Source organism: Salinivibrio siamensis, assembly GCF_001996005.1.
Classification (GTDB): Bacteria; Pseudomonadota; Gammaproteobacteria; order Enterobacterales; family Vibrionaceae; genus Salinivibrio; species Salinivibrio siamensis.
This window is the reverse complement of record NZ_MUFB01000014.1, coordinates 1-57552: the sequence shown is the minus strand read 5'-3', so window position 1 is coordinate 57552 and position 57552 is coordinate 1. Positions and strand designations below refer to the sequence as shown.

The window sequence follows — 57552 nt, the reverse complement described above, 5'->3', positions numbered from 1 at the left end:
AGCACGTAACTGACATTAAAACCGATTTCGATTGGCTCACCTTGATAGTCGACTTCCAAAAACTCTTCCGCTTCTTCTTGCTCAGGGTTGTTGGCGGAGATACGCAGCTCGCTACCTTCAATATTCATTCGCACGCCGCGAAATTTCTCGTTCGATAACACCGCGGCTAATGACAATGCTTGCTTGAGCTCAGCACAGTCGACCTCAAGCGTTCGGGAAGTGGATTGTGGCAACACACGCCGATAATCAGGAAAGCGTCCATCAACCAATTTAGAGGTAAAGGTAACATTGCCCACCACCGCACGAATATTAGACGCGCCAATTTGGATATTCACCGGGTGCTCGCTATCATCGAGCAAACGCGCCAACTCACTGACGCCTTTACGTGGCACAATCACTTGTTGTGCGGGCAACGCCTCTTCCATGGATAAATGACACACCGCCATCCGGTGGCCGTCCGTCCCAACGGTGCGCAGCGTATGCCCATCGGTTTCGAATAAGAGCCCATTGAGGTAATAGCGTACATCTTGGTTCGCCATCGAAAACTGCGTGGCGTCAATCAGATGACCCAGCTTGCTTTGCGGTACTTGTAAGCTCACTTCGGCATGCCAGTCTTCGATGTTGGGATAATCTGAAGCCGGTAAGGTCGATAATGTAAAGCGGCTTCGTCCCGCTCGCACCACCACGCGGTCACCTTCTTGCGCCACAGTGATACGAGCTTCGCTATGTAAGCCTTTGATGATATCCATAAACTTACGCGAAGGCACAGTGATCGCCCCATCAAGATGCTCACCGTCCAGCGGTGCGGTGGCATTGAGCTCGACCTCCATATCGGTCGCCGTCAGCTTGAGTTGCTGCTCCGCCACTTCAATCAATAGGTTACTTAAAATCGGCAAGGTACTACGCCCGCCTAGTGCCCCAGAAACTTGCTGAAGCGGTTGAAGTAATTGCTCACGCGTAAGAGTAAATTTCATAATTAGGACGACAACGTTCGAATCAGGTTAGAGTAGTCTTCTTTTATATCGTGACTTTCTTCACGCAGCTGCTCAATCTTACGACAAGCATGCAATACGGTGGTATGGTCACGACCGCCAAATGCATCACCAATTTCCGGTAAGCTGTGGTTGGTCAGCTCTTTTGCTAGCGCCATCGCCATCTGGCGGGGTCGCGCCACCGAGCGAGACCGACGCTTAGACAACAAGTCTGCCATCTTGATTTTATAATATTCAGCCACGGTTTTCTGGATATTATCAATGGTGACCAACTTTTCTTGCAAGGCGAGCAAATCCCGCAACGCTTCTCGGACGAAATCGATGGTGATCGCACGGCCTGTAAAGTTGGCATTGGCGATCACGCGGTTAAGCGCCCCTTCAAGTTCACGCACGTTAGAACGTAGTCTTTTCGCGATAAAAAAGGCCACTTCATCAGGCAAACGAATGGCATGGTCTTCCGCTTTTTTCATTAAAATCGCCACCCGGGTTTCCAGCTCTGGCGGCTCAATCGCGACGGTCAGCCCCCAGCCAAACCGCGATTTTAAGCGGTCCTCGACCCCGTTGATCTCTTTGGGATAGCGGTCGGAGGTGAGAATGATTTGCTGGTTACCCTCAAGCAACGCATTAAAGGTATGGAAGAATTCTTCTTGCGAGCGCTCTTTGTTGGCAAAGAATTGGATATCATCAATCAATAGCGCATCGACACTGCGGTAATAACGCTTAAACTCTTCGATAGCATTATTTTGCAGCGCTTTCACCATATCTTGCACAAAGCGCTCTGAGTGCATGTACACCACGCGCGCATCCGCTTTGCGATCAGAAATGGCATTACCCACCGCATGCAACAAGTGCGTTTTACCTAAGCCCGTTCCGCCATAAAGAAAAAGGGGATTATAGGCCGCCCCCGGGTTATCCGACACCTGACGCGCGGCTGCCAAGGCTAACTGGTTCGATTTACCCTCAACAAAGTTATTGAACTTGTGTTTGGGGTTGACGTTGGAGCGATGATTAACATCCGATTGCACCGGTGAGGGAGCAGGCTCCCACACTCGTCCTTGCGGCGGCGCTGGCGCCGCTTGTTGCGGAGCGGGCGCAGCAGCAGGCCCGGCAGGGGCAGCTTGTGGCGTTGCGGCAACCGGTTTGCTCCCCACCTCAAAGCGCAGCATGGGTACGTCGACACCACAAAACTCGTTCAGTAATTGATTAATTTGATGCAGATACTTATCTCGCACCCAATCAAGCACAAAACGGTTTGGGGCAAAGAGGGTCAACGTATTGTCATTGAGCTCGGCTTGAAGTGGCCGTACCCACATACTGAATTCTGTCGCAGGTAAATCATCTTGAAGACGTTCAAGACACTGCAACCAAAGCGATGATGACACGTTTGACTCCACGCAGTTGTACCGAAAAGAGAAAGGCCACAATGGTACTCCTGTCGCGCCCAGATCGCTACCCACAAGATCCCGAAATCAGTGAATAAGATCCGAGTTATTCACATAGATCCCACAGAAATACGTGAGATCGCCACAGCAAACCCATGTTTTACTCACAAGAATAGGATCAGATTGGCCAATGATCCTGTTCTTTCCTTGTGCATAATTTTGATCAATGTGGGGTTTATCCCAGGAATTACACGACAACTTCGGTGAATAAGTTATTACTCATAACAAGAAGGTATTTCTCGCCTGCCACTGCCACCCTCTATATTACGCACCTTATCAATATCGATGTGGTTACTACGGAGCTTTTCATGACTAAATGGTTCATCAACGCCCTGCTCAGCGTGAGCATGATTCTCACTGCCCCCGCCTTTGCTTCTGAAACAGTAAAAGTGGGCATGTCTGGCCGCTACTTTCCGTTTACGTTTGTTAAACAAGACCAGCTACAAGGTTTCGAAGTCGATTTGTGGGATGAGATTGGCGAGCGCAACGACTACGATGTGGAGTATGTCACCGCTAACTTCTCAGGACTGTTTGGTCTGTTACAAACCGGCCGTATCGACACCATTTCAAACCAAATCACCATCACCGATGAGCGCCAAGCGAAATATCTATTCACTGACCCGTATGTGGTGGACGGCGCACAAATCACGGTTCGTAAAGGTAATGATGCCATTAACTCGGTCGCCGATCTGAAGGGTAAAACCGTGGCCGTTAACTTAGGCTCGAACTTTGAACAACTGTTGCGTGAACACCCAGCCGCTGATGATATCAACATCAAAACCTACGAAACCGGGATTGAACACGATGTGGCCTTGGGTCGTGCTGATGCCTTTATTATGGATCGCCTCTCCGCGCTACAATTGATCAAAGAGTCAGGTCTGCCCCTACAATTAGCTGGACAACCTTTTGAAACCATTGCTAATGCATGGCCGTTTGTCGACTCAGAGCGTGGTCAACGCTTACGTGATGAAGTCAATGCTGCGCTAAACGCGATGCGTGAGGACGGCACCTTGGCGGATATCTCAACCAAATGGTTCGGTGGCGATATCACTAAAAAGTAAGTGTTTACTTTCATTTAATAAGCCCGCGCAGGCGGGCTTTTTTGTTTAAAGGTCAATCATGGCGTTCGATTTTGATTACATGGCCTCCTTGTTTCCCCTGCTGCTGCGTTATTTGGGGATCACCATGGAGATGGCTGTACTGGGCCTCATCTTCGCCCTCGCCTTGGCAGTGGCGATAGCCTTGATTCGCGTGTTTCGCATCCCAGGGCTCAATGGTATTGCACAGATCTTTATTAGCTTCTTCCGTGGCACCCCGCTATTGGTGCAACTGTTTCTACTTTATTACGGTCTCCCTCAGGTCATCCCCGCCTTAGTGGGAATGGAAGCCTTTACCGCCGCAGTGATCGGAATCAGTCTGCATTTTTCTGCGTACATGGCCGAGTCAATCCGCGCCGCCATTACCGGGGTGGATCGCAGCCAGATGGAAGCCAGTCTGGCGGTGGGCATGACCACCCGCCAAGCGATGCAACGCATCATCTTGCCGCAAGCGGTGCGTATTGCCCTGCCATCGTTGATGAACTACTTCATTGATATGATTAAAGCCACGTCACTCGCCTTTACGCTCGGGGTCGCGGAAATCATGGCACAGGCGCAAATGGAAGCGTCATCCAGCTTCAAGTTCTTTGAAGCTTACTTAGCGGTGGCACTCATCTATTGGGCCGTGGTTGTGGCATTAACACGCGTTCAGTATTGGGCAGAGGCACACCTTAATAAGGCGTATCAACGATGATAAAGATAGAAAAGCTAAAAAAAATCTATCAAGGCGTTGCGGTGCTCGACGGCATCGACCTCACTATCGACCGAGGCGAAATAGTTTGCATTATTGGTCCTAGCGGCACCGGTAAATCGACCTTATTGCGTTGCATTAATTTTCTCGAGCGTGCCGAGCAAGGGATCATCGAAATCGGGGAACAACGCGTTGATAGCGGCAATATGGCCACCCGTAAGCAGGATATTCTGGCGTTGCGGCGTCAAACTGGCTTTGTTTTCCAAAATTATGCGTTATTTGCTCACCTCAATGCCCGTGACAACATTGCCGAAGGGCTGCGCACCGTTAAGGGATGGGCGAAAGACAAAGCCCGTGAGCGTGCCCAGCAAATTCTCGATGATATTGGGCTTGGCGATAAAGGGGATCATTACCCGGCCTCTTTATCGGGTGGACAACAGCAACGGGTTGGCATCGGCCGGGCGATGGCGCTGGAGGCTGAGCTGCTGCTGTTTGATGAGCCCACATCAGCCCTCGATCCAGAGTGGGTTGGCGAAGTGTTGGCGTTGATGAAAAAGCTCGCCACTCGCCACCAAACCATGCTGGTGGTCACCCATGAAATGCAGTTCGCTCGCGATGTGGCGGATCGGGTGGTATTTATGAACGACGGCCATATTATTGCCCAAGGGACACCGGATTGGTTATTTAACCAATGCGACGATCCCCGTTTGCATAAGTTTTTGAATCAAGTCGGGATCATCCCCTAGTCAACGATCGCTTGGGGATCGATCCTTGCGATCTGTGCCCAAGTGCTTATAATTCACCGCCCGGAGTGGCGTCGGTTAGTGATTGACTAATCGTTAGTCAATAGCTACAATCCGCCCTCTTTGTTGAGAGGCGTCGGAGTCAAGCCTAGTGCTACCCTCCCACGTCGGGTTAACAAACCTAACACTGATCAGTAATAAAGGTAGAAACCATGAAACGCACTTTTCAACCTTCAGTTCTAAAGCGTAAGCGCACTCACGGTTTCCGTGCGCGCATGGCGACTAAGAACGGCCGTAAGGTCATTGCCGCTCGCCGTGCGAAAGGCCGCAAGCAGCTTTCTAAATAATCCGCAGTGATTTGTGAATAAGCTCGCTTATCCTCGGGAGTTACGTCTGCTAACTCCCGAACATTTCAGTGCCGTCTTCCAGCAACCGCATCGCGCCGGTTCGCCGCACTTAACTATACTCGCCAGAAACAACCCACTCGGCCATCCACGTCTCGGTCAAGCTGTACCGAAAAAGCAAATCAAACTTGCTGTTGATCGCAACCGCTTTAAACGTGTGGTCCGCGAAAGCTTTCGCTTACGTCAACATCAACTGCCGGCGAAAGACTTTGTGGTGATCGCGAAAAAAAGTGCTAACAACCTAAGCAATCAAGCGCTGCGAGACGAATTGGACAAGTTATGGCAACGTTTGTCGCGACCGCCGCGCAAAAAGCGCTCATCGCGCTGATTCGGGGATACCAACTGGTTATAAGTCCACTTATTGGACCACGATGCCGGTTTACACCAACCTGCTCTCACTACGCCATCATGGCGATTCAATCCCATGGTGTGATAAAAGGGTGTTGGTTGGCAGGCAAACGTCTATTAAAATGCCACCCTTTGAATGATGGCGGTTACGATCCTGTGCCGCCTTGCGACCACCATAACAGAGACAATTAACAATGGATTCCCAACGCAATATCCTGTTGATTGCCCTATTGTTCGTTTCTTTCATGCTTTACATGGAATGGAACAAACCAGACTCCCCGCAACCGCAGGGACAGGGCGTTGAGCAGCAGCAAACCACTCACAGTGACGTGCCAAGCAGCAATGACGGTGATACCACGTCTCTTGATGCACAGCCTGTCTCTGACAAGCTTGTCACCATCAACACTGACGTTTTAACACTGAAAATTGATACGCAAGGCGGTGATGTTGTCCACGCCGAGCTCCCGCAATATGATGCGGAGCTGGATTCTGACAACGCCTTCACGCTGTTGCACAGCAAACCTGATCATACCTTTGTGGCACAAAGCGGCTTAATTGGTGCCAACGGCATCGATACGGCTGAGGGTCGCGCACAATACCAGGTGACGCAAAACAACTTCTCGCTCTCAGACGATCAAGACACCTTACGAGTGCCAATGACGGTTGAGAAAGATAGCATTACCTATACCAAAACCTTCGTGTTTGAGCGTGGTAGCTATGCGGTGGATGTTGAACACACTATCAACAACCAAACCGACAACAATGCCAGTGTCACCATGTATACCCAGCTAAAGCAAAACTTGCTGGACGATGGCGGCAGCTTGACCATGCCAACCTATCGCGGTAGCGCCTACTCCACTGACGACAAGCGTTACGAAAAGTACAGCTTTGATGATATGCAAAGCAAAAACCTGAACGTGACGTTTAACCAAGGTTGGGCCGCGATGATCCAGCACTACTTTGCCGCCGCGTGGATCCCACGGGCGGACAATAATGTGCTGAGCACCCGTACCACGGCGCAATACGGTTATATCCAAACCAAGACCCGCGATACCATTGCCGCTGGCACCAGCAAGACGCTGACAGCAACCTTGTGGGTCGGTCCGAAACTGCAAGAACAAATGGCCGCGGTGGCACCAAGCCTGGATTTGGTGGTCGACTACGGCTGGCTATGGTTTATCGCTAAACCGCTGCACTGGTTGCTCTCCACCATTCAAACCTTTGTGGGGAACTGGGGTCTGGCCATCATCATGCTAACCTTCATCGTGCGTGGCGCCATGTACCCGCTCACTAAAGCGCAGTACACCTCGATGGCGAAAATGCGCATGCTGCAGCCTAAACTGCAAGAAATGAAAGAGCGTATCGGTGACGATCGTCAACGCATGAGCCAAGAGATGATGGAGCTCTATAAGCGTGAGAAGGTCAATCCGCTTGGTGGCTGTCTGCCATTGGTTCTGCAAATGCCGATCTTTATTGCCTTGTACTGGGCACTGATGGAGTCGGTAGAATTGCGCCATGCGCCATTCTTTGGCTGGATTCAAGACTTGTCGGCACAAGACCCATACTATGTGCTGCCGCTGTTGATGGGTGCATCCATGTTCTTGATTCAGAAGATGAGCCCCACCACGGTCACCGATCCGATGCAGCAGAAGATCATGACCTTTATGCCTGTGGTCTTTACGTTCTTCTTCTTGTTCTTCCCATCCGGTCTGGTTCTATACTGGCTGGTATCGAACGTGGTCACGCTTATCCAACAGACACTGATTTACAAGTCGTTGGAGAAAAAAGGCCTGCATTCACGCTCGTAACTCAGGCCGCGTCACGTAATAATAAAAAGGCGACCCGGCGGTCGCCTTTTTTGTCGTTTATGGCCTAAAGGCCTGTAATTCAAATAAAGAGTGTGCACTATGGCTCAAACCGACACTATCGTGGCACAAGCCACTGCAACTGGCCGCGGCGGCGTAGGGATTGTCCGCGTGTCTGGCCCGCTCGCCCATGAGATTGGTACAAAAATGACGGGACGTGATCTGGCGCCTCGTCGTGCAGATTATTTGCCCTTTCTCGACCAAGAGGGTCAACCTATCGATCAGGGCATTGCTTTATTCTTTAAAGGCCCTCATTCGTTCACAGGCGAGGATGTGCTTGAACTGCAAGGCCATGGTGGCCCAGTGATCATGGACATGCTTATTCAGCGTATCAGTGCCTTTTCTGGGGTGCGTGCCGCACGACCCGGTGAGTTCTCCGAACGCGCGTTTTTAAACGACAAACTGGATTTAGCCCAAGCTGAAGCCATTGCCGACTTGATTGATGCCAGCTCCGAGCAGGCCGCCCGCTCGGCCTTGCAATCGCTGCAAGGCGCCTTCTCTAGTCAGGTGAATGCGCTGGTGGAAAAAGTGATTCACCTGCGTATTTACGTTGAAGCCGCAATTGACTTTCCCGATGAAGAAATCGACTTTCTCTCTGATGGCAAAGTCGCCAGCGATCTCACGCAGATTATCGAGCACCTCGCCACACTGCGCAAAGAAGCCAACCAAGGGGCGATTATGCGTGAGGGAATGAAAGTGGTGATCGCAGGCCGCCCCAACGCCGGAAAATCAAGCTTATTAAACGCCTTATCAGGGAAAGATAGCGCGATTGTCACGGATATCGCCGGTACGACTCGAGATGTCTTGCGTGAGCACATTCATATTGACGGTATGCCTTTGCACATTATTGATACGGCAGGGCTACGCGATACCGCTGATGAGGTCGAACGTATTGGTGTCGAGCGGGCATGGGATGAAATTGAGCAAGCCGATCGCGTTTTATTTATGGTCGATGGCACCACTACCGACGCCACTCATCCTGCGGAAATTTGGCCAGACTTTGTTTCACGTTTACCTAAAGCGATGGGCATGACAGTGATCCGCAACAAAGTCGATATGACCGGCGAGCCAATGGGACACGATAGTAACCATGATCCCGCACTCATCCGCTTAAGTGCCAAAACGGGCGAAGGCATGGACGCATTACGTCAGCACCTCAAAGCCTGTATGGGCTACGCCGGCGGCAGTGAAGGCGGATTTATGGCGCGTCGCCGTCACCTCGATGCTCTTGCTAATGCCGCACATCACTTGGACATCGGTCAGGCGCAGCTAGAAGGTTATATGGCCGGCGAGATTTTAGCAGAAGAGTTACGCCTCACTCAGCAACACCTCAATACCATCACCGGTGAGTTCAGTGCCGATGATTTGCTGGGGAAAATTTTCTCTTCATTCTGCATCGGGAAGTAATTATCCCCAACCTGATCACGGGATCCTTCTACTAAGGATCCCTTGTAATACCTCGCCTGATCCCCTTTATCCTCGTTATTCGATCGTAAGTTATCCACGTAGTTTTCACCATGATCAGCTACGCTTTAACGAGGTGTGGATGGAGGTACTATGCTGGCAAGTTTTAACCCGATCTTATCAATAGGCCTGAGTGAACATAATCAACTGATGCGGCATCAGATCCGCATGACCAATCTACTCACGGTGATCTGCGTGGTTGGCACGATCATTTTCTCCACCATGTACTGGCTTGCTTTCCAAACCCCGATCGCGGCTTGGCACAACGTCAGTTACGCCTTTTTGTACGCGGCAACCTGGCTGTTGATGTGGTCAGGACGCTGGTATATCGCTCGGTACTACCTTTTTTTCATGTTTTTTGCCCAGCAGTTCATCATGTCTTACTGGGTGTTTGCGGCACAAAGCCAGAACGAACTCTTGTTACTGGTCTCGCCCACTATCGTCTTATTGCTGTTTGACCCCAATGAGCGTCTGGCGCGTTACGGGCTATCACTGACAGCCATCGGCTTAATGTTTTCCATCCAGGTATTACCCACACCCGACCCCTTGGTAAACCTTTCCACCCTAAACAGCAAAACCATTTACCTTAGCGTTGTCCTGATATTTATTGCCTTATCAGTGATTTTAATGGACTTCTATCTCCATGATCTCTACACCCTCAACCGGCAGGCACGGCAGTACATTCAGCGCGAGCCCCTAGCGCAAACATGGAATGCAACCCAGTTTTATCGCCGACTGAGCACGGAGTGCCAATCATCGACCGACAAGCCGATCGCAATCCTTTGCATTAATATTGATAATTTTCAGCATTTTAATACGCAACATGGCCACTCTATTGGTGATCAAAGCTTACAGTTCCTGGCCGGCTTACTTCACCGTCATCTACCACGCGATGCCCTACTTAGCCGCACTCACGCCGATCAGTTTTTAGTCATGCTCAAAGAAAATGATTGCGCCGATGCCCCAAAGTGGGCGGTTAAATGTTATCACGCCATCGCAGAGACCCCCTTTACCTTTCATGGCGGCGCCCATGCATTCACCGCCTCGATAGGCATCGTTCAGCACTTTTCCGGAAACGGTAAAGCGATCGAGTTAATTGACCAAGCCTGCCAAGCCATGACGGAGGCGAAACAAGCGGGCGGCAACCAATGTGTCTGTCAACTTAGCCAGATGACGGCTAGCCAAGCGGTTTAAGCGGAGATTGACTCCTTGAGGTAAGGTCAAAATACTAGGGATGAATACCTTAACGATGAGGAAAGCATGGCAACTATCACTATTATTACCGGCAGTACCCTAGGTGGCGCTGAGTATGTCGGCGATCATCTCGCAGATCTCTTGCAAGCAAAAGGCCATCACCCTCAAGTGGTCAACGAGGGGCTCATTGATGATGTGCTCGGTGCCTCTACCCTATTGATCGTCACGTCAACCCATGGCGCAGGGGACTTTCCAGACAGCATCGCTCCCTTAATGGAACAACTGATCACCGAGCGCCCGATGCTACGCGACGTTCACTATGGCGTGGTCGGGATTGGGGACTCGAGCTACGACACGTTTTGCGAAGCAGGCATGAAAGCAGATGCTTTATTACAAGACTTGGGCGCAATCAAAGTCGGTGAGCGCATTGATATCGATATTCAAGCGCATCCGGTCCCTGAAGATGAAGCCGAACGCTGGTTAACAGACTGGGAACCACAACTTCACGCGCTCAAGTGAACAAAAAACAACCAACCTAACTGTGGATAACTAAGGAATAACCCAGTGATCTTCCTTTAGTTATCCATTTAATACTTTTCATCCCCTGCCTCCTATGTGGATAACCACCCATTTTGATCCCAGGTGATACAGGATCGGATCCAAGGCCACCCACAGAAAGTGATCGTTTCAAGATCCTTGATCTCTATGATCTTTTTTTAGTTATCCACTAAGATCCCTTTCCCTAATAGTAGATCTAACAAAGGATCTATATAAAGATCTTATATATATAAAGCCAATGCGCTCTAACGATCCGGATCAAGGTTTGGTTCCCCCTTGGCAGAAAAAGCGCTAGAATGTCGCCCCTTTTGCTTAGTTCATGCGCAAACACTTAACCAGGTTGAGGCTTTAATCATGTTTTACCAGGATCACTTTGACGTCATCGTTGTGGGTGGTGGCCATGCTGGTACCGAAGCGGCACTGGCTGCTGCCCGGATGAATCAAAGAACACTGTTGTTGACCCATAATATCGACACCTTGGGACAGATGTCGTGTAACCCTGCGATTGGTGGGATCGGGAAAGGACACCTGGTAAAAGAAATTGATGCCCTGGGTGGTGCCATGGCGCAAGCCACCGACAAAGGCGGGATCCAATTTAGAACGCTGAATGCATCTAAAGGACCGGCGGTACGCGCGACACGAGCTCAAGCAGATCGCGCACTTTACAAAGCGGCGATACGTCATACCTTGGAGAACACGCCAAACCTTTCTTTGTTTCAACAAGCGGTGGTCGACCTGATCGTCGAGCAGGATCGTGTTACAGGCGTAGAAACAGAAATGGGGCTGAAGTTCAGCGCGACCACGGTTGTGCTAACGGTCGGAACCTTTTTGGGTGGGAAAATCCATATCGGTATGGATAATTACGCCGGTGGACGTGCCGGTGATCCGCCGTCAAACAAACTCGCGGATCGCTTACGTGCATTACCGTTTCGCGTTGATCGACTGAAAACCGGCACACCTCCGCGCATTGACGCACGCTCGGTCGATTTTTCAGTGATGCAAACCCAACATGGTGATACCCCTTGCCCGGTATTTTCATTCATGGGAAATGTCCAGCAGCATCCGCAACAAATCCCGTGCTATATCACCTACACCAATGAAAGAACGCACGACGTCATCCGCGAAAACCTTTCTCGTAGTCCGATGTATTCTGGCGTGATTGAAGGTATTGGGCCGCGTTATTGTCCGTCGATTGAAGACAAGGTGATGCGGTTTGCCGACAAAGACAAACATCAAATCTTTGTGGAACCAGAAGGATTGACCAGCAATGAGTTGTATCCGAATGGCATCTCCACCAGCTTGCCGTTTGATGTGCAAATGGGCATTATCCAGTCGATCAAAGGGTTTGAAAACGCCAAAGTGATCCGCCCTGGCTATGCGATCGAGTATGATTTCTTTGATCCTCGCGATCTCAAACAAACGCTAGAAACCAAATTTATCGACGGGTTATTTTTTGCGGGACAAATTAACGGTACCACCGGTTATGAAGAAGCCGGGGCGCAAGGTTTGCTCGCTGGGTGTAACGCAGCATTACAAGCTCAAGGCAAAGAAGGCTGGAGCCCACGTCGCGATCAAGCCTATATGGGCGTGTTGATCGACGATCTCTCCACCATGGGCACCCAAGAGCCTTACCGCATGTTTACCTCTCGTGCCGAGTATCGATTACTATTGCGCGAAGACAATGCTGATATGCGCTTAACCGAAAAAGGGCGCGAGCTTGGTTTGGTCGACGATGCTCGCTGGGCGCGTTTTAATCAGAAAATGGAAAACATGGAGCAAGAGCGTCAGCGCCTGCGTGGGACTTGGATCCATCCACATTCGGACGATGTTACTGCGCTTAACGCTATGCTGAAAACCCCCTTAGCACGTGAAGCCAATGGCGAAGACTTGCTGCGTCGTCCCGAGCTGCGTTATCAAGATATTGTGGCGTTACCGACCTTTGGGCCGGCCCATCAAGACACGCAAGCCAGTGAGCAAGTGGAGATCCAAGTGAAATATGCCGGTTACATCGACCGTCAGCAGGATGAAATCGCCAAGTCGCAGCGTCATGAACATACGACACTGCCAACAGACCTCGATTATGAGCAAATCAAAGGCTTGTCCAATGAGGTGAAAGGGAAGCTTGCCGATGCACGCCCGGAAACCGTGGGCAAAGCGTCTCGCATTTCTGGTGTGACACCCGCTGCCATCTCCATTTTGCTTGTGCACTTGAAAAAACAAGGCATGTTGAAGAAAGGGGCATAAATGGAATCACAACTACAACAAGGGCTTGCCAAAGCAGGCCTGGTTTTGTCTGCACAACAACAGGCTCAGCTCCTTGCCTATGTGCGCCTGTTGGATAAATGGAACAAGGCGTACAACCTGACATCTGTCCGTCGTCCTGAAGACATGGTGGTGAAACATATTCTTGATAGTTTGGTTGTTTCCCCCCATCTTGACGGCGATCATTTTATCGATGTGGGGACAGGTCCAGGATTACCAGGTATTCCTCTGGCTATTGCGAATCCGGATAAACACTTCACCTTACTAGACAGTTTAGGGAAACGGATCCGCTTCATTCGCCAAGTGTTGCACGAACTAGAAATAGACAATGTCACGCCGGTACAAAGCCGCGTCGAGGACTTTATCCCCGATAATGGCTTTGATGGCGTCTTGAGCCGGGCGTTTGCTTCCATGAACGACATGGTGAGCTGGTGCCAACATCTTCCTCATGCTGAGGGACAATTTTACGCGCTGAAAGGGCAAGTGGACCAGCAGGAGCTGGATGCCTTGCCTGCTGCTTGTTCTGTGACCGATATCAAAGCTTTGAAGGTACCGGGATTGGAAGGGGCGCGTCATCTAGTAATCTTGAGAGCAAAGAGTAACGAATAGAGGTCGAGAGCACGTGGGTAAAGTTATCGCGGTAGCAAACCAGAAAGGCGGCGTGGGGAAAACCACCACCAGTGTCAACCTTGCAGCGTCACTGGCTGCCACCAATCGCAAAGTGCTACTGATTGATTTAGACCCACAGGGCAACGCGACCATGGCCAGTGGGGTGGATAAATACGATGTGCATGCCACTGCCTACGACCTCTTAATTGAAGACACACCGTTTGAGCAAGTCGTGGTGGAAGACACGGCAGGCAGCTATCACCTGATTGCCGCCAATGGCGACGTGACCGCCGCTGAAATTAAGCTGATGGAAGTATTCGCTCGCGAAGTTCGCCTGCGCACCATGCTTGAGCCGGTGGTGGATCGCTATGATTATATTTTTATTGATTGCCCACCTTCGCTCAACTTGCTGACTATTAACGCAATGACCGCTGCCAACTCTGTGTTGGTTCCCATGCAGTGTGAGTACTTTGCCCTGGAGGGATTAACGGCATTGATGGATACCATCAGCAAGCTTGCCAGTGTGGTCAATGCTGAGCTTCACGTGGAAGGGGTGCTGCGCACCATGTACGATCCGCGTAACCGATTAGCGACCGAAGTATCGGATCAGATCAAAAAACACTTCGGTGATAAGGTGTATCGTACCGTGATTCCTCGCAACGTGCGGCTTGCGGAAGCGCCAAGTCATGGCCGACCCGCCATGTACTACGACAAATTATCGAGCGGTGCCAAAGCCTACCTCGCCCTTGCGGGTGAAATCCTGCGTCGCGAAGAGCAAGCACGCTCCTCGCCAGACGCTGTCAATGCCTGAGGAAAACAATGAATTCAGCGAAACGCGGTCTTGGAAAGGGCCTGGATGCCTTGTTGGCGACCAGTGCACATGCACAGTCATCCACCCAAGCTTCCCCTGAGTCCACCAATACGAGTAACAGCGAATTACAGCAGTTACCCGTTACTGCGTTGGAGCCAGGTCAGTATCAGCCACGTCAAGATATGGCTGAGGAGGCACTGGAAGAGTTAACCGAGTCCATCCGCGCGCAAGGTATTATTCAGCCTTTGGTTGTCCGTCAAGTGGCAGCCGGGCGCTATGAAATCATTGCCGGTGAGCGTCGCTGGCGTGCCGCTAAGCAAGCAGGGCTTAACAATGTCCCCTGCTTGGTGCGCGAGATGAGCGATAAGGTCGCCAGTGCGGTCGCCTTGATTGAGAATATCCAGCGCGAGAACCTGAATGCGATGGAAGAAGCTCAGGCTCTCGCGCGCTTAGTTGACGAATTTGAACTGACTCACCAACAGTTGGCGGAGTCACTCGGTAAATCTCGGGCCACCATTAGTAATCTACTTAGGTTAAATGGATTGGAGTCCGGAGTGCGGCAACTGCTGCTTAACAAACAACTCGAGATGGGTCACGCACGTGCCCTGCTGGCGCTCGAAGGCGACGCACAAATCGATGCGGCGCTGACCGCCGTCAATAAAAAGATGACGGTTCGCCAGATAGAAAAACTAGTAAAAAAGATGCTTTCGCCTCCTGTTGAAACGGAAAAGCCTAAATTATCACCTGAAGTCGAAGCGCTCCAGCAACGACTTGGCGATAAGCTAGGAGCCAGTGTCGCGTTAACACAACAGAAAAACGGTAGTGGGAAATTGGTGATTAATTTTGAAGAATCTGAAAAATTAGCGCAAATTCTTGCAATTTTCGACGAAGAAATGTGACCTATGCCATTCGCTTTTTGTTACATAAAAGCGCTTACTGTGATCAGGTTACTCTGTTGTAAAATTTTCCCCGCTTTTTTACATCGATGCGATTGCATTAGTTGGGGCGAAACGTATAATTTTTGCTGTTTTCCCAGCACGGCAACAGTGCTAAGTGGAACGGAATCGAGGAACAAATACATGGTATCGACGCTCGCGCGGCCGGGTCGTGAAATCGCGACAAAATTGGTGCTTTTGCAAGCTGGCGTCGTATTAGCAACGGCAATCGTGATGGCGCTTGCTATCAGTGTCGACTGGGGAAAATCCGCGCTAATCGGTGGAGGCATCTTTGTGGTTGCCAATGCTGCCTTTGCGGCGTGTGCTTTCCTTTTTAGTGGGGCAAGAGCTGCGAAATTCGTAGTCGCGTCCTTCTTTAGCGGTGAAGTGTTGAAAATTTCACTGACTGTCGTCTTGTTTGTCCTTGCTTACCTGTATGTCGAGGTGGAATTGCTTCCCCTCAAACTGGCCTATTTGCTGGCATTAGGGGTTAATATCCTCGCGCCAGTTTTATTCATTAACAACAACAAATAGGATGAGTTATGGCTGCGTCAGGTGATGCGCTTACACCGTCTGGCTATATCACTCACCACCTGACACACTTGTCAAGCGGTGAGGGGTTTTGGGCGGTTCACATTGATAGCCTGTTTTTCTCTGTCCTCATCGGTATTGTCTTCCTAGGCCTTTTCCGATCGGTGGCAAAGAAAGCATCGACAGGTGTCCCGGGTAAGTTTCAGTGCTTCGTTGAGATCTTGGTTGAGTTCGTTGATGACAACGTCCGCGAAACCTTCCATGGACGAAATCCACTGATCGCACCTTTGGCCCTGACTATCTTCGTCTGGATATTCTTGATGAATACGATGGACTTAATCCCTATCGATTTTCTACCGTATCCGGCGGAACACTGGTTAGGCATTCCTTACTTGAAAGTGGTGCCAACTGCAGACGTAAATATCACCCTTGCGATGGCGCTGGGCGTGTTCTTCTTGATGATTTTCTACAGCATCAAGATTAAAGGTGTGGGTGGCTTTGCCAAAGAGCTGGCGCTACACCCGTTCAATCACCCTATCATGATTCCGTTCAACCTCCTGTTGGAGATAGTTTCGCTGCTGGCGAAGCCTATTTCACTCGGGATGCGTCTGTTCGGTAACATGTTTGCCGGTGAGGTGGTATTTATTCTTATCGCGGCGTTGTTGCCGTGGTGGGCGCAATGGCTGGGCTCTGTGCCGTGGGCAATATTCCACATTCTAGTCATTACGATTCAAGCCTTTGTCTTTATGATGTTGACCATCGTGTATCTCTCGCAGGCACACGAAGACTCAGATCATTGATGACATTTTTTAGAAAGCAATTTGTTAGTCATTATTGGCTCAAAGCCGACAACGAAAACTGGAGATAGTGATGGAAACTTTATTGAGCTTTTCTGCAATTGCCGTGGGCATCATTGTAGGTCTTGCTTCCCTTGGTACTGCGATTGGTTTCGCCCTGCTGGGTGGTAAATTCCTTGAAGGTGCAGCACGTCAACCTGAGATGGCTCCTATGCTGCAAGTTAAGATGTTCATCATCGCGGGTCTTCTTGATGCGGTTCCAATGATCGGTATCGTAATCGCACTGCTGTTCACGTTCGCGAACCCATTCGTAGGTCAACTGTAAACTGGCTAATAGCTGAACAGACCCTTTAGCTTATGATTAAGGAGGCGCCGTTGTGAATATCAACGCAACTCTGCTAGGCCAGGCAATCGCGTTCACTATCTTTGTGTGGTTCTGCATGAAATATGTATGGCCACCATTGATGCAAGCGATTGAAGAACGTCAGAAAAAAATCGCTGACGGTCTCGCGGCGGCTGATCGCGCCGCCAAAGACCTGGATTTGGCCCAGGCGAATGCTTCTGATCAATTGAAAGAAGCGAAGCGCAACGCAACTGACATTATCGAGCAGGCCAATAAGCGCAAAGCACAAATCCTCGATGAGGCACGTGCAGAAGCGGCTGCTGAGCGCGACAATATCCTCAATCAGGGTAAAGCCGAGCTAGAAGCCGAGCGTAACCGTGCTCGCGATGAGCTGCGTAAGCAAGTTGCATCGCTCGCTGTTATTGGTGCCGAGAAAATTATTGAGCGCTCTATTGACGAGAATGCTCATAAAGATCTTCTCGATAAAATCACTGCAGAACTGTAACAAGGAGGGGCAGCAATGTCTGAACTGACAACACTCGCTCGCCCCTACGCGAAAGCAGCCTTTGATTTTGCGGTAGAAAAAGGCGAGTTAGCTCAATGGGCTGAAATGCTCGCCTTTACTGCTGAGATTGCCCGTGATGAACGTGTTCAACATATGTTGGATGCCTCTTTCTCTGCTGACACATTGGCAGAGATGTTCATCACAGTTGGCGGTGATCAGCTCAATGATTTTGGTCAAAACCTGATTAAGGTGATGGCTGAAAACAAGCGCTTAAAAGCTCTTCCTGAGGTTTGTGAGCAGTTCCTCGCGATGCGTTTGGAACTGGAAAAAGAAGTTGAAGTTCAAGTGATTTCAGCGACGGCTCTTTCCGAAGAGCAACAACAAGCCATCAGTGACAAGCTCGCCGCGCGTCTTGAGCGCAAAGTAAAGCTGAACTGTAGTGTAGACGAAACCCTGGTTGCCGGGGTTATTATTCGAGCTGGAGACTTGGTCATCGATAACTCAGTAAGTGGCCGTATGCGCCGCCTGAGCGATGCATTGCAGTCTTGATTTGGGGAATTGGAGCATGCAACTTAATTCCACGGAAATTAGCGATTTGATCAAACAACGCATCGAGAAATTCGACGTTGTGAGTGAAGCGCGCAACGAAGGTACCATCGTGTCAGTCAGCGACGGTATCATTCGCATTCACGGCCTTGCTGATGCGATGCAAGGTGAAATGATTGAACTGCCTGGCAACCGCTATGCACTTGCATTGAACCTTGAGCGTGACTCAGTGGGTGCGGTTGTGATGGGTCCTTACTCGGACCTGCAAGAAGGCATGAAGGTGACCGGCACAGGCCGTATCCTTGAAGTACCAACAGGTCCTGAACTATTGGGCCGCGTGGTAAACACCCTGGGTGAGCCGATTGATGGTAAAGGCCCTATTGAGGCAAAAACCACATCGCCAGTCGAAGTGATCGCCCCAGGTGTTATCGCACGTCAATCCGTTGATCAGCCAGTGCAAACCGGCTACAAAGCGGTTGACTCGATGATCCCTATCGGCCGAGGCCAGCGTGAGCTGATCATCGGTGACCGCCAAACCGGTAAAACGGCGTTGGCGATCGATGCGATCATTAACCAGAAAAACTCGGGTATCTACTCCATCTATGTGGCGATTGGTCAGAAAGCCTCGACCATTGCTAACGTGGTGCGCAAGCTGGAAGAACATGATGCACTGAAAAACACCATTGTGGTGGTGGCATCAGCGTCTGAAGCCGCAGCATTGCAGTACCTCGCGCCTTACGCGGGTTGTGCAATGGGTGAGTACTTCCGTGACCGCGGTGAAGATGCGCTGATTGTCTACGATGACCTGTCTAAACAGGCTGTTGCATACCGTCAGATCTCACTATTGCTACGCCGTCCACCGGGCCGTGAAGCTTTCCCGGGTGATGTTTTCTACTTGCACTCACGTCTTCTTGAGCGTGCGGCACGTGTTAACGCCCACTATGTGGAAGAGTTCACTAAAGGTGAAGTGAAAGGCAAAACCGGTTCATTGACGGCGCTGCCTATCATTGAAACCCAAGCCGGTGACGTATCGGCGTTCGTACCGACTAACGTTATCTCGATCACCGACGGTCAGATCTTCCTACAAACCGAGCTGTTTAACGCGGGTATTCGCCCAGCGGTTGACCCAGGCATTTCGGTGTCGCGTGTGGGTGGTTCTGCACAAACCAAGATCATGAAGAAATTGTCAGGCGGTATTCGTACAGCCCTTGCACAATATCGTGAATTGGCGGCCTTTGCGCAATTCTCTTCTGATCTGGATGACGCGACCAAGAAGCAATTGGATCACGGTCAGAAAGTGACCGAGCTGATGAAGCAGATGCAATATGCACCTATGTCTGTGTTTGAGCAGGCGTTGGTGATCTTTGCGGCTGAGAAAGGCTACTTGGAAGACGTTGAGCTGAACAAGATCGGTGACTTTGAACGTTCCCTACTGGCCTTTGCGAAGAGCCAGTACGCTGACCTGGCTGCTCAAATTGAAGAGTCTGGTGCTTACAACGATGACGTTGAAGCACAGCTGAAAAAGCTGTTGGATGACTTCAAAGCGACCCAGACTTGGTAACACGTAGGTGACCACTTCGGTGGTCGCCCACTAATGGAGAGTAACTATGGCCGGCGCAAAAGAGATTCGTAATAAGATCGGAAGTGTGAAAAACACACAGAAGATCACTAAAGCGATGGAAATGGTGGCAGCCTCCAAAATGCGTAAAACGCAAGAAGCCATGGAGTCGTCACGTCCATACGCTGTCACTATGCGCAAAGTGATCGGTCATCTTGCACTGGGTAACTTGGAGTACCGCCATCCCTATTTGGAAGAGCGGGAAGCCAAGCGCGTTGGTTACATCATCATTTCTACTGACCGCGGACTGTGTGGTGGCCTGAACATTAACTTGTTCAAAAGTGTCATCAACGATATGGAAAGCTGGAGCCAAAAAGGTGCCGAAATCGACATGGCACTGGTTGGGGCGAAAGCCACCGCTTTCTTTAACAGCTACGGCGGCAATGTAGTGGCACAAACTTCTGGCCTGGGTGACACCCCAGTACTGGAAGACCTCATCGGTACTGTTGGGGTGATGCTGAAAAAATATGATGAAGGTGAGCTGGACCGCTTGTACCTGGTTTTCAATAAGTTTGAAAACACCATGGTGCAGACCCCAGTGATCGATCAATTGCTGCCTTTGCCAAAGTCAGACGACGAGGAGATGCAGCGCAGCCACGCTTGGGATTATATCTATGAACCTGAGCCGAAGCCGTTGCTCGATACCTTGTTGGTTCGCTATGCCGAATCGCAAGTGTATCAAGGTGTGGTAGAGAACCTCGCCAGTGAGCAAGCGGCACGTATGGTGGCAATGAAAGCTGCGACCGATAATGCGGGGAATCTGATTGATGATCTGCAATTGGTTTACAACAAAGCCCGTCAGGCTGCAATCACCCAAGAGTTGTCAGAAATTGTTTCTGGCGCAAGCGCGGTGTAAAGGCAAGGGTTAACGAACTAGTTTAGAGGAATAACGATGGCTACAGGTAAGATCGTTCAGATCATCGGTGCGGTAGTCGACGTAGAGTTTCCACAAGACGCCGTACCTAAGGTATACGATGCGTTGAATGTGAAACGTGAAGGCGAGCGTCTGGTGCTGGAAGTTCAGCAGCAGCTTGGTGGTGGCGTTATCCGTGCCATCGCAATGGGCTCATCTGATGGTCTGCGTCGTGGAATCGAAGTAGAAAATACAGGTAAAGCAATCGAAGTCCCTGTGGGTGAAGCCACGCTGGGGCGTATCGTCAACGTCTTGGGTGACGCGATTGATGAGCGTGGCGATCTCGGTGAGAAAGAGCGTTACTCTATCCACCGTGAAGCGCCAAGCTATGAAGATCAGTCGAGCGCGACCGAGCTTTTGGAAACCGGCGTTAAGGTTATCGACCTTATCTGTCCGTTTGCCAAAGGCGGTAAAATCGGTCTGTTTGGCGGTGCGGGTGTCGGTAAGACCGTTAACATGATGGAGCTTATCAACAACATCGCACTGCAACACTCAGGTCTGTCTGTATTCGCTGGTGTCGGTGAGCGTACTCGTGAGGGTAACGACTTCTACTACGAAATGCAGGAAGCCGGTGTTGTAAACATTGAGAATCCCGAAGAGTCAAAAGTGGCCATGGTCTATGGTCAGATGAACGAGCCACCAGGTAACCGCCTGCGTGTCGCACTGACTGGCCTAACCATGGCGGAAAAATTCCGTGATGATGGCCGTGATGTACTGCTGTTCATCGATAACATCTATCGTTACACCCTTGCCGGTACCGAAGTATCTGCCCTGTTGGGTCGTATGCCATCGGCAGTAGGTTACCAGCCAACACTGGCTGAAGAGATGGGTGTGCTGCAAGAGCGTATTACCTCAACCCGTACCGGTTCTATCACCTCGGTACAGGCGGTTTACGTTCCTGCGGATGACTTGACTGACCCGTCACCCGCCACCACCTTTGCCCACTTGGATGCAACGGTTGTATTGTCGCGTAACATCGCGTCGATGGGTATGTACCCGGCGATTGACCCACTGGATTCAACCTCACGTATGTTGGACCCATTGGTGGTTGGTCAAGACCATTATGACGTGGCTCGTGGCGTGCAGTCTGTCCTTCAGCGTTATAAAGAGCTGAAAGACATCATTGCTATCCTAGGTATGGATGAGCTGTCTGAAGAAGATAAGCTGACGGTTGCACGTGCACGTAAGATTGAGCGTTTCTTGACGCAGCCTTACCACGTCGCCGAAGTCTTCACCGGCCAGCCAGGTGTTTATGTTTCGCTAAAAGATACCATTGCAAGCTTCAAAGGCCTGCTCAGTGGTGAGTACGATGACATCCCAGAGCAGGCATTCCTGTACTGCGGTAGCATCGAAGAAGTGCTCGAAAAAGCGAAAAACCTGTAAGGCTTGAGTAGGAGGCGATATGGCAGCGATAACCTTCCATCTGGATGTGGTCAGTGCAGAGCGACAATTGTTCTCTGGTCGTGCTGAGCATATTCAGGTGACCGGTAGCGAAGGTGAACTGGGTATTCACGCAGGACACACACCGCTGCTGACCGCTATCACGCCTGGCATGGTTCGCATCGTCAAACAAGGCGGTAGCGAAGAGATTATTTATCTTTCTGGTGGCACGCTTGAAGTGCAGCCTGGCACAGTGACTGTGCTGGCTGACACCGCAATTCGTGGTGAAGAACTGGACCAAGCTAAGGCGGAAGAAGCGAAGCGCCGCGCTGAGGATAAAATCCACAATCAGCATAAAGACGTCGACTTTGCTCAAGCGGCCAGTGACCTGGCTAAGGCGATTGCGAAGCTTCGAGTGATCGAGCTGACCAAACACAAGCGTTAATCAGGCACTTACGGTGAGAATAAAAGCGACGCTTCGGCGTCGCTTTTTTATTGCCTGCAAAGACCACCTTGTAGTCTGCGATTCGCGCGACACCTAAAACGCGTTACACTAAGGGCAACTTAATAGACAATCTTCTCTTTTATCACGGAAAGACTATGCAATACAGTGCAGTTATTCTCGCGGCCGGTAAGGGCACGCGCATGTATTCACAAACCCCTAAGGTGCTTCATACCTTGGCGGGTAAGCCTATGGTTGAGCACGTTATTGACACTTGTCACGGCCTCGGCGCTTCGCAAATCCATTTGGTTTATGGCCATGGTGGCGACACTATGCAGCGCGTTTTAGCGCACTCACCGGTGAACTGGTGCTTGCAAGCGGATCAATTGGGCACCGGCCATGCCGTGCAACAAGCGGCGCCGCACTTCGCGGATGATGAGCAAGTATTGGTGCTCTACGGCGATGTCCCTTTGATTTCAGAGCAAACCCTCTCGCGTTTGCTCGAAGGGCAGCCTGAAGGTGGGATTGGTCTATTAACTGTGCATCAGGACGATCCGACTGGCTACGGCCGTATTGTCCGTGAAAACGGGGAAGTGGTGGCGATTGTTGAGCAAAAAGACGCGACTGACAGCCAGCTTGCCATCACCGAAATTAATACCGGTGTGCTGGTGGCCACCGGACGTGACTTGCGGCATTGGTTATCGCAACTTGATAACCACAACGCGCAAGGCGAGTTTTATCTCACCGATGTGATTGCGCTGGCACATCAACAAGGCCGCTCGATTCAAGCGGTTCACCCTGTGAATGCGGTGGAAGTGGAAGGGGTGAATAACCGCCTGCAGCTTTCTCGCCTTGAGCGCGAATACCAAAAAATGCAGGCTGAACAGCTATTACTCAGTGGTGTGATGCTCAAAGACCCTGCGCGTTTTGACTTGCGTGGCCAGCTGCAATGCGGGCAGGATGTCACCATCGACGCTAACGTGATCATCGAAGGCAATGTCACCTTAGGGGATAACGTGACCATCGGGGCCGGGAGCGTACTGATTGATTGTGAGGTTGATGATAATACATTGGTACGTCCGTATAGCGTGATAGAAGGGGCTAGCGTCGGTGAGGATTGTACCGTTGGTCCGTTCACACGGCTGCGTCCGGGCGCCGAGATGGCGCGCGATGCCCACGTGGGCAACTTTGTCGAGATGAAAAAGTCTCGCTTAGGCGAAGGCTCGAAAGCCAATCATCTGACTTACCTGGGTGATACCGAGGTTGGCCGCGGCGTGAACATTGGTGCCGGCGTGATCACCTGTAATTACGATGGTGCCAATAAACATAAAACCGTGATTAAAGATAACGCCTTTATTGGTTCGGACTCTCAGCTGGTGGCACCTGTGGTGATCGGCGAAGGGGTGACCGTTGGGGCTGGCAGCACCATCAGCAAAGATGTCGCCGATGGTCAACTTATCATCACTCGTGCTAAACCAAGGACAATTGAGGCTTGGCAACGGCCGAAAAAAAAGTAGAATACTGATGGTTGAGCGCGCACAGGCGGCTTTTTAGCTTGAAAGGTGAAAAGTTGTGCGGTTGGTAAAATCAGGTATTGACTCCCGATAAAAACCAGCCTATTATGCGCGCCTCAGTTGGGGTATCGCCAAGCGGTAAGGCAACGGGTTTTGATCTCGTCATTCCCAGGTTCGAATCCTGGTACCCCAGCCAACGCGTCCGTAGCTCAGCTGGATAGAGTACCTGGCTACGAACCAGGCGGTCRGAGGTTCGAATCCTCCCGGACGCGCCATCTTTCTTCAGCTACCATGAAGTAAGATGAACAACTTGGAATGCGGAAGTGGCGGAATTGGTAGACGCACCAGATTTAGGTTCTGGCGCCGCAAGGTGTGAGAGTTCAAGTCTCTCCTTCCGCACCATTATTTAAACATGTGGCATTTAGCGGCATGAAAATTGGGGTATCGCCAAGCGGTAAGGCAACGGGTTTTGATCTCGTCATTCCCAGGTTCGAATCCTGGTACCCCAGCCACTTTAGGTTGGCTACGTAGCTCAGTTGGTTAGAGCACATCACTCATAATGATGGGGTCACAGGTTCGAATCCCGTCGTAGCCACCATTATTCCGATTTGTTGCTAACGCAGTAAATCGCACCGATTTGCGGCGGTGGCGGAATTGGTAGACGCGCTAGCTTCAGGTGCTAGTGTCCGAAAGGACGTGAGGGTTCAAGTCCCTCCCCCCGCACCAAGACAATTGATACTCGGCCCGCCCGCCGATCTATCATACAAATTTGCGGAAGTGGCGGAATTGGTAGACGCACCAGATTTAGGTTCTGGCGCCGCAAGGTGTGAGAGTTCAAGTCTCTCCTTCCGCACCATATCAAGCCCATCAGCATTTGCTGGTGGGCTTTTTTCGTTATTGCCCTACGCTGAATCCTCCTCTTCTTTGTTTTGCCACACTTTTAGCCGCGTTATCTTGATCTTTGTTTTGTTTGCTCTACCATAAGTTTCGAATCGAAACTTTGGTTGTTATATGTCGAAACGAAATACCCAACAACGTCGCCATACCATCGTCAGTTTATTGACTGAGCAAGGCCAAGTGAGTGTTGATGCGCTCTCGCAACGCTTTGAAACCTCAGAAGTGACGATCCGTAAAGACTTGGCGGAGCTTGAGAAGAATGGCTTGTTACTGCGCCGTTATGGCGGTGCAGTCCCCGTGCCACAAGAAATGGTGTCGGAGCAGGCGGTCAAGGTATCGAAAAAAAAGCAAAGTATTGCCGATGCGGCCGCTGCGCGCATTCGTGACCATAACCGGATTGTGGTCGACAGTGGTACCACCACGGCCGCTTTGATCCCTTTACTGAATAAGAAGCGTGGTCTTGTGGTAATGACCAACTCGCTACAGGTCGCCAACGCGATACGTGAACTGGAACATGAGCCAACGCTATTGATGACTGGGGGCACCTGGGACACCCATTCTGAATCGTTTCAAGGCCAAGTGGCCGAACAAACCTTGCGAGCGTACGACTTTGATCAGCTTTTTGTCGGTGCCGATGGCATTGATGTGGCACGGGGTACCACGACCTTTAACGAAATGACGGGCCTGACGCGGGTGATGGCGGAGGTCGCACGAGAAGTGGTGGTGATGATTGAGTCGGAAAAAATTGGCCGTCGGATCCCCAATCTAGAGCTTGCGTGGTCAAGCATCGATACCCTGATCACCGACAGTTCGCTTGACGATGATCTTAAACACGCCATAGAACAAACCGGCACAGATGTGATCTGTGCTGACCAGTAATAAGACCAGTAATAAGACCAGTAAGGAAAGACTATGTGTGGAATTGTAGGGGCGGTCGCGCAGCGTGATGTCGCCGAGATTTTAGTAGAGGGGCTGCGTCGCCTTGAGTATCGCGGTTATGACTCAGCCGGGGTCGCGATCACTGATTCGGCAACCGGGCAGCTCACACGTGTGCGTCGTCTTGGTAAAGTGGCCGCGTTGTCAGATGCGGTGACCGAGACGAATCCTACCGGTGGTACCGGTATCGCACACACACGTTGGGCCACCCATGGCGAGCCCAGTGAAGTGAATGCCCACCCACATATGTCTGGCGAGACGATTGCAGTGGTACACAATGGCATTATTGAAAACCACCAAATGCTGCGTGAACAGCTGCAAGCGCGAGGCTATCAATTCCATTCACAAACCGATACTGAAGTGATTGCGCATTTGGTTGATTGGGAGCTTAAGCAAACCTCTGATTTGCTTGAAGCATTCCAACGTACAGTCACCCAGCTCGAGGGCGCTTACGGTACTGTGGTGATGGATAAAACTCAGCCTGAGCGCTTGATTGCTGCGCGTTCGGGAAGCCCACTAGTGATTGGTTTGGGGATTGGCGAAAACTTTCTCGCCTCTGATCAGTTGGCGTTGCTCAATGTCACGCGTCGTTTCATTTATCTCGAAGAAGGCGATGTGGCCGATATCTCTCGCCGCGAAGTGACCATTTATAATCAAGAAGGCACACCGGTGGAACGTGAGGTGCATGAAGCCAGTGCTCAATACGATGCGGCGGACAAAGGCCAATATCGCCACTATATGCAAAAAGAGATTTATGAGCAGCCAACGGCACTCACCAATACCATGGAAGGCCGCTTGGGCAGCGATCATGTGATTGTCGAGGCAATTGGCAATGGGGCCAGTGATATCCTCGCCAAAGCGCAGCACATTCAAATTATCGCTTGTGGCACCTCGTATAATGCGGGCATGGTGGCGCGTTATTGGTTTGAGTCGCTGGCAGGGGTCAGTTGTGATGTGGAGATTGCCTCGGAGTTTCGCTATCGCCAGTTTGTCACTCGCCCAAATAGCGTGCTGATCACCTTGTCACAGTCTGGCGAAACGGCCGATACGCTGGCGGCGCTGCGCTTAGCCAAGGAGCGTGGTTATATGGCGACCATGGCGATTTGTAACGTTGCGGGCTCGTCATTGGTACGAGAGTCGGATCTCGCCTTTATGACCCGAGCAGGAACAGAAATAGGCGTGGCATCGACAAAGGCCTTTACCACCCAACTGTCTGCGCTGCTGATGCTGGTCACCGCGCTGGGCAAAATGCAAGGGTCGATTGGTCGTGATAAAGAACGTGAGATTGTCGATGCCTTGCATCACCTGCCTTCGAGTATCGAGCAGGCGCTGACCTTTGATAAGGCGATTGAGCAACTTGCCCAAGACTTTGCCGACAAGCATCATGCGCTATTTTTGGGACGTGGTGAATATTACCCGATTGCCGTTGAAGCCGCGCTCAAGCTAAAAGAGATCTCGTACATTCATGCGGAAGCCTATGCGGCGGGTGAGCTTAAACATGGCCCATTGGCGCTGATTGATGCGGATATGCCAGTGATTGTGATTGCCCCCAATAACGAGCTGCTGGAAAAGCTGAAATCAAACATTGAAGAAGTGCGTGCCCGCGGTGGCCAGCTCTATGTGTTTGCCGACCAAGATGCGGGGTTCACACCCGAGGAGGGAATGAATATTATCGCCATGCCGCATGCTGATGAGATTATCGCCCCCGTGTTCTACACGGTGCCGATGCAGCAATTGTCTTATCATGTAGCCTTAATCAAGGGCACTGACGTTGACCAGCCCCGAAACCTCGCCAAAGCGGTGACGGTTGAGTAATCCTGCCCAATAATCACCACGCTCTGACCAGGAGCGTGGTTGATCTTTTATCAATTACTGCCCTCTTTCTACAAAAATGCGATCTGCATAGGTTTTGTTGCAAAATGCAAATCATTTTGCATTTAATCTCAGGCATGGCGTCTGGAAAATTAAACAGAATGTCATTCTGTGTTTTAAATAATTGATTTTTATGGTTTTTATGAGTGCCTAATAACTTGGCCTACATTGTGCATACTCAGGGTATAACGACTAACATCGACCAGTTATAGAGAGGAAGCAATGATTGACTCTAAAACCCAAGTAGCAAAACGCATCAAAGAAGCGCGTGAGTGGAAAGGCATCACCCAAGTAAAAATGGCTAAGTTGCTTAATGTGGCCCGCCAAACCTACTTGGATATCGAAAATGGCAAGACAGAGCCGCGTGTTCGTATGTTGTCCAATATTGCTGAGCTGACTGAGCGCCCATTGGTATGGTTTGTCTACGGTGACGAAGATGTCGAAATGCACGATGTTCAGTATAAGCAAGACGTGAATCGCCTGCTTGAGCATTTCTCTCGCTTACCGCACGAAGCCCGTACTGCGATCTTAAACCAAAGCGTGAACATGGCTTCGTTCTTGGTGAACTATTCTAAAGCGGCCCAGCGCGCATAAAAGTACTGCCTGCTCGACTAGATATGCGGGTAAGTACTTGCTTACTGAGGTAGGCATCAAAAGCGTAGTGTCACACTATCGGTGTGCGCCACCATGATACGCCTGCCGAGCCATGCATAATGCAGGGTTGGTGTTGTGACGGGCTGTGTTTAATACAGCTCGGGTAGCAGAAATGAGGCATGAACCATGGTGATTTCGACCGCGCGCATGGCGCAACGGATCCGTGAAGCACGGGAATTTAGTAAAATAACCCAAGTAGACATGGCGAAGCGTTTGAATGTCGCGCGCCAGACCTATTTGGATATGGAGTCGGGGAAGACGGATCCGAAAATCCTCGCGCTGGTCATGATTGCCGATATTACCGGCCGTCCCTTCAATTGGTTCGTGCATGGCGAAACGGACGAGCGGGATATCGCGTTTTCTCACCGTGATGATCTAGCCGCATTGACGAGCTTGCTGAGTCAGCTTCCGCAAATGGCACGACAGACGGTGATGGATAACGCCCTATCGATCGCCGAATATGTGGTCACATTGGCCCCAGAGCCGCCAGACGAATAAACCAAGCCCGACATTCATGTCGGGCTTTTTGTTATGGGTTAATCGGTGGTTTTTGACAGGAAAAAACGGTAAGCCGGGTTTGATGTCTCGTCTTTCCAGCCATACCCAAGTTCACGCAAATGGGCCGTAAAGGCGAGCAAGTCTTTGTCGCCAATTTCGAAGCCGCACAGCACGCGACCATAGTCCGAACCATGGTTACGATAATTGAACAGGCTAATGTTCCAGTGGGTGCCCAAGGTTTGCAAAAAGTGCAGTAGTGCCCCTGGGTATTCAGGAAACTCGAAACTGTAAAGCCGTTCATTGAGGTTGGCCAATGGTCGACCACCAATCATGTAGCGCACATGCACTTTAGCCATTTCATCATCGGACAAATCTTCGACCGGATAGCCGGCTTGGCGTAAGTCGCGCAAGATATTGTCCAACTCTTCTTGTCCGCCGAGTAATCTGACACCGACGAAGATATTCGCGAGATGATCATCGCCATACCGATAATTGAACTCGGTGACGGCGCGATCGCCCAATATCTGACAAAAATTGAAAAAAGCGCCGGTTTGTTCTGGAATGGTGACAGCCAGTAACCCCTCTCGCTTCTCACCCAGTTCCGCGCGCTCAGAGACGTAGCGCAGCGAATGGAAATTGGTATTGGCACCCGACAATACCGTTGCGAGCTGCTTGTCTTTGAGCTGGTGTTTTTCCACGTATTGCTTCAGGCCGGCTAATGCCAAAGCGCCGGAGGGCTCGGAGATAGCCCGAGTATCCTCAAAGATGTCTTGCACGGCGGCACAGATCGCATCACTCGATACGGTGATGCTGTCATCTAAGTACTGCTGACAAAGCCGGAAAGACTCATCGCCTATGCGTTTTACTGCCACACCGTCGGCAAAGGTGCCCACGCGATCAAGGGTCACGGGGAAGCCTGCATCTAATGCCGCACGCAGACAGGCAGAATCTTCCGCCTCTACCCCGATAACTTTGATGTTGGGCATCAGTTGTTTGACAAGCACTGCCACGCCCGCGGCGATGCCTCCGCCTCCAACGGGCAGAAAAATATAATCGAGGTGGCCATTTTGTTGCACCAGCTCCAAGCCAATGGTGCCCTGTCCAGCAATCACTTGGGGATGATCAAAAGGGGGCACAAAGGTATAACCGTGTTCGTCGGCGAGCTGTTGTGCCATGCCTTTGGCTTCATCGAAATTATTGCCGTGCAGCACGACATGGCCACCAAAGCCGCGTACCGCGTCGACCTTGATGGCAGGTGTCGTGCGCGGCATGACGATGGTCGCTTTCACCCCAAGACGGCTACCTGATAGGGCGACGCCTTGCGCGTGGTTACCGGCTGATGCTGCAATCACGCCCGCTTTTTTTTGCGCCTCCGTCAGTTGCGCCATCATGTTGTGTGCGCCGCGTAATTTAAACGAGTGGACGGGTTGGCGGTCTTCACGCTTGAGCTGTACCTGATTATTGAAGCGCTCAGATAAGCGCTTCATGGTTTGAAGAGGCGAGGCAATCGCCACTTCATAAACAGGCGCGCGCAAGATATCCCTAAGATAATCAGCACCGTCCATCGGTTGTGCAGTTGAGGGTTGCGCCTGTTGCATGCTTATTCCTCCAGTTTACTGCGATCGCGCACCGCACCTTTATCGGCGCTGGTGGCGAGGCTGGCATAGGCTCTTAACGCGTAAGACACCTGGCGTTGACGGTCTTTGGGCTTCCAGCCGCGTGCGTTCACTTCTGCGCGACGTGTGGCCAGTGTCGCTTCGTCCACCAGCAGACTGATTTCACGGGTGGGGATATCAATACGAATACGATCACCGTTTTCCACTAATGCGATGGTGCCGCCGTTCGCTGCCTCGGGAGACACATGCCCAATGGATAGCCCAGAGGTACCGCCAGAGAAGCGCCCATCGGTGAGCAGAGCACAGGATTTGCCCAATCCCATCGATTTTAAGTAGGTGGTAGGGTAGAGCATTTCCTGCATGCCTGGCCCCCCTTTCGGCCCTTCGTAACGGATCACCACTACATCACCGGCTTTCACCTCACCGCCGAGGATGGCTTCCACCGCGTGGTCTTGGCTTTCAAACACCACTGCGGGCCCCTCGAAGGTCAGAATACTCTCATCGACCCCAGCGGTTTTGACGATACAGCCATTGAGCGCGATGTTGCCTTGTAGCACGGCTAAGCCACCATCTTGGCTAAAGGCATGTTCATGGGCGCGGATACAGCCTGATTGGCGATCATCATCCAGGGTGTCCCAGCGACAGGTTTGCGAGAAGGCTTGGGTGGTACGAATGCCCGCAGGCCCGGCGCGATAGAAAGCTTTAATCGCTTCATCATCGGTTTGTACAATGTCATATTGCGCCAGTTGCTCTTTGAGGCTCACGCCCAGTACGGTTTGTTGCTCGACGTTTAGCAAGTTAGCGCGCTGAAGCTCACCGAGGATCCCCATCACCCCGCCAGCACGGTGCACATCTTCCATGTGATATTGCTGCGTCGATGGCGCCACTTTGCAAAGGTGAGGCACTTGGCGTGACATCCGATCAATATCATCCATATCGAAATGGACGTCGCCTTCTTGCGCAGCCGCCAGTAGGTGCAAGACTGTATTGGTAGAACCACCCATCGCAATATCCAGCGCCATCGCGTTTTCAAACGAGGCGCGGTTGGCGATATTACGTGGCAGGATGCTGTCATCGTCTTGCTCATAATAGCGCTTAGTCAGCCCAACAATCCGTTTACCGGCGTTGATGAATAGCTGTTCACGGTCAGCATGGGTGGCGAGCATCGACCCATTACCTGGCTGACTCAGCCCCAACGCTTCGGTGAGACAGTTCATCGAGTTGGCGGTAAACATGCCAGAGCACGAACCACAAGTGGGACACGCGGAGCGCTCAATTTGCTCGCTTTGTTCATCGGACACATCTGGGTTGGCACCTTGCATCATGGCATCGACCAGATCGAGTTTTAGGATCTGATCGGACAGCTTGGTTTTGCCGGCCTCCATTGGGCCACCGGAGACAAAAATCACCGGGACATTGAGGCGCATCGAGGCCATCAACATGCCCGGGGTGATTTTGTCACAGTTAGAAATACAGACCATGGCATCGGCACAATGGGCATTGACCATATACTCGACCGAGTCTGCGATAATCTCACGGGAAGGCAGTGAGTACAGCATGCCACCATGACCCATGGCGATACCATCATCGACAGCGATGGTATTGAACTCTTTGGCGATGCCGCCTGCTTTTTCGATTTCCTTGGCGACCAGCTGACCCATGTCTTTGAGATGGACATGGCCTGGCACAAACTGGGTAAATGAGTTGACGACGGCGATAATCGGTTTGCCGAAATCATCATCTTTTACGCCGGTAGCGCGCCACAATGCACGCGCGCCAGCCATGTTGCGACCGTGGGTAGTAGTTTTGGAACGATAGGTTGGCATATTACGACTCCTTTGCCTTATGCGCTCTGGTCTGGGTAAACCGGGTCAAGCCAGCCCCATTTGTCTTCGGTGGTACCATCAAACAAGCCAAAGAAGGCTTGCTGTAGTGAGGCGGTGATCGGGCCACGTTGACCCTCACCGACGGTGATCTGATCGACGCTACGCACAGGCACAATTTCTGCCGCGGTACCGGTCATAAAGACTTCATCGGCCAGGTACAGTGCTTCACGCGCAATCGGCTCTTCGCAAATGGTGAGTCCTTTCTCTTTCGCCAGCGTGATGATGGCGTCACGCGTGAGCCCCGGTAAAATGGCGCTGGTCGCCGGGGGGGTGCTAATCACGCCGTTTTTAATAATAAAGAGGTTTTCACCGGCCCCTTCGGACAGGTAGCCGCGGACATCCAAGGCAATGCCTTCGGCATAGCCATGACGACGGGCTTCACCACCTACCAACAGAGAAGATAAGTAGTTCCCGCCGGCTTTGGCCGCAGTCGGAATGGTATTGGGTGCCGCTCGGTTCCAGCTCGACACCATGGCATCCACCCCTTGGGCGAGCGCTTCTTCCCCTAAGTAGCTCCCCCAGCTAAAGGCGGCGATGATGATATCCATTTGTGTATCAGGTGGCGGGCAGACCCCTAAGCCTACGTTGCCCACAAAGCCAAGCGGGCGAATGTAGGCAGAGCGTAGCTGATTGACGCGCAAAGTTTCACGGCACGCTTCCATGAGTGCATCGACGCTGTAGGGGATCGGAAAACGGTAAATTTTGGCAGAATCTTTTAAGCGCTGCATGTGCTCGCGATGGCGAAACACCACTGGGCCGTTCGGTGTGTCATAGCAGCGGATCCCTTCAAACACTGAGGTGCCGTAGTGCATGGCGTGCGTGAGTACGTGCACGGTGGCATCCTGCCAAGCGATCATTTCACCGTTAGACCAAATGTAATCAGCGGTATTTGTCGACATTCTTTTCTTCCTTTTTGGTTATGCGCGTAGGGATTGTTGCTGGGATGAGGACATCATGACCTCAGCCACATCCCATAGCTTAGTCAGTTGTGGTCGCAAGGTCTCGATCGCTCTTTGGCTTTCGACGGTGACATCAAAAATGACGTGGCCGTTGTCCGCGGGCAAAGACATGTTGAACTGGCAAACCGTAAAACCGCGATGACGGATCACACGCAAAACACGCTCGAGCAGTTCAGGGCTGTGGGTCGCATGAATAGAAAACTGGTGTTGCATCATAAGTCTTGCTCCATCATTTGTTGGTTTGCCGCGCCGGGTGGTACCAGCGGCCATACATTTTCCATTTCATCAATGGCAACATGCAGCAAATAAGGACCTTGATGTGTCATCAAGGTGTTGAGTGCGTCCTCGACCTCATCTTTACGCTGGATACTGTGCCCAGGAATATCAAAGGCGCGCGCCAGGGTGAGAAAATCCGGGTTATCAGACAGGTCGGTTTCACTATAGCGTTGCTCGAAAAACAATTGTTGCCATTGACGCACCATGCCCAAACGCTGGTTATCTAGCAGGATGATTTTTACCCCGATGCCGCGACGCTTGAGCGTACCGAGCTCTTGGACGTTCATCATGAATGAGCCATCTCCGGACACCAGTACCACTTCATCCTCGGGACGGGCTACTTTGGCGCCCATTGCGGCAGGCAAGCCAAATCCCATGGTGCCTAGCCCCGCCGAGGTCAGCAGGTTCTCGGGTTGAGAGGGACGAACATGTTGCGCGACCCACATTTGATGTTGGCCCACATCGGTGGCAACGACTGTGCTTGCGGACATGCTATCGGACAAGCTTTTGAGCAAGGCGGGAGCATAGATGGCCTCGCCAGGGTGGTCGTAGCGCCACGCGTGCGAGGTCTGCCATTCGGTAATTTGTTCCCGCCATGCCGGTGACGTGTCAGGGCATGCGAGTGCAGGGAGTACTTGATTGAGTGGGGCGCAAACCGGTGCTTGCGCGCGGCGCAGTTTGTTGATTTCGGCCGCATCAATATCAAGGTGCACCACGTTGGCATGAGGGGCGAAGGTATCGAGCTTGCCGGTCACCCGGTCATCGAAACGTGCGCCAACCACAATCAGTAAGTCGGACGCCTGCACCGCGAGGTTCGCCGCTTTGGTGCCATGCATACCCAGCATTCCAAGGTAATGCGGATAGTTTGATTCAACCGTGCCCAAGCCTTTTAGTGTGCTGACCACCGGGAGCTGACTGCGTGCCAAGTAATCGCGTAACGCCTCGGTGGCTTTACCCAATACCACACCGCCACCGAGGTAAACCATAGGGCGCTCACTGGTACGAATAAGCGCATTGGCCTTTTCGAGTGTTTGGCTATCCACAGGTGCAGCGTGTGAAACATGAACCTTAGCCTCAGTGTTTGGGATCAGTGCTTGTTGCACATCTTTAGCGATATCCACCAATACCGGGCCAGGACGGCCTGATTGTGCTATTTCGAATGCCTGCGCTAAAGTCGTCGTAAGCTCGGCCGGATCGGTGACCAGAAAACTGTGTTTGGTGCAGGCGAGAGATAAGCCGAGGACATCAATCTCTTGGAACGCATCCGTCCCTATTAGTGGGCTGGCGACCTGGCCGGTGATCGCGACTACGGGCACCGAGTCCATCATCGCATCGGCAAGCCCGGTGACTAAGTTAGTGGCGCCCGGTCCCGATGTCGCGAGGCAGACGCCAGGACGGCCACTGGCGCGGGCATACCCGATGGCGGCCATCGCTGCCCCTTGTTCGTGGCGACATAAAATATGTTCAACCCCACCATCATAGAGGGCATCATACACAGGCATGATGGCGCCGCCTGGATACCCAAATACGGTTTCAACGCCTTGCTTACGTAAGGCTTCCACAACCCATTGTGCACCTGTCATCCTTGTCCCTCCCCGTATGAACGGGGAGGGCAGGCGGGCGAATGATCTGTCTCTGCGCTCTCCATCATTGTTGCTTCCGTTGTCGCGTGGCGTCGCCACATGAATGAAAAAAGCCCCCGAACCTGTTGGTTGCGGGGGCTTGGTTGCGATGTTGCTGCTGTGTTTCGCGTACCTAAACCCCTCGCGGAATAATGACCACGATGAGGCGAATAATTAGGACGATAGCGAAGTTAAGCATTTGTCTGTCTTTTCTTGTCGTTAGCCCATTTTATGGGCTTTTTGTTAATTGTGTTTTTGTTTACGCCTGCTTGTTACAGGTCAGTCACGAACCCGATCTGTCGCCGAGTCTCGTGTTTAATTGTTGTGCATTTGTAGTGGTATCACAGACCTCACTCGCATGACAAGAAAAAAATACTCTTAATCATAAATTGGCTCTGCACTATAAGAGTCGGGTTTCATAGTGGTTAACAAGGGTAACGCGGAGAGAAAATGGCATTAGCGATAGTGCACAGTCGAGCCTGTGTGGGCGTGCAAGCACCGAATGTGACTGTAGAAGTACACATATCTAACGGTTTACCTGGGTTTGCGCTGGTGGGGCTGCCTGAAACCACGGTGAAAGAAGCGCGGGACAGGGTGAGAAGTGCAATTGTGACGTCGAACTTTGAGTTCCCATCACGCCGGATCACCGTTAACCTTGCACCGGCTGACTTACCCAAAGAAGGTGGACGGTTTGATTTGCCGATAGCGCTCGGGATCTTGGTTGCATCTGGGCAGCTGCCGGAAAAGCGGCTCAACGAATTCGAGTTTTTGGGGGAGTTGGCTTTGTCCGGACAGCTACGGCCGGTTAAAGGGGCCTTGCCCGCCGCGCTTGCCTGTCAAAAAGCGCAGCGCGCACTGGTGGTGCCAGATGATAACGCCAGCCAGGTGGCATTGGTGGATAATGAGCGCCATGTGTCAGCGCCTGATCTGATTGCGGTGGCGCAGCACCTCATTGGTCAACAAAATCTCGGTTTGAATGCGACACAGGTAGAAGCCCCCGAACCTCCCTCAACACGGTGTTTGCGTGACATTATTGGCCAACAACAAGGAAAACGCGCGCTAGAGATCGCCGCCAGTGGTTCACATAATCTGCTTTTTGTTGGCCCGCCCGGAACCGGAAAAACCATGCTAGCCTCGCGGTTGTGTGATTTGCTCCCGCCTATGAATGATGAAGAGGCATTAGCGTCAGCCGCGGTCACGTCGTTGACCCAGCAACCTTTGCATGAAGGAAACTGGCGTCGGCGCCCGTTTCGTAGTCCACACCACTCAAGCTCGATGGCGGCATTGGTTGGGGGTGGCACCGTTCCGCGCCCGGGAGAGATCTCTTTGTCTCACCATGGGGTGCTGTTTCTCGATGAGATGCCAGAGTTCGAGCGCCGGGTGCTTGATGCCCTGCGTGAGCCGCTAGAGTCGGGGGAGATTATTATCTCCCGCGCCAATGGCAAAACCCGCTTTCCCGCACGCTTTCAGCTGATAGGCGCATTAAACCCCAGCCCCACAGGCCATCATGAAGGAGAGCTCGCGCGCTCAAACCCACAGCAAATCTTGCGCTATCTAGCCCGTTTGTCTGGGCCATTATTGGACAGGTTTGATATGTCGATTGATATTCCGGCACTGCCAAGAGGGAGCCTCTCCAGTGGTGGTGAGCGCGGTGAGTCAACGGTCGTGGTAAAAGCTCGAGTTGAAGCGGCGCGAGCCAGGATGTTGGCGCGTCAAGGTAAGGTTAATGCGTTGCTGAGCAATCGAGAAATGGAACAACATTGCCAACTGGCTCAAACCGATGCCGCTTTTTTAGAACAAGCCCTGCATCGTTTGGGACTGTCTGTGCGGGCATACCATAGGATCATTAAAGTGGCGAGAACCATTGCCGATTTGGCCGATGTTGACACCATCCAGCGTCCTCACCTTGCTGAGGCGCTGGGGTATCGGGCGATGGATGGCTTATTACGCCACCTCAACGCCCAAGTCAGCTAATTACTTTTGGGTAAGCAAGAAGTTGATCAACTGAAAGTATTCTTCGGGGGTTTCCACGGTTTTCGGTGTGACATGATACTTGCCATTGACGACCACGGCAGGCACGCCGCGCAGGCCCGCTTTTTCGAACGATTGGTCAAAGCGCTTCGCCATTGAGTTGGCCGCAAAGCTGTTGTAAGCACCATCAAACTCTTGGCCATCAATGCCGTTATCAACGAACAGTTGGCGCACCTCGGCCAATGATTTGGGTGGGTTTTGCGCCACGTGAATGCGATCGAACATCACTGGAATAATGGTGTCTTGTGCATTCAGTACCACGGCGGTTGCGTATGCACGGGTTAGGACACTGCCCATATCCCCGCCCATAAAGGAGACGTGATTTTTCACCACTTTGGCGTTGTCAGGCACCTGCTGTTTGAGCTGTTGAACCAGTGGCTCAAATTGATAGCAGTGAGGACAGTAGAAGGAGAAAAACTCAGTGACTGTGGGCGTATCCGTCGCTGGCGTGTCCAGCACTTGGTAGTCTTCCCCCGCCTTAAAGCGTCCCGGCTTAGCGTCAGCCACTTCCATAGGCGCGGTGGATTCAGACTGCGTTTGGGTAGACTCTGCGGTTTGCGTGGTTTGTGATGACGTTTGTGTCACGCTTTCAGGCTCAGAGCAGGCGGTTAAGCCGAGGATGAGTAGTACAGGAAACAGTTTCTTTAACATGATTGAATGACTCTCCGTTATCGATTGAGCGCTTACGGGTACAGCGTAAGCGGTGGCGCTTCTAAGGTGGCAAGTTGTTCTTTAAATGCAAGTACCTGACCTTCCCAGTATTTTGCATCAGCAAACCAAGGGAATGCACGTGGAAATGCCGGGTCTTGCCAGCGTTTTGCTAGCCACGCCATATAGTGCACCATTCTCAGACCACGCAACGGCTCGATCAGTTGCAATTGATCGGCGGGAAATTCACGAAATTCGCGATAACCTTCTGCCAAGGTATCGAGTTGGGCGAGCTGATCGGCACGACTGCCGTTTAAAAACAGCCACAAGTCTTGAATCGCAGGGCCGTTACGCGTGTCGTCAAAATCCACAAACAGTGGACCGTCGCGCCACAGAATGTTGCTGGGGTGGCAGTCGCCGTGCAAGCGGATCGCCGGCCAATTTGTATGCCAGCGAGCGGCAATGGCGTCAATTAAGCGGTCAAGATCAGAGAAAAAGGTTGCCTGAATGCCTTCTGGGATCAGGTTTGCCTCATTTAACACCTGACGAGGTTGATAAAGATGACTGTCGAGATCAAACTTTGCCCGTTGTTGGAAGGGGGTCGCCGCGCCCACTTGGTGTAGGCGGCCGAGGTAACGGCCGACCGCCTCAAGTTGATCCCAATTATCCACTTCAAAACCCCGGCCGCCGACACTGGGAAATAACGCAAAGCGAAACCCCTCGGCGGTAAAAAGGCTTGTACCGTCGCGGTAGATTGGGGCTACCACGGGAATATCGGCCTGGGCGAGCTCATGACAGAATGCGTGCTCTTCGATAATTTGCGCGTTAGACCATCGCCCAGGACGGTAAAACTTCACCACATAGCGCTGGCCATCATCAGCGACAAATTGGGCAACACGGTTTTCATAGCTGTTCAGCGCAAGCAAGCCTGATTGAGGATAGATCCCCACCGACTCAATCGCATTTAACTGAACATCTGGCGTTAGTGTATGAAAGTCAAAGCCATGGTCAGTCATGAGCATTCCGTTTGTGTGGCAAAACGCCATGGTAACAAATAAAAAGGGCGCTGCCTGCGCCCTTTCATTGTGGATTAAAATGACGATTAGAGGTCCGTGATAAACCGACTCTCTGCCGTGACCACTTTTTGCTCCTCACCCGACTCACGTTCCATCACAAAAGTGATGTCGGCAATACGCTGTTCCATCTCATAGGTATCAACGGCGAGGCTGATGGGTAATGAGAACACTTCCCCTGCTTGGACATTGACCGTTTGCGGGCCATGCCATTCCACATCGTTCAGCCCATTCACCGACAGTTGGTACGTCTCATCCGATTGGGTTTTATTGAGGATTTTTAAGGTATAAGTGTTTTCCACCAACCCTTGGTTATTGATGCGATAAAGCTGGTTTCGGTCTCGAATCACATCCAGCTCCATGGGCATTACTGACATCGCTAAGTAGATGAACATCGCGGTGACGATGGTCATGACGACCCCGTAGCCAAGGAGCTTAGGTCGCATCACGGCGGTTTTCTTGCCTTCTAGTTTGTGCTCGGTGGTGTAGCTAATCAGTCCACGCTCATAGCCCATCCTATCCATGGTTTCATCGCAAGCATCGATACAGGCACCACAGTTGATACATTCGTATTGCAAGCCGTCACGAATATCGATGCCTGTTGGGCAGACCTGCACACACAAATTACAGTCAATGCAGTCACCGAGTCCCAACTCTTTCGGATCTTTTTTGCGAGGACGAGGGCCGCGTTTTTCGCCGCGCTTAGCATCATACCCGACAATGAAGGTGTCTTTGTCGAACATCGCCGACTGGAAGCGTGCGTAAGGGCACATATGAATACACATAATCGAGCGCATCCAGCCTGCATTGCCATAAGTACAAGCGGCAAAGAAGATCACCCAAAAACCGACCCAGAAGCTGGTATCAAAGGTGACTAAATCGATAGCTAACTCGCGCATTGGCACAAAGTAGCCAACGAAGGTCATCCCGGTAATCAAGGAGATCGCCCACCATGCCGCGTGTTTAGCGGTTTTGCGCGCGGCTAGCTCAGGCGTCAGTTTTAACGAGTCTTGCTTGCGGCGCTTGTTGGCGGCGCCTTCGAGTTTTTCTTCAAACCAAATAAATAAGAAGGTCCACACGGTTTGCGGGCATAAATACCCACACCACACGCGGCCAAGAAAGGTGGTGATAAAGAAAAGGCCAAATGCCGCGAGCATCAATAGTGCAGCCAGCAAGGTAAGGTCTTGTGGCCAGAGTGTGGTGCCAAAAAAGGTAAATTTCTGATTACCGATGTCGAGTAAGATGGCTTGGCGTCCTTGGTATGGGAGCCATGGAATGGCGAGGAACACCAGCATGAAAAACCAGCCCATATAGCGTCGCATACGCTGGTAATAGCCTTTTACCGCACGCACATAAATACGATTGCTTGGGTTGAAACGGTCGTCAGCCCCTTTGTGAGTTTTGGGGTTGTACTCTTTTGCAGTCACGTCTTTGACGTTGATTTTTTTATCGCTCATGACATTGGCTTTCCTTGGGGTACGGGTCCATGGTGCGTTGCCAGGCCCTGATTATCATTGTTGCCTGTGATTGTAGCGCAGCGAACTCCTTGAATACGCTACCAGAGTCATAGTTTGCAACATAGCCACAAACTCAATGAAATCTAGCTATAACAGACGATTAGCCAGACTGCTTTCACGACGATTGCTGAGGCGGGATCCCGCGTGCGCGCAAAATCGCGGCTTTAAAATCGTCTTCACAATCTTTGGCTAGCCCAGGAATGGGGGCATCAGTATCTTCTAGTCGCATCTTAAGCTGATAGATCAAGGTATCGTCTGACAGTGTGGTGATATCCTGACCATGACCGGCTTCATCAGCGATCTGGATGAGCATTTGCATCAGAGAACAGTCAGGGGTTTTTTGCCAAGATTGATTGAGTAGGTCGAGCAGCTCATTGATACGGTGGCATTGCATATGGGCGTCCTCAGTGTGGCACGTAAAAAATGCCATTGTGCCCGACCACACTGAGGTGAAACTTAGCCAGGATCAATTTCCGCTCAGGTGGTGATTAATTAATCGGCATCACGCGATTACGGCCTAGGTTTTTAGCTTGATACAGGTGCTGATCGGCACGGTAAATCAGATCTGCGCCGCTCTCACCTTTATATTCGTCATACTCGGCGACGCCTATCGATACGGTAATGCTGTCTAGAGTGCGGCCACGACGCCGGTCTTTGATCACCATGCGGTCAATCGCCGCCCGCAATGTTTCAGCGGTGCGCTTGGCCGTGCTGAGGCGTTTTTGCGGCACCAGCAAGGCAAATTCTTCGCCCCCGTAGCGAAAGGCTTGTACGCCATCGCGACAGTAGTCGAGGATCCGTTTAGAAACTTGCTTTAAGGCAATATCACCGAGCACATGGCCGTAGGTATCATTGAGATGTTTGAAGTGGTCGAGATCGATCAGTACCAAGCAGAACGGCCAGGTTTGTGGGCTATCAATGTAGGCGGCGAGTTCGCGCTCGAAGGCGGCCCGGTTAAGCAAACCGGTTAGGCCATCATGAGTGGCTTGTTCGGTCATCTCAGCCAAATTTTGCTTTAATTGCGCAATCTCTTGCTGCGCGTCATTAAGCTGGTGTTTAAAGTAGCGGGTCGACTGGGTAAGCGCTTGCGAATCTTTGACCACGTTGCGTACCACGGCGATGGTCTCATCAATGGATAACCCTTCATTTTCGACCCGTGACAGCTGTTCAAAGGTGTTATCGAGAACCGAATGGAAAGCGTCAGTATCTTGGATAGTATCTGACATTGAGTGGCTCATCTCGGTCATCATCGACTCTAAGCTTTGCTTTAACGCATTGATGTCTCGGCTATGCTTATCGGCCATGTGTTTTTGGTAAAGCATGTCGCTTTGCAGCGGACTACAGGTACCGTGCTCATCGACAGTGGCATCGACATCCGCATTGAGTTTGGCGTCGGTATTGGCGACATAGGTGTACCACAGGGCATAGTTGGTGGGCGTGGTGGGCACCTTGTATTTCATCATCAAAGGCACAGCTTTTTTGAGGAAGCTGGTAGATTGCTGAAACTTATCGTCCGACATGGCGTTCCTTTGTGTGTCATCGATACCGAGAGAACTTTTATTAGTGTATACCCAAAGTGATTGGAACGGCAGTAGACAGCGAAAAAGCGTGAGCCTGCAGGCAACAACGCCTGCAGGCGAGGATCATAGGAAGAAGGGACTGGGCTGGAACAGGCGTTCAACGTCAGGAATATATTTTTTGTTCACCAAGAACAAGACCACATGGTCATCTTGCTGGATCACGGTTTTATCGTGCGCAATTAACACTTCATCGCCGCGCACCACAGCACCGATGGTGGTACCGGGGGGCAGTTTTATCTCGCCGATGGCGCGCCCGACCACTTTGGATGTCGACGCATCCCCATGGGCGATGGCTTCAATCGCCTCAGCGGCGCCGCGTCGTAGTGACGAGACATTAACAATGTCTGCGCGGCGCACATGGGTGAGTAGCGCAGATATCGTCGCCTGTTGAGGGGAGATGGCAATATCAATCACCCCGCCTTGCACCAAGTCCACATAAGCGCCGCGCTGGATAAGCACCATGACTTTTTTCGCGCCAAGGCGTTTCGCCAACATGGCCGACATAATATTGGCTTCGTCTTCGTTGGTGACCGCGATAAACACATCAATCTGATCAATATGCTCTTCACTGAGCAGTTCTTGGTCAGAGGCATCGCCACAAAACACCGTGGTTTCTTCAAGTAACTCAGAAAGGTGCTCCGCACGGGAGGGGTTACGCTCAATCAACTTCACGCTGTATTGACGCTCCAACGCCATCGCGAGGCCGGCACCAATGTTGCCACCACCAACAATCATGATGCGTTTGTAGGGTTTTTCAAGGCGCTGTAATTCACTCATCACCGAGCGAATATGGTTACTCGCGGCGACGAAAAAGACTTCATCATCGGCTTCGATGATGGTGGTGCCTTGTGGACGAATGGGCCGGTCACGACGGAAAATAGCGGCGACACGGGTATCGACATGCGGCATATGCTCACGCAAGGCGGACAAGGCTTTACCGACCAAAGGACCGCCGTAATACGCCTTAACCGCAACCAGACCGACCTTTTTATCGGCAAAGCTGACCACCTGTAAGGCGCCTGGGTATTCAATTAGACGACGAATATAACGAGTGACCAGCTCTTCAGGGGCGATAAGATGGTCAACCGGACAGGCGTCGCTGTTAAACAGTTGCTCTTTCACCGCCAAGTATTCAGGGCTGCGGATCCGAGCGACGCGGTTTGGTGTATTAAAACGTGTATATGCGACCTGACAGGCGATCATATTGGTTTCGTCTGAGTTGGTCACAGCGACCAGCATATCTGCATCTTGAGCGCCGGCTTCTTGCAGCGTGGTTGGGTGACTGGCAAACCCCTGTACCACGCGTAAGTCATACTTATCTTGTAGCTCACGCAGTCGTTCGGGGGCGCGGTCAACAATGGTGATATCATTGTTTTCCCCTACCAGGTTTTCTGCCAGGGTGCCGCCGACTTGTCCTGCACCCAAGATGATGATTTTCATGCTACTGTCACTCCCTGCCTAGTCGCACAAAGGCTTCTCTAGGCATGCATAATAGAAACCGTCCATGTCGTCTTCGCCTGGCAAAATCTGGCGACCAGGCTGCGCTTGCGAGCCGGTGCGCAGTATCGCGGAAGGTTCACGGGCTAAAAAGGCACGGATTTGCTCGCGGTTCTCATCCGGTAATACTGAGCAGGTGGCGTAAACCAGCGTACCGCCTGGCGCCAATTGCTGCCACATTGTGTCTAAAATCTCTGCCTGTAACGTGACCAGAGCGTGAATGTCACTATCACGGCGTAGCCACTTAATGTCGGGATGACGCCGGATCACGCCTGTGGCTGAACAAGGGGCATCCAGTAATATACGATCAAATGCAGGCCCTTGATGCCAAGCGCTCGGCTCACGGGCATCCGCGTGTTTCACATCAGCATTCAGCCCTAACCGTGACAGGTTCTCTTTGATCCGGGATAAGCGGTTTTCATCGGCATCAATGGCCGTCACGATGGCATCAGGCTGGTGCTCAAGGATATGACACGTTTTCCCTCCTGGCGCGGCACAGCAGTCGAGAATGTGTTCTGCAGACGCGGGTTCGAGGTAATCGACAGCCAGCTGCGCGGCGGCATCTTGTACCGACACCCAGCCCTGGTCAAAACCAGGGAGGCGAGACACATCACACGGCGCGTCGAGTTTCAGAGCGTCCATGGCATCTGGATGGGCACTGGCACCAATACCGGCCTGTTGCAGCTGCGCTTGATAACTGTCTCGAGAATGGTGCTGGCGGTTGACGCGCAGCCACATCGGCGCTTTTTGATGATTTGCCGCCACAATGTCTTGCCAATTTGATGGATAGGCGGTCTGAAGGCGTTTGAGCAACCAGCCGGGATGGCAGTAATGACCAGCATCATGCGCTTGGCTGGCTTGGTCTAGCGCATCTTGATCGCGTTGATAATTGCGCAAAATGGCGTTAATCAATCCACGTAATTGTGGGCGCTTCAATGGCTTGGTGGCATTCACGGTTTCAGCCACGGCGGCATGGGCCGGGATGCGCATATAGCCTAATTGATACAACCCGACCAGAATGAGGTGATGAAAGACTCGTTGTTTGCCTTTCAGTGGCTTATCCATCAGGGCTTGCACGATATGCTCTAATCGCGGTAACCAGCGCAAGGTGCCATAGCAAATCTCTTGCAACAAAGCAGCATCACGCGGGGCGACCTTCTGTTGAGCGAGGGGGAGCTGCTGGGACAATGACTGGCCCTGATCAACCACTTGATACAGAACGCGGGCGGCCGCGGCTCTTACATTCATATGTTCACCTATTCAAAGGCCAAATTGGCATCAGACGATAGTGTGGGTCAGATTAAAAAAGGCCAGCGTACTGGCCTTCTTCTCACGTATCGGTGGCACGCTACAGTTGGGTGCCTGTTTCAAACCATTCACGACGTGCATTCAGTAGTTCATGCGCTTGCATGGCTTTTTTGCCCGGGGGTTGTAGTTGGGTCAGCTGGATCACGCCTTTTCCGGTCGCGACCTGAATGCCATGTTTGTCAGTGTTGATCACTGTGCCTGGCGCCGCGTCCACGTCGATATCTAGTGCGTTAGCGCCCCACACCTTGATGTTTTGCTCACCTAAGGTGAAGTAGCTGACCGGGCGCGGGTTAAATGCCCGTACACAACGTTCGATAAACGCGGCGTCTTGATGCCAATCGATCTGCGCTTCTTGCTTACTGAGCTTTTCGGCATAGTTGGCTTTGGCATCGTTTTGTGGCTCAGCAAGAATAATGCCGTTAGCCATGTCATTCAGACAATCAATCAATGCCTGTGGACCCAGCTCCGCAAGGCGCAAATATAGGCTACCACTGGTTTCTTTCTCATCAATGGGCAAGGTCGCAATTTTAAGCATATCGCCCGTGTCGAGCCCTTCATCCATCTGCATGATGGTGACCCCCGTCTCATTGTCACCAGCCCATACTGCTCGTTCGATAGGAGCGGCGCCACGCCAACGTGGCAGAATGGAGCCATGCACATTAATACACCCTAGCTTGGGGGTGTCCAATACGGGCTTGGGCAGAATCAGCCCGTAAGCGACCACGACCATCACGTCGGCGTTCAAGGCAGCCAGCTCCGCTTGTGCCTGTTCATCACGCAACGTGCGAGGCTGATACACGGGTAAGTCATGCTCAAGCGCAAGCTGTTTAACGGGGCTTGCCGTGAGCTTCTTGCCTCGGCCAGCGGGTTTATCTTCACGGCTATAAACCGCAACCACCTCATGCTCACTATCGAGCAGGGCTTGTAAATGGCGCGCGGCAAAATCCGGCGTGCCCGCAAATACTATACGCAGCGGTGTGCTCAAAGTGACCTCAGCTTGCTTTCTGGTTAGCGCGTTTGATTTTTTCCATCTTTTGCTTGATGCGCTGACGTTTCAGCGGCGATAGGTAGTCCACAAACAGCTTACCTTCTAAATGGTCAAGCTCATGCTGAATACAAATCGCTAGCAGGTCGTCGGCATCAAACTGGATAGCGTTGCCGTCGCGATCCAGCGCTTTTACGGTCACTTCTGCCGCACGCGGAACCAATGCGCGTGCACTGGGCACAGATAAGCATCCTTCTTCAATGCCATCCTCACCGCGCTTTTCGATGATTTCTGGATTGATAAGCACCATGGGCTGATCGCGGGTTTCGGAGACATCAATCACCACCATGCGTTGGTGAAAATCAACCTGAGTGGCCGCGAGACCAATACCATCTTGGGCGTACATGGTTTCAATCATGTCATCAGCCATTTTCTGGATCTCAGGTGTGACAGCGTCCACCGGCTTGGCCACGGTGCGAAGGCGCTCATCTGGGAATGTTAATACGTTCAGTAAAGCCATAACGTCTCATAAAAATTGAACTGTGCCGAAAGCGGCACGGGGTAATTGGGTTAATTCTAGACATTTTGCCAGCCAATTGACAGCATCAGCATCATTCGTCGGGTGAGGAAGACATTGATGACAAGAAAGCTATTCAATCTCGCCGCCGCTGGGCTATTGGCTATCGCGCTACCAGTGCTGGCAGCCGGCCCTGCCGAGAGTCAGCGATACGTGGTTGAGCGGGGGGATACCCTGTGGGATATCGCCGCCACCTTTTTCGATAATCCTTGGCAATGGCGTGACGTATGGTACGCAAATCCGGCTATAAAGGATCCCAATCTTATTTATCCTGGCGATGTGCTCACCCTCACATGGCAAGCGGGGAAACCGGCCGTCAGCTACAAGTCTAGGCGCGCGATTGCAGCAAAGGGAGATGCACCCAAGACGTCAGCGCTGAGCAGTGTGGATCCTATGCTGCTGCCCTATTTACAACAGGATATGCTGGTCGAAAAGGCGCGTTTGGTGGCGCTGCCTCGTGTTCTTGGCTCTACAGATGGGCGTCAATATCTGTCAGTGCACGATACCCTGTATGTGGATGCGTCGCTGGGTGCCAAAAATTGGCAGGTTTTTCGGGTTGAGAAAACCTTTTTACGCCCTGCGACGTCAGAGGCTAGTGCCGAACCGATCGCTATGGTGAGCTTAAAACATGTCGCTGACGGACGTATCCGTGCGCGAAGTGAAGGGCGTAGTGTGATGACACTGACACGCGTGGTGCAGGAAGTACGGCCCAATGATGTCTTGTTACCTTTGCCCGAGAACACGCATGCGCGTTTTTGGCCCCAAGTGGCTCAAACCGACGCGAGGTTATTAGGGCATCTTTATGGCAGTGAGTATGTCGCGAATGGTCAGCTGGTGGTGCTCGATAAAGGTGCCAATGATGGCGTGACGACCGGGCAAATGTTTACTGTCACCGAAGGGGGGGCCAAGGTGTTAAATGACCCCGGTGAGTATCGCTATCAAAACGCGAATGAAAGCACGACACAATCCATCACACCCATGCCTGATGTGACGGTGGGACAAACCATGGTCGTTCGGGCTTACCCTTGGGTTAGCTTGGCGGTGATCACCCAAGCGCGTCAGCCGATCAAAGCCGGCATGCATGCGGTACCGCCATCTTCTCAACCGGCCTATGCACGATAAATCGCTGCGAGGATGGTTGACGCTGACTCAAGTGCCGCGGTTGCGCGTCCCGCAGCGGCGCGCGCTGTTAGCTAAAATGCCCATCGACGCATTGTGTGACCAACCCCATCATGAGCTTGCCGCGGTTGGCTTAACCGCTGAGCAATGTCAGGCCATCATGCACCCCAATCATGCCATGATTGAGCGTAGCCTTGAGTGGGCGAGGCAAGAGAATTGCCACCTGATTGGCTTTGACCATCCAGCTTATCCTGCACTACTCCGAGAAATCGCACGGCCGCCTTTGGTCTTGTATGTGCAAGGCGATCTGACTTGCTTGGCGATGCCTCAATTGGCGATGGTGGGCAGTCGACACGCGACACCGCAAGGGCTAGAAACGGCGTTTCAATTTGCTAAACAACTGGTTGAGCATGGCGTTGCGATCACCAGTGGGCTTGCGCTAGGTATCGATGGCCGGGCACACAAAGGCGCACTCGAGGGCGGCGGAAAAACCTTGGCGGTGCTGGGAAGCGGACTGGCCAATGTGTATCCCGCCCGGCATCGCGCATTGGCCAAGCGGATTGAAGCGCAGGGGGCGCTTGTTTCAGAGTTTTGGCCGGACGCCCCGCCAAGAGCCGAACACTTTCCGCGCCGCAACCGGTTGATCAGTGGGTTGTCGGCAGGCGTATTAGTGGTAGAGGCCGCACCGCAAAGTGGGTCACTGATCACGGCACGTTATGCGCTAGAGCAAAACCGGAGTGTGTTTGCGATTCCCGGTCCCATAGACCAAGTCCAATCGCGAGGTTGCCACCAATTGATAAAACAAGGCGCCGTGTTAGTCGATTGTGTTGATGATATTATAAGTGATGTGGATAGCTTGGTTCAGTTTGCTGTGAGTCAGCAAAACGAATTATTTAGTGACGCACCAAAGTTAGATACGCACGAAGGATTGCCATTTTCTGCGCTGTTGGCTAACGTAGGGGCTAACGCGACGTGTGTCGACGTACTGGCTGAGCGCTGCAACCAACCGGTTCACGAAATCATGATGCAGTTGTTAGACTTAGAACTCCAGGGGCTTGTAGCAGCAGTACCCGGTGGCTATGTCAGAACGAGGAGGGGCTAGCCATGATGGACATTCTTATGTACCTGTTCGAAACCTACATCCACAGCGATGTGGAAGTGATGATCGATCAGGACGAGTTAGCAGATGAATTGTCCCGCGCGGGTTTTCATCAAGACGATATATATAAAGCCCTGAACTGGCTTGAAAAGCTGGCACAGTTGCAAAATGCGGATAAACAGCCTTACCTATCAGGCAGTGCCCAAAGCTCGATTCGAATCTATACCGAGCAAGAAACACGCTTTATCGACCAAGAAAGCCGAGGCTTTCTCTTATTCTTAGAGCAGGCTGGGGTGCTTTCACCGGAAACGCGTGAAATGGTCATCGATCGGGTGATGGAACTTGAGACCCAAGAATTTGGTCTTGATGATCTAAAATGGGTCATTTTGATGGTGCTGTTTAACGTGCCCGGTAACGAGCGTGCGTATACACAGATGGAAGAAATGCTGTACGACGCACAAGAGGGATACGTGCACTAACGCTTATCAATGACAGTAAAAGGTGTGAATGAGTAAAGATAACACCCCGAACACCCACGAGCGCTGCCCGGAATGTGGCAGCGCTCTTGCGTTTAAATCGGGCAAACGAGGCCCGTTTCTGGCCTGTACGGCCTACCCAGAGTGCCACTATACCAAAGCGTTACATCATGGTGATGGCCATGTAGTAAAAGCGCTTGGCGTGGCTTGTCCGGCGTGTCATCAGGGAGAATTGGTGTTACGCCAAGGTCGATTCGGTATGTTTATTGGCTGCGATCAGTTCCCGCAATGTACGCATATCGAAAAACCGGATGAACCCGATCATACTACCCTCACTTGCCCTGCCTGCCACAAAGGTGAGCTGGTGGAGCGCACCTCGCGTTACGGCAAGCGCTTTTTTGCCTGTGACCAATACCCTAAGTGTCATTTTGCGGTAAACGCACAACCGATAGCCGGCACCTGCGAGCAATGTGGTTTTGCGCTGCTGGTGGAGCGTAAGAAAGGTGGCAAGACAGTACACCAATGTGCCGATAAGTCCTGCAGCGCGATTCAAGGTGAACCGGCTGCAGAATCGGAGAGCGAGGATTAGTCGGTTTGCGCGGCGAGAGCCAAGGCAGCCGATTTTAAACCGTGAAAAGCATTGTCAGGGAGGTAGCTGGCGAGACTGGCTAACTTGGTGGCAAGCGCCGCGTTCGATGTGGCCGTGACATTAATATGACCCACTTTGCGCCCCGGACGAGGCGTTTTGTTGTACCAATGCACATGGGCATCACGATAGGTCGCAAGCGGGACACTGCCTTGGCCTAAGATATTGATCATCGCCGTCGGCTGAATTAACTCGGTCGGGCCGAGGGGTAAGCCGCTGACGGCGCGCAGGTGGTTTTCAAACTGGCAACACGCGCTACCTTGCTGTGTCCAGTGACCGGAGTTGTGCACCCGAGGTGCTATCTCGTTCACCAGCAAGCTGCCGTCTACATCAAAGAATTCCACCGCGAGTACCCCCACATAGTTAAGCGCGCTGGCAATCTTTTCCAACATGTCCGCGGCTTGTGTTTGCAAAGCATGCTCATCCGGGCGCACCACAGACAAGGTGAGTATCCCATCATGATGGTGGTTTTGGGTCAGGCTATAGCTGGCAAATTCACCATTCGCGCCACGCACACCAATTAGTGACACTTCTCGGTCAAAAGGGATCATGGCTTCGGCAATGATGGCTTGGCCATCGCGCTGTTCGGGCGCGGTGAGAAAGGCGTCGAGCTCTGCCCACAATGCGTGAAGATCATCGCCGTCACGATAGCGCCACTGTCCTTTGCCGTCATAACCATCCAAGGTGCTTTTGAGTACTAAGGGCGCGCCCAGTGCGTCGACCGCCTTTTCTAAATCAGCCTGTGTATACACCATACGGTACGGTGCATTGGCGACACCTGCTTGCATCAGCAGCGCTTTTTCAATTTGGCGGTCGCCACCGGTTAGAATCGCCTGAGCACTGGGGCGTAACTTCCCGCTTTGCTCGCAGTGATGCAAGATATCAGCGGGGATATGCTCAAATTCCGCGGTGATAATATCCGCGCCGGCGATGGCCGTATTGAGGCCGTGCCCCAGTGGTTGCAGCGTCAGTGGGTGAACAATGTCGCCACTACGCACATCATAGGCGCTGACGATAAGATTGAGCGGCGCGCCGGCCAAGGCCATCATCCGGGCCAGTTGTCCCGCGCCTAACACCAGAATATTCATGGCCTTACCCTTGTGGGTTGGGTTGAGCGAGAACGGCCTCAGTTTGCGCTTGGCGAAACGCATCCACTTTTGCCATCAAATCAGGGTCGGCCGTTGCGAGAATTTGTGCCGCAAGGAGGCCTGCATTCGCGGCGCCTGCGTCTCCAATGGCGAGTGTGCCCACTGCCACGCCCTTGGGCATTTGAGCAATAGAAAGCAATGAGTCCATGCCCTTTAACGCTTTTGACTGGACCGGCACGCCGAGCACCGGCAGGCTGGTGTGTGCGGCGGTCATCCCAGGCAAATGGGCGGCCCCCCCGGCGCCGGCAATAATCACTTTAATCCCGCGCTCGGCCGCTTGTTGGGCGTAGTCGGCAAGTAACTGTGGTGTGCGATGGGCGGAGACAATACGGGTTTCGTAAGGGATGGCAAAGTGATCCAACATAGCCGCTGTATGTGTCATGGTAGGCCAATCGGATTGTGAGCCCATGATGATACCGACAGTCATAATACGTCCTTCTTGATGACAAGCGTGAATAAGATAAGCTGAGCGTGGCGCGAATTATACCCAGATTTCACCGCAAGGAAAACGTTTGCGTCGGCGGTGGGGGATGAAATTCCGTCAAGATCCCACTGCGTGGATCAGGTAAAGTACGCATATAGTCTCAGTAACAAAGGATGTGAGCGTGGCACACGGTCAGTCGACAATTGATAAGCAAGCCGTGAAGGCTTTTTTCCTCCAGCTTCAAGATGATATTTGCCAACAGCTTGCGCAAGAAGATGGTCAAGCGCATTTTATTGAAGATGCGTGGGAGCGTGAGAAAGGGGGCGGTGGTCGCAGTCGCGTCCTGCGTCAGGGCCAAGTATTTGAGCAAGCGGGAGTGAACTTCTCGCACGTATTTGGCGATCAAATGCCTGCCTCGGCGACCGCGCATCGCCCAGAGCTCGCCGGGCGCTGCTTTGAGGCTATGGGGGTGTCGTTAGTGATCCATCCTCACAACCCTTACGTGCCGACCTCGCACGCGAACGTACGTTTTTTCATTGCTGAAAAAGAAGGCGCTGATCCTGTGTGGTGGTTTGGCGGTGGCTTTGACCTCACGCCTTTCTATCCGTTCGAGGAAGATTGCCAGCATTGGCATGAGACCGCCAAAGCCTTGTGCGCGCCCTTCGGTGATAGCGTGTACGCTGATCACAAGGCGTGGTGCGATCGCTATTTTTATCTGCCCCATCGCGATGAAACCCGTGGCGTCGGTGGGCTTTTCTTTGATGATTTGAACCAATGGCCATTCGAGCAGTGCTTTGCCTACACCCAAGCGGTTGGAAAAGGCTTTATCGATGCTTACCTGCCGATTGTACAGCGCCGCAAAGCCACACCCTATGGTGAGCGTGAGCGAGATTTCCAGCTTTACCGCCGCGGACGCTATGTCGAATTTAACTTGGTGTATGACAGAGGTACGCTATTTGGCTTACAAAGTGGTGGGCGTACCGAATCTATTCTGATGTCGATGCCGCCGATGGCACGTTGGGAATATAATTGGTCACCCGATGAAGACGCGCCGGAAGCGAGACTCTATCGCGACTACCTTAAACCGAGGGAGTGGTAACAGATGACCGATCGTTATTGTGTGGTCGGCCACCCGATTGGCCATAGCAAGTCGCCGCAGATCCACGCCGCATTTGCGACGCAAACCCAACAAGACATCGACTATCAAGCCATTGAAGCGCCACTCGAAGGCTTTGTGACCAGTATGCAGGCGTTTTTTGCGCAAGGAGGGTGTGGCGCCAATGTGACCGTGCCTTTTAAACAGCAAGCGTATGACTGGGTTGATACACTCACAGAGCGTGCCCGCCGCGCCGGTGCCGTGAATACGCTGGTTAAGCAAAGCGATGGCACTCTATTGGGTGATAATACTGATGGAGCAGGTTTGGTGACTGATTTGCACTACCACCGTGTGGCACTGCGTGATAAGCGCATTATGGTCGTGGGTGCGGGCGGTGCAGCTCGGGGTGTGTTGCTTCCTTTACTAGAACAAGAGCCAGCATCGCTGATGATTGTGAATCGCACCGAGCAAAAAGCCCAGCAACTAGCTGCTGCATTTGGTGAGGCCGGACCGATCACTAGTCATGCCGTGGATAGCCCCATGGCGGCGCCGGTCGATGTGATCATTAACGCGACCTCGGCGAGTTTACATCAAAGCTATCCTCCTCTTCCTCAAGGCGCGATTGGTCCAGCGACCACTGTCTATGACATGGTGTATCAAGCTGGCAGCACAACCAGTAACCAGTGGGCGCAAAACCAAGGAGCAGGACGGTGTTTAGACGGCTTGGGCATGCTGGTGGAACAAGCGGCGGAAAGCTTTGCTATATGGCGCGGCTGTCGGCCACAAACCGAACGTGTGCGTGAGCAGTTAAGAGAGGCACTCAATCAATGAATCAATCCCTTATTCTGGCTGCGGACCAAGCGCAGGTCGATACGGCAAAGGCCCGTGTTTGTTTTTACGGCCAACTTAATGGTGCATTGTTACCATGCGCTGTCCGCTTTACCACCTTATCCGCGCTCGCCGGCTGTGCGGTGGACACGGATAATGCGCAGGCGATTGTCGAACTGGTTTGGTTTGATATTGAAGAGCACATGGAAGCGGCCATCGAATCAGAAGCGTTTGAAGCCGATGGCAGCTTGCTGATCTAGCACTCGCAGCGGTAGATGTCTTTGGTGTCGACATAGTTTTGCGCTGAGCGTGCTAAATAAGCACGCTCTTTGTCGGTAATGGGGCGAACTTGTTTGACCGGTGAGCCAACATACAGATAGCCACTCTCTAAGCGTTTTCCGGGCGGGACTAAACTGCCAGCGCCAATCAGCACTTCATCTTCTATCACAGCGTCATCGAGAATAATCGTCCCCATTCCCACTAGGACTCGGTTGCCAATCCGACAGCCGTGTAACATGACTTTGTGGCCGATTGTCACTTCTTCGCCAATGATCAGCGGGTAACCTTGTGGGTTTTCGGCATTTTTGTGAGTAACATGAAGGACTGAGCCATCTTGCACATTGGTCCGAGTGCCAATCTGGATATGGTTCACGTCACCACGCGCTGCAACCAGCGGCCAAATACTCACATCATCGCCTAGCGTAATATCGCCAGCCAATACACTGGATTCATCAATATAGACGCGTTCGCCAAGCTGAGGCGTCATGCCTTTATAAGCGCGCAGCTGTTTTGCCATCACAAATCCCTCTTTTCTCTATTAACAGTGCTAAATAGCGGCGAGTTTGATACCAGTTTTACACCCTAGCGAGTAAAAAAACAGCGAGTGACAGTTTTTTTCTAAAAAACACCTAAAAAGGACTTGCCAACCTGATCAGCTTCTCTATAATGCGCCTCCATCGACACGGCACGCAGGGCAAGCGTTCAGCGGCCATGTCGAGGCAAAAAATCAAATAAAAATAAACGCTTGACGTGAGTTTTTAAAAGATTAAGATGGCCGGCCTACTTAACGCCAAGCGTTAGGGGAGTCAAAAAGAGGTTTTATTTCACCCGGCGGGTTGAAAGTAAAAGATAAAATTTCTTCTTGACTTTAACGGCAAGGCGCGTAAGATACGCAGCCCTGACCAAGCGAAGCGCAGCTTCGCACCGTCAACGCTCTTTAACAATTTGACCTATGCAATCTGTGTGGGCACTCGTTGAGAATAGACAAAAAGATTTATTCGATGAACTGAGTGACCAAACGACAACTTTTACAGTTGTTCGGCACAGTCAATTCGTTTTTCTCTTCAGCGGCGGACGGGTGAGTAACGGCTGGGAACCTGCCCTGACGAGGGGGATAACCGTTGGAAACGACGGCTAATACCGCATAATGTCTACGGACCAAAGGTGGCCTCTACATGTAAGCTATCGCGTTGGGATGGGCCCAGTTAGGATTAGCTAGTTGGTAAGGTAATGGCTTACCAAGGCGACGATCCTTAGCTGGTTTGAGAGGATGATCAGCCACACTGGGACTGAGACACGGCCCAGACTCCTACGGGAGGCAGCAGTGGGGAATATTGCACAATGGGGGAGACCCTGATGCAGCCATGCCGCGTGTGTGAAGAAGGCCTTCGGGTTGTAAAGCACTTTCAGCAGTGAGGAAGGTGGTGTACTTAATASGTGCAYGGCTTGACGTTAGCTGCAGAAGAAGCACCGGCTAACTCCGTGCCAGCAGCCGCGGTAATACGGAGGGTGCGAGCGTTAATCGGAATTACTGGGCGTAAAGCGCATGCAGGCGGTTTGTTAAGTCAGATGTGAAAGCCCGGGGCTCAACCTCGGAACCGCATTTGAAACTGGCAGGCTAGAGTCTTGTAGAGGGGGGTAGAATTTCAGGTGTAGCGGTGAAATGCGTAGAGATCTGAAGGAATACCAGTGGCGAAGGCGGCCCCCTGGACAAAGACTGACGCTCAGATGCGAAAGCGTGGGTAGCAAACAGGATTAGATACCCTGGTAGTCCACGCCGTAAACGCTGTCTACTTGGAGGTTGAGGTTTAGACTTTGGCTTTCGGCGCTAACGCATTAAGTAGACCGCCTGGGGAGTACGGCCGCAAGGTTAAAACTCAAATGAATTGACGGGGGCCCGCACAAGCGGTGGAGCATGTGGTTTAATTCGATGCAACGCGAAGAACCTTACCTACTCTTGACATCCAGAGAACTTTCCAGAGATGGATTGGTGCCTTCGGGARCKCTGAGACAGGTGCTGCATGGCTGTCGTCAGCTCGTGTTGTGGCCTTGTACACACCGCCCGTCACACCATGGGAGTGGGCTGCACCAGAAGTAGATAGCTTAACCTTCGGGAGGGCGTTTACCACGGTGTGGTTCATGACTGGGGTGAAGTCGTAACAAGGTAGCCCTAGGGGAACCTGGGGCTGGATCACCTCCTTACTGACGCTATTKTTGCGAGTGTTCACACAGATTGTATAGGTTAAAAGTCAAAGAGATACGAATGCCTTAGTGAAAGGCTCGTACCTTAGATGGGTCTGTAGCTCAGGTGGTTAGAGCGCACCCCTGATAAGGGTGAGGTCGGTGGTTCAAGTCCACTCAGACCCACCAATTTCTCCTGATGCTTCGTTAGTGCATTCCTCGTTTAGCGAACTAAACGTCGAAATACACTGCCTTGCCTCAAAAGAAATTGGCACCAGCATCTAAGGAATTATGATGGGGCTATAGCTCAGCTGGGAGAGCGCCTGCCTTGCACGCAGGAGGTCAGCAGTTCGATCCTGCTTAGCTCCACCACTTTTTAAGCGCATTTATGATGATAAGTGTCTTTAAAAAGTGGTTTATCGTATTGATAAATACACATGCTCTTTAACAATCTGGAAAGCTGACAAGTCATTCTTAAAGAATGACAGTAAAGTTCTCAATYAGTGACAGAAATGTCACTCACACAATCAAGTGTGCTTGGGCTTTGTCTTATTGAATAAGCAAAGTCTCTATTTTGAGTCCGGCAAAAACAAAACCTTAATTGGTTGATGATTCAACACTGAGTGGTTTTGCGACGCAGATTTCTTTTTTAGACAATCTCGCGCGAGGCGTTTGTCGCGGGGAGCGTAACGTGTTACGTGACCAAGCAAACGGTGAGCAAGAGGCCGTATAAAAGAGAAAGATCGAGCAAAAAGACCTCTTGGGGTTGTATGGTTAAGTGATTAAGCGTAGACGGTGGATGCCTTGGCAGTCAGAGGCGATGAAGGACGTACTAACCTGCGAAAAGCGATGGTGAGCTGGTAAGAAGCATTTGAGCCATCGATGTCCGAATGGGGAAACCCACCTGCATAAGCAGGTATCTTAGYGTGAATACATAGCGCTAAGAGGYGAACTCGGGGAACTGAAACATCTAAGTACCCGAAGGAAAAGAAATCAATTGAGATTCCGGCAGTAGCGGCGAGCGAACCCGGAGCAGCCCTTAAGCGGCTTAGGCGTTAGGTGAACAGGTTGGAAAACCTGGCAATAAAGGGTGATAGCCCCGTAACCGACGGCGCCTTAGACGTGAAAACGAGTAGGACGGGACAGAGTAGGACGGGGAACTGAAACATCTAAGTACCCGAAGGAAAAGAAATCAATTGAGATTCCGGCAGTAGCGGCGAGCGAACCCGGAGCAGCCCTTAAGCGGCTTAGGCGTTAGGTGAACAGGTTGGAAAACCTGGCAATAAAGGGTGATAGCCCCGTAACCGACGGCGCCTTAGRCGTGAAAACGAGTAGGACGGGACACGTGATATCTTGTCTGAACATGGGGGGACCATCCTCCAAGGCTAAATACTCCTGACTGACCGATAGTGAACCAGTACCGTGAGGGAAAGGCGAAAAGAACCCCTGTGAGGGGAGTGAAATAGAACCTGAAACCGTCTACGTACAAGCAGTGGGAGCCCCATCACTAAGACACCTTATCTTAGTGAGACGCTATCACTTTGTTGATTGGGTTAACCACGCGAAGCGTGGGTCAACCGCCCAATCAAGCAGAGGTGACTTAGTGATGGGGTGACCGCGTACCTTTTGTATAATGGGTCAGCGACTTAATGTTAGTAGCAAGGTTAACCGCATAGGGGAGCCGTAGGGAAACCGAGTCTTAACTGGGCGWRTAGTTGCTAGCATTAGACCCGAAACCGAGTGATCTAGCCATGGGCAGGTTGAAGGTTGAGTAACATCAACTGGAGGACCGAACTCACTAACGTCGAACTCACTAACGT

General features: G+C 51.9%; 55 protein-coding genes, 9 tRNA genes and 2 rRNA genes (1 of these 66 only partly in view). 47 read left to right on the top strand and 19 right to left on the bottom strand.

Annotated elements, in window-relative coordinates; translation table 11 throughout:
• Positions 1-974, bottom strand: partial view of a DNA polymerase III subunit beta gene (gene dnaN, locus BZG73_RS09105; protein ID WP_077579394.1) — the 5' portion only. Its footprint begins 127 nt before the window's first position; the window shows 974 of its 1101 coding nt (coding positions 1-974); its start codon is at positions 972-974; the stop codon falls past the left edge of the window.
• A gap of 2 nt (positions 975-976) precedes the next feature.
• Positions 977-2374, bottom strand: coding sequence for a chromosomal replication initiator protein DnaA (gene dnaA, locus BZG73_RS09100; RefSeq protein WP_046074846.1), 1398 nt, complete (start codon positions 2372-2374; stop codon positions 977-979).
• 368 nt (positions 2375-2742) lie between these two features.
• Between dnaA and BZG73_RS09095 the strand changes: the two genes are divergently transcribed.
• From BZG73_RS09095 to BZG73_RS08925, 35 genes are all read left to right on the top strand, one after another.
• Positions 2743-3495, top strand: a complete 753-nt coding sequence (locus BZG73_RS09095) for an amino acid ABC transporter substrate-binding protein (RefSeq protein ID WP_046074847.1) — start codon at positions 2743-2745, stop codon at positions 3493-3495.
• 58 nt (positions 3496-3553) lie between these two features.
• Positions 3554-4225 carry an amino acid ABC transporter permease gene (locus tag BZG73_RS09090; RefSeq protein ID WP_046074848.1) on the top strand — a complete coding sequence of 224 codons (672 nt, stop codon included), beginning with the start codon at positions 3554-3556 and terminating at the stop codon, positions 4223-4225.
• Positions 4222-4968, top strand: a complete 747-nt coding sequence (locus BZG73_RS09085) for an amino acid ABC transporter ATP-binding protein (RefSeq protein ID WP_046074849.1) — start codon at positions 4222-4224, stop codon at positions 4966-4968. Before BZG73_RS09090 ends, BZG73_RS09085 begins: the two co-directional genes overlap by 4 nt.
• 209 nt (positions 4969-5177) lie before the next feature.
• Complete coding sequence (gene rpmH / locus BZG73_RS09080; RefSeq protein WP_025672864.1) at positions 5178-5312, top strand: 50S ribosomal protein L34; 135 nt, start codon at positions 5178-5180, stop codon at positions 5310-5312.
• 13 nt (positions 5313-5325) lie between these two features.
• Positions 5326-5697: a ribonuclease P protein component gene (rnpA, locus tag BZG73_RS09075; protein WP_046074850.1), complete on the top strand. Its 372-nt coding sequence runs from the start codon at positions 5326-5328 to the stop codon at positions 5695-5697.
• Positions 5649-5909 carry a membrane protein insertion efficiency factor YidD gene (yidD, locus tag BZG73_RS09070; protein ID WP_077456636.1) on the top strand — a complete coding sequence of 87 codons (261 nt, stop codon included), beginning with the start codon at positions 5649-5651 and terminating at the stop codon, positions 5907-5909. Before rnpA ends, yidD begins: the two co-directional genes overlap by 49 nt.
• Before the next feature lie 2 nt (positions 5910-5911).
• A complete protein-coding gene (yidC, locus tag BZG73_RS09065) occupies positions 5912-7525 on the top strand; it encodes a membrane protein insertase YidC (RefSeq protein ID WP_077668136.1) in 1614 nt (537 codons plus the stop codon).
• A gap of 99 nt (positions 7526-7624) precedes the next feature.
• The gene (gene mnmE, locus BZG73_RS09060) at positions 7625-8989 is read left to right on the top strand and encodes a tRNA uridine-5-carboxymethylaminomethyl(34) synthesis GTPase MnmE (protein ID WP_046074852.1); all 1365 of its coding nucleotides are present in this window, start codon (positions 7625-7627) and stop codon (positions 8987-8989) included.
• 150 nt (positions 8990-9139) lie between these two features.
• On the top strand, positions 9140-10240 hold the full coding sequence (locus BZG73_RS09055; protein ID WP_077668135.1) for a GGDEF domain-containing protein: 1101 nt from the start codon (positions 9140-9142) through the stop codon (positions 10238-10240).
• A gap of 66 nt (positions 10241-10306) precedes the next feature.
• Complete coding sequence (gene mioC, locus BZG73_RS09050) at positions 10307-10759, top strand: FMN-binding protein MioC (protein ID WP_046074853.1); 453 nt, start codon at positions 10307-10309, stop codon at positions 10757-10759.
• Positions 10760-11152: 393 nt separating this feature from the next.
• The gene (gene mnmG / locus BZG73_RS09045) at positions 11153-13042 is read left to right on the top strand and encodes a tRNA uridine-5-carboxymethylaminomethyl(34) synthesis enzyme MnmG (protein WP_046074895.1); all 1890 of its coding nucleotides are present in this window, start codon (positions 11153-11155) and stop codon (positions 13040-13042) included.
• The gene (gene rsmG, locus BZG73_RS09040; RefSeq protein ID WP_077579391.1) at positions 13043-13669 is read left to right on the top strand and encodes a 16S rRNA (guanine(527)-N(7))-methyltransferase RsmG; all 627 of its coding nucleotides are present in this window, start codon (positions 13043-13045) and stop codon (positions 13667-13669) included.
• Between the two features lie 13 nt (positions 13670-13682).
• Positions 13683-14480, top strand: a complete 798-nt coding sequence (locus tag BZG73_RS09035) for a ParA family protein (protein ID WP_046074855.1) — start codon at positions 13683-13685, stop codon at positions 14478-14480.
• Between the two features lie 8 nt (positions 14481-14488).
• The gene (locus BZG73_RS09030; RefSeq protein ID WP_046074856.1) at positions 14489-15379 is read left to right on the top strand and encodes a ParB/RepB/Spo0J family partition protein; all 891 of its coding nucleotides are present in this window, start codon (positions 14489-14491) and stop codon (positions 15377-15379) included.
• A gap of 180 nt (positions 15380-15559) precedes the next feature.
• Positions 15560-15949, top strand: coding sequence for a F0F1 ATP synthase subunit I (locus BZG73_RS09025; protein WP_077607317.1), 390 nt, complete (start codon positions 15560-15562; stop codon positions 15947-15949).
• Positions 15950-15957: 8 nt separating this feature from the next.
• The gene (atpB, locus tag BZG73_RS09020; RefSeq protein ID WP_077607318.1) at positions 15958-16746 is read left to right on the top strand and encodes a F0F1 ATP synthase subunit A; all 789 of its coding nucleotides are present in this window, start codon (positions 15958-15960) and stop codon (positions 16744-16746) included.
• 70 nt (positions 16747-16816) lie between these two features.
• On the top strand, positions 16817-17068 hold the full coding sequence (gene atpE / locus BZG73_RS09015; protein WP_025672872.1) for a F0F1 ATP synthase subunit C: 252 nt from the start codon (positions 16817-16819) through the stop codon (positions 17066-17068).
• A 52-nt stretch (positions 17069-17120) separates the two neighbouring features.
• Positions 17121-17591 (top strand): F0F1 ATP synthase subunit B, encoded by a 471-nt coding sequence (atpF, locus tag BZG73_RS09010; protein ID WP_046074859.1) that lies wholly within the window; start codon positions 17121-17123, stop codon positions 17589-17591.
• A 15-nt stretch (positions 17592-17606) separates the two neighbouring features.
• Positions 17607-18140: a F0F1 ATP synthase subunit delta gene (gene atpH / locus BZG73_RS09005; protein ID WP_046074860.1), complete on the top strand. Its 534-nt coding sequence runs from the start codon at positions 17607-17609 to the stop codon at positions 18138-18140.
• 16 nt (positions 18141-18156) lie between these two features.
• On the top strand, positions 18157-19698 hold the full coding sequence (gene atpA / locus BZG73_RS09000) for a F0F1 ATP synthase subunit alpha (protein WP_077579390.1): 1542 nt from the start codon (positions 18157-18159) through the stop codon (positions 19696-19698).
• A gap of 46 nt (positions 19699-19744) precedes the next feature.
• Positions 19745-20611: a F0F1 ATP synthase subunit gamma gene (gene atpG / locus BZG73_RS08995; protein WP_046074862.1), complete on the top strand. Its 867-nt coding sequence runs from the start codon at positions 19745-19747 to the stop codon at positions 20609-20611.
• A 36-nt stretch (positions 20612-20647) separates the two neighbouring features.
• Positions 20648-22051, top strand: coding sequence for a F0F1 ATP synthase subunit beta (gene atpD, locus BZG73_RS08990; protein WP_046074863.1), 1404 nt, complete (start codon positions 20648-20650; stop codon positions 22049-22051).
• 19 nt (positions 22052-22070) lie between these two features.
• Entirely contained in the window at positions 22071-22493 is a 423-nt protein-coding gene (locus BZG73_RS08985; protein WP_046074864.1) for a F0F1 ATP synthase subunit epsilon, read from the top strand.
• A gap of 155 nt (positions 22494-22648) precedes the next feature.
• Complete coding sequence (gene glmU / locus BZG73_RS08980) at positions 22649-24007, top strand: bifunctional UDP-N-acetylglucosamine diphosphorylase/glucosamine-1-phosphate N-acetyltransferase GlmU (RefSeq protein ID WP_077668134.1); 1359 nt, start codon at positions 22649-22651, stop codon at positions 24005-24007.
• Between the two features lie 118 nt (positions 24008-24125).
• Positions 24126-24200: transfer RNA gene (locus BZG73_RS08975), tRNA-Gln, on the top strand.
• Between the two features lie 2 nt (positions 24201-24202).
• Positions 24203-24279, top strand: a tRNA-Arg gene (locus BZG73_RS08970).
• Positions 24280-24321: 42 nt separating this feature from the next.
• Positions 24322-24406: transfer RNA gene (locus tag BZG73_RS08965), tRNA-Leu, on the top strand.
• Between the two features lie 35 nt (positions 24407-24441).
• Positions 24442-24516, top strand: a tRNA-Gln gene (locus tag BZG73_RS08960).
• A 9-nt stretch (positions 24517-24525) separates the two neighbouring features.
• Positions 24526-24602, top strand: a tRNA-Met gene (locus BZG73_RS08955).
• Between the two features lie 41 nt (positions 24603-24643).
• Positions 24644-24730: transfer RNA gene (locus BZG73_RS08950), tRNA-Leu, on the top strand.
• Between the two features lie 45 nt (positions 24731-24775).
• A tRNA-Leu gene (locus BZG73_RS08945) sits at positions 24776-24860 on the top strand.
• 155 nt (positions 24861-25015) lie between these two features.
• A complete protein-coding gene (locus BZG73_RS08940; RefSeq protein ID WP_077668133.1) occupies positions 25016-25780 on the top strand; it encodes a DeoR/GlpR family DNA-binding transcription regulator in 765 nt (254 codons plus the stop codon).
• 33 nt (positions 25781-25813) lie between these two features.
• The gene (gene glmS, locus BZG73_RS08935) at positions 25814-27652 is read left to right on the top strand and encodes a glutamine--fructose-6-phosphate transaminase (isomerizing) (protein WP_077666885.1); all 1839 of its coding nucleotides are present in this window, start codon (positions 25814-25816) and stop codon (positions 27650-27652) included.
• Positions 27653-27931: 279 nt separating this feature from the next.
• Positions 27932-28303 carry a helix-turn-helix transcriptional regulator gene (locus BZG73_RS08930; protein ID WP_021022741.1) on the top strand — a complete coding sequence of 124 codons (372 nt, stop codon included), beginning with the start codon at positions 27932-27934 and terminating at the stop codon, positions 28301-28303.
• Between the two features lie 186 nt (positions 28304-28489).
• Positions 28490-28861: a helix-turn-helix domain-containing protein gene (locus BZG73_RS08925; RefSeq protein WP_046074868.1), complete on the top strand. Its 372-nt coding sequence runs from the start codon at positions 28490-28492 to the stop codon at positions 28859-28861.
• Positions 28862-28899: 38 nt separating this feature from the next.
• Here BZG73_RS08925 and ilvA read toward each other — a convergent pair whose 3' ends face one another.
• From ilvA to ilvG, 5 genes are read right to left on the bottom strand one after another with little or no spacing between them, the layout of a single operon-like run.
• Complete coding sequence (gene ilvA, locus BZG73_RS08920) at positions 28900-30459, bottom strand: threonine ammonia-lyase, biosynthetic (RefSeq protein ID WP_077668132.1); 1560 nt, start codon at positions 30457-30459, stop codon at positions 28900-28902.
• 2 nt (positions 30460-30461) lie between these two features.
• A complete protein-coding gene (ilvD, locus tag BZG73_RS08915; protein WP_077668131.1) occupies positions 30462-32303 on the bottom strand; it encodes a dihydroxy-acid dehydratase in 1842 nt (613 codons plus the stop codon).
• 17 nt (positions 32304-32320) lie between these two features.
• Complete coding sequence (gene ilvE / locus BZG73_RS08910) at positions 32321-33262, bottom strand: branched-chain-amino-acid transaminase (protein ID WP_077579380.1); 942 nt, start codon at positions 33260-33262, stop codon at positions 32321-32323.
• An 18-nt stretch (positions 33263-33280) separates the two neighbouring features.
• On the bottom strand, positions 33281-33538 hold the full coding sequence (gene ilvM, locus BZG73_RS08905; protein WP_046074872.1) for an acetolactate synthase 2 small subunit: 258 nt from the start codon (positions 33536-33538) through the stop codon (positions 33281-33283).
• Positions 33535-35181: an acetolactate synthase 2 catalytic subunit gene (gene ilvG, locus BZG73_RS08900; protein WP_077668130.1), complete on the bottom strand. Its 1647-nt coding sequence runs from the start codon at positions 35179-35181 to the stop codon at positions 33535-33537. The genes ilvM and ilvG overlap by 4 nt, the downstream gene beginning before the upstream one ends.
• Positions 35182-35670: 489 nt before the next feature.
• Between ilvG and BZG73_RS08895 the strand changes: the two genes are divergently transcribed.
• Positions 35671-37194, top strand: a complete 1524-nt coding sequence (locus BZG73_RS08895; RefSeq protein ID WP_046074874.1) for a YifB family Mg chelatase-like AAA ATPase — start codon at positions 35671-35673, stop codon at positions 37192-37194.
• Here the strand turns inward: BZG73_RS08895 and BZG73_RS08890 are convergent, their stop codons facing one another.
• The 9 genes from BZG73_RS08890 to def form a co-directional block, all read right to left on the bottom strand.
• On the bottom strand, positions 37195-37764 hold the full coding sequence (locus BZG73_RS08890; RefSeq protein ID WP_046074896.1) for a thiol:disulfide interchange protein DsbA/DsbL: 570 nt from the start codon (positions 37762-37764) through the stop codon (positions 37195-37197). It abuts the gene before it with no gap.
• A 170-nt stretch (positions 37765-37934) separates the two neighbouring features.
• The gene (locus BZG73_RS08885; protein ID WP_046074875.1) at positions 37935-38915 is read right to left on the bottom strand and encodes a serine/threonine protein kinase; all 981 of its coding nucleotides are present in this window, start codon (positions 38913-38915) and stop codon (positions 37935-37937) included.
• Positions 38916-39001: 86 nt separating this feature from the next.
• Entirely contained in the window at positions 39002-40429 is a 1428-nt protein-coding gene (ccoG, locus tag BZG73_RS08880) for a cytochrome c oxidase accessory protein CcoG (RefSeq protein WP_046074876.1), read from the bottom strand.
• A gap of 175 nt (positions 40430-40604) precedes the next feature.
• Positions 40605-40883: a YihD family protein gene (locus BZG73_RS08875; protein WP_046074877.1), complete on the bottom strand. Its 279-nt coding sequence runs from the start codon at positions 40881-40883 to the stop codon at positions 40605-40607.
• A gap of 94 nt (positions 40884-40977) precedes the next feature.
• Positions 40978-42009 (bottom strand): GGDEF domain-containing protein, encoded by a 1032-nt coding sequence (locus BZG73_RS08870; protein ID WP_046074878.1) that lies wholly within the window; start codon positions 42007-42009, stop codon positions 40978-40980.
• Positions 42010-42132: 123 nt separating this feature from the next.
• Positions 42133-43509, bottom strand: a complete 1377-nt coding sequence (gene trkA, locus BZG73_RS08865) for a Trk system potassium transporter TrkA (protein WP_046074879.1) — start codon at positions 43507-43509, stop codon at positions 42133-42135.
• 18 nt (positions 43510-43527) lie between these two features.
• Entirely contained in the window at positions 43528-44814 is a 1287-nt protein-coding gene (gene rsmB, locus BZG73_RS08860) for a 16S rRNA (cytosine(967)-C(5))-methyltransferase RsmB (protein WP_077668129.1), read from the bottom strand.
• A gap of 100 nt (positions 44815-44914) precedes the next feature.
• Entirely contained in the window at positions 44915-45859 is a 945-nt protein-coding gene (gene fmt, locus BZG73_RS08855; RefSeq protein WP_046074881.1) for a methionyl-tRNA formyltransferase, read from the bottom strand.
• A 7-nt stretch (positions 45860-45866) separates the two neighbouring features.
• Entirely contained in the window at positions 45867-46379 is a 513-nt protein-coding gene (def, locus tag BZG73_RS08850; protein ID WP_046074882.1) for a peptide deformylase, read from the bottom strand.
• Positions 46380-46496: 117 nt separating this feature from the next.
• On the opposite strand from def, the gene BZG73_RS08845 reads away from it, so the two are divergent.
• The 4 genes from BZG73_RS08845 to BZG73_RS08830 are packed head-to-tail and all read left to right on the top strand — an operon-like array spanning position 46497 to position 49719.
• Entirely contained in the window at positions 46497-47558 is a 1062-nt protein-coding gene (locus BZG73_RS08845; protein ID WP_077668128.1) for a LysM peptidoglycan-binding domain-containing protein, read from the top strand.
• Complete coding sequence (gene dprA, locus BZG73_RS08840; protein ID WP_077668127.1) at positions 47548-48657, top strand: DNA-processing protein DprA; 1110 nt, start codon at positions 47548-47550, stop codon at positions 48655-48657. Before BZG73_RS08845 ends, dprA begins: the two co-directional genes overlap by 11 nt.
• Positions 48658-48659: 2 nt before the next feature.
• The gene (locus BZG73_RS08835) at positions 48660-49133 is read left to right on the top strand and encodes a DUF494 family protein (RefSeq protein WP_046074885.1); all 474 of its coding nucleotides are present in this window, start codon (positions 48660-48662) and stop codon (positions 49131-49133) included.
• A gap of 28 nt (positions 49134-49161) precedes the next feature.
• Positions 49162-49719 (top strand): DNA topoisomerase family protein, encoded by a 558-nt coding sequence (locus BZG73_RS08830; RefSeq protein ID WP_077668126.1) that lies wholly within the window; start codon positions 49162-49164, stop codon positions 49717-49719.
• Here BZG73_RS08830 and BZG73_RS08825 read toward each other — a convergent pair.
• Entirely contained in the window at positions 49716-50864 is a 1149-nt protein-coding gene (locus BZG73_RS08825) for a 5-(carboxyamino)imidazole ribonucleotide synthase (RefSeq protein ID WP_077668125.1), read from the bottom strand. The two genes, BZG73_RS08830 and BZG73_RS08825, sit on opposite strands and share 4 nt — an antisense overlap.
• Positions 50865-50868: 4 nt before the next feature.
• Positions 50869-51351 carry a 5-(carboxyamino)imidazole ribonucleotide mutase gene (purE, locus tag BZG73_RS08820; RefSeq protein WP_046074888.1) on the bottom strand — a complete coding sequence of 161 codons (483 nt, stop codon included), beginning with the start codon at positions 51349-51351 and terminating at the stop codon, positions 50869-50871.
• Between the two features lie 178 nt (positions 51352-51529).
• On the opposite strand from purE, the gene hemF reads away from it, so the two are divergent.
• The 3 genes from hemF to BZG73_RS08805 are packed head-to-tail and all read left to right on the top strand — an operon-like array spanning position 51530 to position 53532.
• The gene (gene hemF / locus BZG73_RS08815; RefSeq protein ID WP_046074889.1) at positions 51530-52447 is read left to right on the top strand and encodes an oxygen-dependent coproporphyrinogen oxidase; all 918 of its coding nucleotides are present in this window, start codon (positions 51530-51532) and stop codon (positions 52445-52447) included.
• 3 nt (positions 52448-52450) lie between these two features.
• Positions 52451-53275 (top strand): shikimate dehydrogenase, encoded by an 825-nt coding sequence (aroE, locus tag BZG73_RS08810; protein ID WP_077668124.1) that lies wholly within the window; start codon positions 52451-52453, stop codon positions 53273-53275.
• Positions 53272-53532 carry a DUF1488 family protein gene (locus BZG73_RS08805; RefSeq protein ID WP_077668123.1) on the top strand — a complete coding sequence of 87 codons (261 nt, stop codon included), beginning with the start codon at positions 53272-53274 and terminating at the stop codon, positions 53530-53532. Before aroE ends, BZG73_RS08805 begins: the two co-directional genes overlap by 4 nt.
• Here the strand turns inward: BZG73_RS08805 and BZG73_RS08800 are convergent.
• Positions 53529-54068, bottom strand: a complete 540-nt coding sequence (locus BZG73_RS08800; RefSeq protein WP_077668122.1) for a gamma carbonic anhydrase family protein — start codon at positions 54066-54068, stop codon at positions 53529-53531. The genes BZG73_RS08805 and BZG73_RS08800 overlap by 4 nt on opposite strands.
• A 466-nt stretch (positions 54069-54534) precedes the next feature.
• On the opposite strand from BZG73_RS08800, the gene BZG73_RS08795 reads away from it, so the two are divergent.
• From BZG73_RS08795 to BZG73_RS16085, 4 genes are all read left to right on the top strand, one after another.
• A 16S ribosomal RNA gene (locus BZG73_RS08795) occupies positions 54535-55753 on the top strand.
• Positions 55754-55844: 91 nt separating this feature from the next.
• Positions 55845-55921: transfer RNA gene (locus BZG73_RS08790), tRNA-Ile, on the top strand.
• Positions 55922-56028: 107 nt separating this feature from the next.
• Positions 56029-56104: transfer RNA gene (locus tag BZG73_RS08785), tRNA-Ala, on the top strand.
• Between the two features lie 400 nt (positions 56105-56504).
• Positions 56505-57552: ribosomal RNA gene (locus BZG73_RS16085) — 23S ribosomal RNA — on the top strand; the annotation flags it as partial.

Coding starts and splice junctions, on each gene's coding strand:
- BZG73_RS09095 (WP_046074847.1), top strand. CDS start 2,743: ATGACTAAATGGTTCATCAACGCCCTGCTCAGCGTGAGCATGATTCTC.
- BZG73_RS09090 (WP_046074848.1), top strand. CDS start 3,554: ATGGCGTTCGATTTTGATTACATGGCCTCCTTGTTTCCCCTGCTGCTG.
- BZG73_RS09085 (WP_046074849.1), top strand. CDS start 4,222: ATGATAAAGATAGAAAAGCTAAAAAAAATCTATCAAGGCGTTGCGGTG.
- rpmH (WP_025672864.1), top strand. CDS start 5,178: ATGAAACGCACTTTTCAACCTTCAGTTCTAAAGCGTAAGCGCACTCAC.
- yidD (WP_077456636.1), top strand. CDS start 5,649: ATGGCAACGTTTGTCGCGACCGCCGCGCAAAAAGCGCTCATCGCGCTG.
- yidC (WP_077668136.1), top strand. CDS start 5,912: ATGGATTCCCAACGCAATATCCTGTTGATTGCCCTATTGTTCGTTTCT.
- mnmE (WP_046074852.1), top strand. CDS start 7,625: ATGGCTCAAACCGACACTATCGTGGCACAAGCCACTGCAACTGGCCGC.
- BZG73_RS09055 (WP_077668135.1), top strand. CDS start 9,140: ATGCTGGCAAGTTTTAACCCGATCTTATCAATAGGCCTGAGTGAACAT.
- mioC (WP_046074853.1), top strand. CDS start 10,307: ATGGCAACTATCACTATTATTACCGGCAGTACCCTAGGTGGCGCTGAG.
- mnmG (WP_046074895.1), top strand. CDS start 11,153: ATGTTTTACCAGGATCACTTTGACGTCATCGTTGTGGGTGGTGGCCAT.
- rsmG (WP_077579391.1), top strand. CDS start 13,043: ATGGAATCACAACTACAACAAGGGCTTGCCAAAGCAGGCCTGGTTTTG.
- BZG73_RS09030 (WP_046074856.1), top strand. CDS start 14,489: ATGAATTCAGCGAAACGCGGTCTTGGAAAGGGCCTGGATGCCTTGTTG.
- BZG73_RS09025 (WP_077607317.1), top strand. CDS start 15,560: ATGGTATCGACGCTCGCGCGGCCGGGTCGTGAAATCGCGACAAAATTG.
- atpB (WP_077607318.1), top strand. CDS start 15,958: ATGGCTGCGTCAGGTGATGCGCTTACACCGTCTGGCTATATCACTCAC.
- atpE (WP_025672872.1), top strand. CDS start 16,817: ATGGAAACTTTATTGAGCTTTTCTGCAATTGCCGTGGGCATCATTGTA.
- atpH (WP_046074860.1), top strand. CDS start 17,607: ATGTCTGAACTGACAACACTCGCTCGCCCCTACGCGAAAGCAGCCTTT.
- atpA (WP_077579390.1), top strand. CDS start 18,157: ATGCAACTTAATTCCACGGAAATTAGCGATTTGATCAAACAACGCATC.
- atpG (WP_046074862.1), top strand. CDS start 19,745: ATGGCCGGCGCAAAAGAGATTCGTAATAAGATCGGAAGTGTGAAAAAC.
- atpD (WP_046074863.1), top strand. CDS start 20,648: ATGGCTACAGGTAAGATCGTTCAGATCATCGGTGCGGTAGTCGACGTA.
- BZG73_RS08985 (WP_046074864.1), top strand. CDS start 22,071: ATGGCAGCGATAACCTTCCATCTGGATGTGGTCAGTGCAGAGCGACAA.
- glmU (WP_077668134.1), top strand. CDS start 22,649: ATGCAATACAGTGCAGTTATTCTCGCGGCCGGTAAGGGCACGCGCATG.
- BZG73_RS08940 (WP_077668133.1), top strand. CDS start 25,016: ATGTCGAAACGAAATACCCAACAACGTCGCCATACCATCGTCAGTTTA.
- glmS (WP_077666885.1), top strand. CDS start 25,814: ATGTGTGGAATTGTAGGGGCGGTCGCGCAGCGTGATGTCGCCGAGATT.
- BZG73_RS08930 (WP_021022741.1), top strand. CDS start 27,932: ATGATTGACTCTAAAACCCAAGTAGCAAAACGCATCAAAGAAGCGCGT.
- BZG73_RS08925 (WP_046074868.1), top strand. CDS start 28,490: ATGGTGATTTCGACCGCGCGCATGGCGCAACGGATCCGTGAAGCACGG.
- ilvA (WP_077668132.1), bottom strand. CDS start 30,459: ATGCAACAGGCGCAACCCTCAACTGCACAACCGATGGACGGTGCTGAT.
- ilvD (WP_077668131.1), bottom strand. CDS start 32,303: ATGCCAACCTATCGTTCCAAAACTACTACCCACGGTCGCAACATGGCT.
- ilvE (WP_077579380.1), bottom strand. CDS start 33,262: ATGTCGACAAATACCGCTGATTACATTTGGTCTAACGGTGAAATGATC.
- ilvM (WP_046074872.1), bottom strand. CDS start 33,538: ATGATGCAACACCAGTTTTCTATTCATGCGACCCACAGCCCTGAACTG.
- ilvG (WP_077668130.1), bottom strand. CDS start 35,181: ATGACAGGTGCACAATGGGTTGTGGAAGCCTTACGTAAGCAAGGCGTT.
- BZG73_RS08895 (WP_046074874.1), top strand. CDS start 35,671: ATGGCATTAGCGATAGTGCACAGTCGAGCCTGTGTGGGCGTGCAAGCA.
- BZG73_RS08890 (WP_046074896.1), bottom strand. CDS start 37,764: ATGGAAGTGGCTGACGCTAAGCCGGGACGCTTTAAGGCGGGGGAAGAC.
- BZG73_RS08885 (WP_046074875.1), bottom strand. CDS start 38,915: ATGACTGACCATGGCTTTGACTTTCATACACTAACGCCAGATGTTCAG.
- ccoG (WP_046074876.1), bottom strand. CDS start 40,429: ATGAGCGATAAAAAAATCAACGTCAAAGACGTGACTGCAAAAGAGTAC.
- BZG73_RS08875 (WP_046074877.1), bottom strand. CDS start 40,883: ATGCAATGCCACCGTATCAATGAGCTGCTCGACCTACTCAATCAATCT.
- BZG73_RS08870 (WP_046074878.1), bottom strand. CDS start 42,009: ATGTCGGACGATAAGTTTCAGCAATCTACCAGCTTCCTCAAAAAAGCT.
- trkA (WP_046074879.1), bottom strand. CDS start 43,509: ATGAAAATCATCATCTTGGGTGCAGGACAAGTCGGCGGCACCCTGGCA.
- rsmB (WP_077668129.1), bottom strand. CDS start 44,814: ATGAATGTAAGAGCCGCGGCCGCCCGCGTTCTGTATCAAGTGGTTGAT.
- def (WP_046074882.1), bottom strand. CDS start 46,379: ATGGCTTTACTGAACGTATTAACATTCCCAGATGAGCGCCTTCGCACC.
- BZG73_RS08845 (WP_077668128.1), top strand. CDS start 46,497: ATGACAAGAAAGCTATTCAATCTCGCCGCCGCTGGGCTATTGGCTATC.
- dprA (WP_077668127.1), top strand. CDS start 47,548: ATGCACGATAAATCGCTGCGAGGATGGTTGACGCTGACTCAAGTGCCG.
- BZG73_RS08835 (WP_046074885.1), top strand. CDS start 48,660: ATGATGGACATTCTTATGTACCTGTTCGAAACCTACATCCACAGCGAT.
- BZG73_RS08830 (WP_077668126.1), top strand. CDS start 49,162: ATGAGTAAAGATAACACCCCGAACACCCACGAGCGCTGCCCGGAATGT.
- BZG73_RS08825 (WP_077668125.1), bottom strand. CDS start 50,864: ATGAATATTCTGGTGTTAGGCGCGGGACAACTGGCCCGGATGATGGCC.
- purE (WP_046074888.1), bottom strand. CDS start 51,351: ATGACTGTCGGTATCATCATGGGCTCACAATCCGATTGGCCTACCATG.
- aroE (WP_077668124.1), top strand. CDS start 52,451: ATGACCGATCGTTATTGTGTGGTCGGCCACCCGATTGGCCATAGCAAG.
- BZG73_RS08805 (WP_077668123.1), top strand. CDS start 53,272: ATGAATCAATCCCTTATTCTGGCTGCGGACCAAGCGCAGGTCGATACG.
- BZG73_RS08800 (WP_077668122.1), bottom strand. CDS start 54,068: ATGGCAAAACAGCTGCGCGCTTATAAAGGCATGACGCCTCAGCTTGGC.